Source organism: Pseudomonas sp. CFBP2511 (genome assembly GCF_030209255.1).
In the GTDB taxonomy this organism is placed as follows: domain Bacteria; phylum Pseudomonadota; class Gammaproteobacteria; order Pseudomonadales; family Pseudomonadaceae; genus Aquipseudomonas; species Aquipseudomonas avellanae.
In genome coordinates, this window is the sequence record NZ_JARVSI010000006.1 from 1 (window position 1) to 56,717 (window position 56,717).

A 56,717-nucleotide genomic window follows, 5' to 3' on the forward strand; every position below is an offset into this window, starting at 1 on the left:
ATCGTGCGACGCTCCGCGTCGCATGCCGTTCTGGACGCTCTGCGTCCGATCTTGAGTGTGCGGCGCAGGTGTGTGACGCAGAGCGCCACCCAACGCGTGCCTACGCGTGCATTGGGATGAAAATCAGTCGGGTAATCATTGTGCAATAACAACGGACGCCAACACCTCACCCGATCCGTAAAACGCTTTTACACACAGTTACATTTGAATCTCCACGACTGTTGTACGACGTCTTATCTTGTCCGCAAGCGACCGACGTCTCAATACAATAACAATGGAGATCAAACGCATGTCTGGCACCCCTACGCTTGAAGAAAAGGCTGCACAAGCAGCCGAACCGCGTCTCAAAAAGCTCGCCAAGCTGCTGGGCCCCGGCATTATTGCCGTGCTGTCCTGGCTGGGCGCAGGCGACCTTATTACTTCGTCGGTGGCAGGTGCCAGTTACGGCTACGCCATGATGTGGGTGCTGGCGATATCTCTGCTGCTCAGGTTTTTGATCGTCAATATCATTGCCCGTTTCCAGCTCTGTAATAACCAGGGCATGACCATTCTGCAGGGCTATGCGCAGTTGCATCCGTTCTTCGCCTGGTTCTTGCTCGGCTACGCACTGTTGATGGGGCATCTGATCAACGCGTACATGATCAAAGGCGCCGGCGAAGCACTGGCGATGCTGCTGCACATCAATCAGCCGCTGCTCTGCTCGGTCGCGGTGGTGCTCGCCGTGTGGCTGCTGGTCGGTCGCAATATCTACACGATGATCGAAGGCGTCATGAAAGTGCTGCTGGCGATCATGACGCTGGCGTTTCTGACCCTGGCGATCATGTCCGGTCCTGATGTCACCGGCATCATCAAAGGCACGATTGGTTTCAGCATTCCGCCCGATGAGGGCGTGCATGGCGCGCTGTTGGTGGCCGTGTCGGTGATCGGTGCGGTGGCTGGCTCCATTGCCAACTTCGTCCACCCCTACGTCATGCGCGAAAAAGGCTGGACAGGGCCACAACACAAACGCATACAGCGCAACGACCTGCTGTTCGCCGTGATCATCGGCATTATCATCAATCTGGCCATCTGGGTGGTTGGCGTTGAAATCCTGCGGCCCAATGGCATTCAAGTGAACACCCTGGCCGATCTGGGCAAGGCGCTAGAGATATTCTTCGGTCCATTGGGCTGGTACATCTTTTTTGTCGGCGTATTCGCCACGTTGTTTGCCAGTATTTCCGGCAAGACCACCGCCTTCCCGATGCTGATCACCGATGCCTTCCAGCACATCCGCCCCAAGCGCCGCGAACGTTACGGCAAGGTCTTCCACAACGACCCGATGCACAAGTGGTTCATGCTGTTCATTCTGGTCACACCGCTGATCTGGTCGTTGCCCGGCATGCCCGACTTCGTGACCCTGACCCTCGGTGTCAACGCGCTGAACATCATCGGCTTGCCGATCATCTCGCTCGGACTGCTGATCATGTCCAATCAGAAGTCGCTGCTGAGCAAGCAATACCGCAACAACTGGTTCGAGAACATCGCCCTGACCTTTGCGACCGGGCTGGCGTTGTGGGTGGCGTTTCAATTGGGCACAGAGTTACTGGCCTGATTTGCGCTGAATAAACCGTCCATGAGTCCATTCCCGCCCAAGGGGATGGACTCAGCTGCAACGATAGAATTTTCTTCAGAACCCCGAACCCTGCCCTCACGCATCAGACAGCCTGTCTGATCGATACAAACTGTCACATCCCGCCGAGCAACAAACAGAAATAATTCTCAACGGAGATGTTATATTGTATCGATAACTATCAGGAAGTCTCACATGTCGTCTCGTAGAATCGCGTCTCTGGCAGGCTTGGCAATCGGGGTATTGGGCAGCAACAGCTATGCGCAGGAACAGCCGCAGACTATTGAACTGGGAAGCGTCAACGTCACCTCCGACTATCAGTACGAGACCGCCACCAGCCCGGTTCAGGGCTATCGGGCCACCCGCTCGGCCACCGCCACCAAAACCGACAGCGCTATCAGGGACATCCCGCAGTCGATCAGCGTGGTGCCTGCTTCGGTGCTCAAGGACCTGGGCAGCAACAGCGTCGAGCGTGCGCTCGACTTTGCCGGCGGCGTGTCCAAGCAGAACAATTTCGGCGGCCTGACGCTCTACGAGTACAGCATCCGCGGCTTCACCACATCCGAGTTCTACAAAGACGGTTTCAGTGCCAACCGCGGCTACCCGACCACGCCCGACGCTGCAAACATCGAGCGTATCGAAGTGCTCAAAGGCCCGGCCGCCAGCCTGTACGGCCGTGGCGACCCTGGTGGCACGGTCAATATCGTGACCAAGAAGCCGCAGCGCGAAGCATTCACCACCCTGCAAACCAGCGCGGGCAGTTGGGATCGCTACCGCACCGCGCTGGACGTCAACACGCCACTGGATGAACAGGGCAATCTGCTCTCGCGGGTCAATCTGGCCGTCGAAGACAACAACAGTTTTCGCGATCACGTAGAGAGCAAACGGGTTTTCGTCGCGCCCTCCTTCAGTTGGCAACTGAACCCTGATACCAGCCTGCTGGTGGAAACCGAATTCGTCCGACACACCTCCACCTTCGACCGTGGCGTGGTCGCGCCCAATAACAAATGGAGCGGCGTGTCGCGCTCGACCTTTCTGGGCGAGCCGGACGACGACATCGATAACGACAACAACATGGTCCAGTTCGCACTCGACCACCAGCTCAACGACGTGTGGTCGCTGCGCCTGGCCAGCCATTACAAGCAAGGCGAGATGTCAGGTTTTGCCAGCGAGTCGCGCCCGCTGAATGCGGATGGGCGCACCGTCAATCGTCGTTACCGGGAGCGCGACAACAACTGGCACGACAGCATCACCCAGCTGGAATTGCGTGGGCGTTTCGATGGCCTGGGCGTCGAGCACGAAGTACTGATCGGCACCGAATACGAAAACTACCGCAAGAACGAACGGGTCACGACCATCGCCGGCAGCCCTTACGCCATCGACATCTACAACCCGGTGTACGGCCAGCCGAAACCCAATGGCGCACGCTCCGGCACTGACTTCTATGAGCACATCGAAAGCCGTGCGCTGAACCTGCAGGACCAGATTGTGTTTACCGACAAACTGCGCGGCATGGTCGGCACGCGTATCGAGCACTTCGATCAGCAGGTAGACGACTTCACCACCAACGCCACCTCCGGCCAGCGTCACGATGCGTTCACCCAACGCGCCGGGCTGCTTTACCAGCTCACGCCACAGGTGGGCCTGTTCGCCAACGCATCCACCTCGTTCAAACCCAACAACGGCCTGGACGCAGCCGGCAAGACCTTCGACCCGGAAGAAGGCGTCGGTTACGAAGTCGGGATCAAGAGCGAGCTGTTCGACGACCGCCTGAGCACCACCCTCGCCGCGTTCCATATCGAAAAGGAAAACGTGCTGGCCCTGGACCCGGGCACCGACACCAACCGCGCCGTGGGCAAGGCCCGCAGCCAGGGTTTCGACCTGCAATTCACCGGGCAAGTCACCGATGCGGTGCGCATCATCGGGGCGTTCGCCTACATCGATGCCGAAGTGACCAAGGGCGACCGCACCATCCCGTCAGGCAGCCGCATCCTCGGTGTTGCCAAACACAGCGGCAGCCTGCTGAGCGTCTATGAGTTTCAGGAAGGCGTACTGCGTGGTTCGGACGCAGGCGCTGCGTACACCTACGTTGGCGACCGCTCCGGCCAGTCCGGCACAGACTTCGAACTGCCGGCTTACCAGACCGTGGACCTGTTGGCCCACTACAAAGCCAGCGACAACGTCACCGTTGGCCTGAACCTGAACAATATCTTCGACGAAAAATACTACGAGCGCTCCTACAGCAACTACTGGGTCGCACCCGGCGAACCACGCAACTTCACGGTCAGCCTGACACTCAGCCTTTGACGCCGATAACCAACGATTCACAACAATAAGGATGCACCATGCTTTCGACAAAACCTTTTCTGGCTCTGAGTCTGCTCGGCGCACTGTTTGCCACGCAGGTCAGCGCCCACGGTCTTTGGACAGAACAGCGTCGCGGCAACATCGAAGTGGTCTACGGTCATGGCGCGGAAGACAACGCCTTCAAGGCGCAGAAAGTCAGCGGCGCGTGGGCGTATGACCTTCAGGGCAAGATGATTCCCGTGACGGTGCAGCGCCTCGACGATCACGCGCGTCTGGTGCCACTCAAGCCGCCTGCCGTAGTGTCCGTGGCACTGGACAACGGCATGTGGACACGCAACACCGAGAAAAAGTGGATCAATGAAGGCCGCAGCAAAGTGCCAGACGGCACCGACTCGATTCACACGTTCAAGTACAGCGTGGCGATCTACGAAGAAGGCGCGCACCTGCCATCGTTCCAGAAGCTGAACTTTGTCATCGTGCCACAGGCTGATCCATTGAAAGTCGGCGTGGGCAAACCTTTGCCAGTGCGCGTGTTGATCGACGGCAAACCCGCCGCCGGCATCAAGCTGATCGGCGACTACCGCAGCGCGCCAGACGTCGTCAGCGCCGAAACCGACGCCCAGGGCGTGGCCAGCGTCATCGTGCGCAACGCAGGGCTGAACATCATCGCAGCCGAAGTCACACAACCGGTCAAGGACAACGTCGATATCGCCGAGCGCGGCCTGTTTACGTCCCTGACGTTTGTCGGTGAGGCGCATCACGACTGACGTCGTCACCCCCGCTGAAAAAATGCCTGCATTCGCAGGTATTTTTTTGACGGAAGATTTATCAAGTGCCTGTAAGACCGCAGATTGCCGTTCAACTACCCCCCCCCCCCCCACACGCCCACATATTCCCTTCGATAAACAAAGTTTCCAGAAACCTCTGGACGCTGCATTTTCTTTCGCCTATAAAACAGCCTTCAAGAATATTAAATTCCTGTAGAGAATTTTATTCAGCAGAGACACACCTCCATAGCTGACCTTTTTCGCCTTTGTAATGAGCTGCCGCCACCCTCCAGAGGACAAGCCATGCAACACGAGAAGAACCATTTCATCCTGAAGATCAGCTGCCCGGCGACTTCCGGCATTGTCGCGGCGGTGACTTCCTACCTGGCTGGCAACAGCTGCTACATCGGTGAAATGGCCCAGTTCGATGACGAGTTCAGCGGTACCTTTTTCATGCGCGCGGTGTTTCGCTTCAACGATGGTCACGACGGCGATATCCAGCAGTTGAAGGCCGGATTCGATGCGGTGGCCAAGGACTTTGCCATGCAGTGGGAGCTGCATGACACGCGTCGGCCGATGCGTGTGCTGTTGATGGTCAGCAAGTTCGATCACTGCCTGACTGACCTGCTGTATCGCCATCACAAGGGCGAGATGGACATGAGCATCACCGCCATCGTGTCCAACCACCTGGACCTGCGACCGATGGCCGAGCGTGAGGGCATTCGCTTTATTTACCTGCCCGTGAGCAAAGACACCAAGGCCGCGCAGGAAGCTGCGCTGATGAAAGTGGTCGATGAAACCGGCACTGAACTGGTGGTGCTGGCGCGTTACATGCAGATTCTCTCCGATGACTTGTGCAGGCAGCTTGCAGGCCGGGCGATCAACATCCATCACTCGTTTCTGCCGGGTTTCAAGGGCGCCAAGCCGTATCACCAGGCTTACGAGCGTGGCGTGAAGCTGATTGGCGCGACCGCGCATTACGTCACCAGCGATCTGGACGAAGGTCCGATCATCGAGCAGGAAGTGCAGCGTGTCGATCACGTTTACCTGCCGGATGATCTGGTCGCCGCAGGCCGCAACAACGAAACCATCGCGCTTTCCAGGGCGGTGAAATACCACTTGGAACATCGGGTGTTTCTCAACACGGACCGAACGGTGATCTTTCGATGAGCGCGCGCATCATCGACGGCAAGGCCGCAGCCGCCCGTGTGCTGGAACAGGTCAGAGACGACGTGCACACCTTGAAAGCCGAAGGCATCGAACCGGCTTTGGCAGTCATCCTTGTCGGTAACGACCCCGCCAGCGAGGTGTATGTACGCAACAAGATAGTGCGCGCCGAAGAAGCCGGCATTCGCTCGCTGGAACACCGTCTGCCGGCCGACTGCAGTGAAGCGCGCCTGCTGGCGTTGATCGCCGAACTCAATACTGATCGCTCGGTGAACGGCATTCTGCTGCAACTGCCGCTGCCGGCCCATATAAACGAAGCCCATGCGTTGCAGGCCATCGCGGCAGCCAAGGATGTCGACGGCTTTCACAGTGAAAACGTCGGCGGCCTCAGCCAAGGGCGCAACGTACTGACGCCCTGCACGCCCAGCGGCTGCATGCACTTGCTCAAAGAGACCTGCGGTGACCTGACCGGCAAGCATGCGGTGGTGATCGGTCGCTCCAACATTGTCGGTAAACCGATGGCCGCCCTGCTGCTGCAAGCCCACTGTTCGGTGACCGTGGTGCATTCGCGCAGCACTGACGCCAAGGCCTTGTGCCAACTGGCGGACATCGTCGTTGCGGCGGTTGGCCGGCCGCGCATGATCGATGCTGGCTGGTTGAAACCCGGCGCGGTGGTGATCGATGTCGGCATCAACCGTATCGACGATCAAGGCCGCAGCCGCCTGGTGGGCGACGTCGATTTCGATAACGCACTCGATGTCGTTTCCGCCATCACCCCGGTGCCCGGAGGCGTCGGGCCGATGACCATCGCTTTTCTGATGAAAAACACAGTCACCGCTGCCAGACAGCAAGCCCACGCGCAACGCAGCCAATCGGAGGCCGTATGCCTTTCAATTTACTGAAATACGGGCTCAGCTCGGAGTACCCGGTCGAGGTGGATCTGCCGGCGCCCAAGGAACTCAAATCCTCGTATGACGTGGTGATCATCGGCGGCGGCGGTCATGGGCTGGCAACCGCTTACTACCTGTCGAAATACCACGGCATCACCAATATCGCGGTGCTGGAAAAAGGCTACCTGGGCGGCGGCAACACCGCGCGCAACACCGCCGTGATCCGCTCCAACTACCTGACCAGCGAGGGCGTGAAGTTCTATGCCGAGTCAGTGAAGATGTTTCAGGGCCTGTCCAACGAATTCGATTTCAACATCATGTACTCCGAGCGCGGCCAACTGACCCTGGCGCACACCGACGCCACGGTGCGTTCGTTCCGCCAGCGCGCCGAGGTCAACAAACATTTCGGCGGCCGTACCGAGATGATCGACCGCCAGCAGATCCGCGAACTGGTGCCGAGCCTCAATCTGGACCCTGGCCATCTGCCGGTATTGGCAGGCTTGTGGCACATCGACGGTGGCACCGCGCGGCACGATGCGGTCGCCTGGGGCTACGCCAAGCAGGCCGCCAAGCGTGGCGTGGAGATTCATCAACTGACCGAAGTGCAGGAACTGGTGATCGAGAACGGCACCATTACGGCAGTGAAAACCAATCGCGGCACCCTCCAGTGCGGCTGCGCGGTGCAGGCGGTCGCGGGCATGAGCTCGCAGATGATGAAAAAGGCCGGTATTCGCTCGCCAATCCAGACCTTCCCGCTGCAAGCGATGGTCACTCAGCCTTTCAAGCCCTTTCTCGACCCGCTGGTGAGTTCGTCCGCCCTGCACTGCTACGTGCAGCAGACCAGCCGTGGCGAGGTGGTGTTCGGTGGAGGCTCGGACCCGTACCCGCTGTTCAACAGCCGCTCGACGCTGGACCTCAAGGAAAGCCTGCTGGCTCATGCCATCGAGATGTTTCCGTTTCTGGCCAACGCCAAATTGATGCGCCAATGGGCCGGTATCACTGACATGACCCCGGATTACAGCCCGATCATGGGCCTGTCACCGGTCAAGAATTACTACCTGGACGCAGGCTGGGGCACCTGGGGATTCAAGGCCACGCCGATCTGCGGCAAAACCATGGCAGAGCTAGTGGCCAGCGGCGGCAAAGTTCCGGAGCTGATCAAGCCGTTCGGCCTGGAACGTTTCTCGACCTTTGAGCAAGTCAACGAAATGGGCGCCACAGCGGCCAGCCACTGACGGAGAGCGACACATGAAAATCATGACTTGCCCGCTCAACGGGCCGCGCAACATCAGCGAGTTCACCTACGGCGGCGAATTCAAACCCATGCCGGACCCGCAGACCTGCAGCGATGCCGAATGGGCCGACTACGTGTTCAACAGTGAAGACACCCTGGGCGTGGTGCGTGAATGGTGGATGCACACCCCGTCCAGTTACTGGTTTCTGGCCGAACGCCATACCGGCAGCGACGAGATCATTCGCACCTTCGACCCGAGGGAGATCTTCACCACTCGCATGGACTTCGCCCCCGCCCCTTCCAAGGAGATCGCAGGATGAACACCCCCGCCCGCCTGCCCGCGCCCATGGGGCTGCTGATCGATCGCAACCAGCCGCTCACGTTCAGTTTCGACGGTAGAACCTATCAGGGTCTGCAAGGAGACAGCATTGCCAGTGCCCTGTTGGCCAACGGTCGTTTTCTGCTTTCGCGCTCCTTCAAATACCACCGCCCGCGTGGCCCGCTGACCATGGCCGGTCAAGACGCCAACAGCCTGATCCAGCTGCCTCACGAGCCCAACGTGCTGGCCGATACCTTCGCGTTACAGGAGGGCCTGCAGGCCACCGGGCAGAACTTCAGCGGCTCGCTGGACAACGACAAGGATGCGTACCTGGGCAAGTTCTCCAAATTCATGCCGGTGGGCTTCTATTACCGATCTTTCTACAAGCCCAAAGGCATGTGGAAAGTCTGGGAGCCGATCATTCGCAAAAAGGCAGGCTTAGGCGTGCTGGACCTGAATTTCCAGCCTGAGTATTACGACAAGGCCTATCTGTTCACTGACCTTGCAGTGATCGGCGCAGGGCCTGCCGGGTTGCAGGCAGCGCTGACTGCCGCCAACGCCGGGGCCCAGGTGTTGCTGATTGAGCAGCAGCCCATTCTCGGCGGCTCGCTGACCTACGCGCGCTTCGATATCGACGGCCAGCGTGCCGAACAACTGCGCCTCGAACTGGTCGCTGCGGTAGAAGCACACGACAATATTCAGGTGCTCAAACAGGCCACGTGCAATGCCTGGTTTACCGACAATTACCTGCCGGTGATTCAAGGCAAGCGCCTGTACAAAGTGCGCGCCACGCAATGCCTGGTGTGCAGCGGTTCTCTGGATCAGCCGGTGATTTTTCGTAACAACGATTTGCCCGGCGTGATGCTGACCAGCGCCGTGCAGCGCCTGATGAAGCTCTACGCAGTCAAGCCGGGCAAACGCGCGGTGGTGCTGACCGGCAATGATGACGGCTACCTCGCCGCCCTGGATTTGCACGATCAGGGCGTGGAGGTGGTCGCCGTTGCCGACATGCGCACCAACCCAGCGGATCGAGAATTACAGCTCGCCCTGGAGAAGCGCGGCATCGCCTGCCACATGAGCACCACGGTCTACGAGGCGCTGCACGAAAAAGGCATGCGCCATGTCAGCGGTGCCGAACTGCGCAAGATCACCGGTCAAGGCCAGGTGGCCAATCATGGCTTGAGTGTAGAGTGCGACCTGCTGTGTATGTCGGGCGGCTACATGCCGGTCTACCAGTTGCTTTGTCAGGCGGGCGGCAAGCTTGCCTACGACGATCAACAGGCCGAATTCACCCTCAGCGGCCTGCCGCAGAACCTGGGCATTGCAGGCTCGGTCAATGGCTATCACGTGCTGGATAACGTGCTGGCAGACGCTACCCATGCCGCCGGCGGAATGCTCTCGGCGCCAGGCCTGGAACCCAACCAAAATCCGCCTGCGTTGCGCCCTGAAGCAAAGGTCAATTTCAGCTGGCCGATCTTCCCGCACCCCAATGGCAAGGATTTCGTCGATTTCGATGAAGACCTGCAAGTGCGCGACATCGTCAACGCCACGCGCATCGGCTACCGCGACATCCAACTGGTCAAACGCTACTCCACGGTCGGCATGGGCCCGTCGCAAGGCCGCCACTCTGCGCTGCCGACTGCACGCCTGGTGGCGGCGTCAACCCAGCGCAGCATCAGCGAAACCGGCGTGACCACGGCGCGTCCGCCCTTCGAGGCCGAGAAACTGGCGCACGTGGCGGGTCGCGCCTTCGACCCGTACCGCCAGACGCCCATGCATCAACGGCACGTGCAGGCAGGCGCGAAAATGATGCCCGCCGGGATCTGGCAGCGCCCGGCGTTCTACGGCAAGCCGTCGCAACGTGATGCCTGCATGCAGCAGGAAGCCCTGCACGTGCGTAACAAGGTCGGCATCATCGACGTCTCGACCCTCGGCGGCCTGGACATACGCGGCCCGGACGCCGCCGAGCTACTCAACCGTATGTACACCTTCGCCTTCCTCAAGCAGCCGATCGGGCGTTCGCGCTATGCGCTGATGACCAACGAACAGGGCGTGGTGATCGACGACGGCGTGTGCGCACGTTTTGCCGAACAACATTTCTATGTGACCGCTACCACCAGCGGCGTCGATCGTATCTATCAGCAGATGCTCAAGTGGAACGCGCAATGGCGTCTGAACGTGGACATCACCAACGTCACGGCGGCCATTGCGGCGGTCAACGTGGCAGGCCCGGATTCACGCAAGGTGCTGGCGCAGGTGTGCAGCGATCTTGACCTGTCCGCCGAGGGCTTTCCCTATCTGGGTGTGCGCCAAGGTACGGTTGCGGGCATCAAGGCACGCTTGCTGCGGGTCGGCTTCGTCGGCGAACTCGGTTACGAGATCCACGTTCCGGCGCGTCACGCCCTCAGGCTATGGGATGCGCTGAGCGAAGCGGGCAAGGCGTTCGACATACGCCCTTTCGGCGTTGAGACCCAGCGTCTGTTACGCCTGGAAAAAGGCCATGTGATCATCAGTCAGGACACCGATGGCATGACGCACCCCGGCGAGATCGACATGGGCTGGGCGGTCAGTCGAACCAAGCCGTTTTTCGTCGGCCGTCGCGCGGTGGACATCCTCGAAGCCCTGCCGCAAAAGCGCAAACTGGTCGGTTTCACCCTGCCCAAAGCCAGCCCGCTGCCGCTTGAGGGCCATCTGGTGCTCAAAGGCGCGGACATCAGCGGCAATGTCACCTCCTGCGAGTACTCGCAAACCCTCGACATGATTATCGGCATGGCCTACGCCGCGTTCGATCAGAGCACGCCCGGCCAGCAGATTCCGATCCGCGTCGAAGACGGCGTAGTGGTTCAGGCCACCGTCGTGAAACTGCCCTTTTTCGACCCTGAAAACCAGCGCCAGGAGCTCTGAACCATGACCAGTCTTACCACAGACCGCCCTGTCGAACTTGATGCCACCTCACTTTGCACACTGGAAGACCTGACCGACCTGCCACGCGTGGGGTTTCGCGGTGCGCAAACGGCCGACTACCTGACCGCACGCGGTTTCAGCCTGCCCGAGACGCCCAATCGCGCCATTACCCAGCCCGACGGCAGCCACGTTGCTCGTCTGTCACTGACCGAGTACCTGCTGTTGGGCAGCCGGCTTGATCAAGGGCAGCGTATCGCCGATGAAGAAGCTCGCTGGGAACTGGACCACAGCGCCAATTACCTGCTGCCCCGTGAAGACAGCCACGCCTGGCTACAACTGAGTGGCGCGTGCATTGCGCAGGTGATGGCCAAAGTGTGCGGCGTGGACCTGCGCCCGCAGGCCTTCGGCCCCGGCTCGGTGGCGCAGACCTCGGCGGCGCGGATCAACGTGATCGTCATCAACGTCGGCGCAGAAACCGAGCCTCGTATGCAGATTCTCTTTGATCGCGCCTCGCTGGCGTACTTCAAGGACGCGATGCTGGACGCCATGACCGAGTTTGGCGGGCGCTGCCTGTAAAAATCGACTTACCTGTCAGGGCATGCGGCACGTCCCTGACCCAGAAACGACAAACATACCCGTTAGCGCCATCCTGCCTAAAGAATCCTGGCAACAAGCCGTTGCATTCTCGGTAGACCATGAGACAAAGCTCCGGGTGAAGGCTCGGCGCGACAGACTGCAGCCATGCAGCGCCCGACACTTGCGGTAGTAATAGACTCCGGAGCTCAAATGAATATCAAACAGAAATTGACGTGGGCTTTCGCAGTGATTGCGTGTTTGCCCATCGTGGTCGTGGCTGCAATTGTAATTGTGAACCTGCGCGACAAGGCGACCAGCGACTTTGTCGACAGCAGCGGGCGGGAAATTCGTCAGGTCGACAACGCCATGCAATTGTTCTTCGACGGCATCACGCAGAACGTCAACTACATCGCTGCGCACCCGCTGATCGCCGGTGCAAGCGATGACTTTCGTAACTATATGGGCGCCGCCGCTACCGCGCAGTCGGAAAACGACAGACAGGCCACCGAGCTGTTCGCCAGCATTGCCAAGGCCCACCCGGCCTACGCCTACGTTTCTTACGGTCTGATCAACGGCAGCTACATCATGACGCCGGACGACCCGAAAATGAGCAACTACGACCCGCGTGTCCGGCCGTGGTACAAGACCGCAATGGCCAATGCAGGCAAGACTGTGCGCAGCGATGCGTACTACTGGGCCAACGATGATGCGGTGCTGGTCAGCACCATCCGGGCGATCCCCAACAAGCTCGGCAACCCCGGTGGCGTGGTCAACATCGACGTGTCACTCAAGCAACTGACCAACATCGTCAAGCAGATCAAGCTGGGTGAAAGCGGCTACCTGATGCTGATGGAAAAGAACGGCACAGTGCTGGTCGACCCCAAACAGCCAGAGCATAACTTCAAGAAGCTGGGTGAGCTGGGGGACGGTTTCGCCGAACTGGCAAAAACCGGCAGTGGTCTGGTCGAGTTGACGCTCAATGGCGAGCGTTACATGGCCAACGTCTACCCGTCCGAGCAACTGGGCTGGAACTTCATCGGCCTGATCAAGCAGGACGAAGTGATGGCTTCGGCCACCCGCCTGACCTGGCTGATCGGTATCATCGCTGCCGTGCTGGCGCTGGTTTTCGCGATTGTCGGGGCAAGTTTTGCCAGTGTCATCGTGCGTCCGATCCATAGTGTTTCCGCTGGCCTTGAAGGCATTGCCGGTGGCGAAGGCGACCTGACCCAGAACCTCGCCGTGCGTGGCACCGACGAAACCGCGCAGCTGGCGGGCTGGTTCAACAAGTTCCTCACTGCAATTCGCAACCTGATCCAGCATATTGGTCAGGCTGCCGGGAAAATTCTCGAGGCATCGCACAGCTCCACCCGTGTCTCCAACGACATGGCCGAAGCCGCCGGGCGTCAGCGCGAGGCGGTGGACATGGTGTCAACCGCCTTCCATGAGATGGTCGCCACCTCCAACGAAGTCGCCCGCTCCTGCAGCCAGGCCGCCGATTCCGCCGACAGCGGTCAGCAACAGGCCCGCGAAGGCCAGCGGCAGATTGATGATGCGGTGCGCAGCGTTGATCAGTTGAGCGAAGAACTGGCCCGCTCAGCCAAGGACATGACCCAGCTGGAAAAAGACAGCACGGGCATTCAGTCGATTTTGAACACCATCCGCTCGATCGCCGAACAGACCAACCTTTTGGCCCTCAACGCAGCCATTGAAGCGGCGCGCGCGGGTGAACAGGGTCGCGGCTTCGCCGTGGTGGCCGACGAAGTTCGCGCGCTGGCCAAGCGCACCGCCGACTCTACTGCCGAGATCGACAGCCTGCTGGGCAACCTGGCCAGACGCACTGCTTCGGTGGCGCAACAGATGCATTCCAGCCTTGAAGTGTCGCAGCAGTCGGTGACCAAGATCGGGCAGGCACGTAGCAGTTTTGGGCAGATTCGTGAGTCGGTGGATGTGATTCGCGACATGAACACCCAGATCGCAACTGCCGCTGAAGAACAGCATCAGGTCGCCGAGGACATCAACCGCCACATCAGCCAGATCCATGGTGATGCTCAGTTGATCGCCGACCTTTCGGACTCGGCCCGCGCCGACTCCAGAAGCCTGGAGACACTGTCCAGCGAACTCGACGGCCTGGTGCGCAAGTTCAAGACTTGATGCGTAGCGCGGCGGTAACCGCCGCTATCGTGCGACACAGAGCATAGAGAACTGCATTCCTGCTGGAGCGTAGGCAACGATAACCCACTATCGTGCGACGCTCCGCGTCGGCATGCCGTTCAGGACGCTCCGCGTCCGGTCTTGAGCAGGCCACCCAGCATCACCCTCTCGCAAACCACTCAGCCAGAAAATCCAGCAGGGTACGCAGGGTCGCTGACTGGTGATGCCGTGAGGTGTAGATCGCGTGTATCCCCAGCGCGCGTGGCTGATAGTCGGGCATCAGCGCAATCAACTTGCCGCTGGCAATCAACGGCGCTACCGAATGCACCGGCTGCAAGGCAATACCCGCGCCTGCCGCTGCGGCTTCCAGCAATACAACTGAATCGTTGGCGCTGAGGTTGCCGCCCACCGGCACACTGAGCTGCGTGTGCTGACGGGTGAATTCCCACAGGCTTTTACCGAAGTAGGAATAGGTCAGGCAATTATGAGCGCTCAATTCCTGCGGCCTGGACGGCGTGCCGTGTGCAGCGAGGTACGCCGGCGACGCGCAAACCCGCGAATCGCAATGCCCCAGCGGTCGAGCGATCAGATTGGGGTCCAGCTGATTGGTGATGCGGATGGCCAGATCGATGCGTTCACTCACCAAGTCCACCGCTTCATTGCCGATTTGAAAATCCACCGACGTGCCGGGATAGCGCTGCAGGTAGGCGGTGACCGCCTGCGCCAGGACCGCCTGCGCCAGGGACTGTGAGCAGGCAATGCGCACCATGCCGCGCGGTTCGTCGACGTGTGTGTCGGCGGCCAGAGGCACGGCATCGGCCAGCTCCAGCAACTGCTGGCAACGCAGCAATGTCGCCTGCCCCGGGGCCGTCAGCCCAAGTTTACGGGTGGTGCGGTGCAGCAACCTTGCTCCCGCCCAACGTTCCATCTGCGCCAGATAGCGGGTGACCATCGCTCTGGACATATCCAGCGTTTCGGCGGCAGCGATGAGGCTGCCACGTTCGTTGATGGCGATGAACACCCTCGCCGCCGTGATGCGATCCATTATTCGTCCGATTCAAGCAATCTATAGTTGCCAATACTGAGGCTTTTGTTTCATTTAAAGCAACTTAAGATAGGGGCCTCAGTCCTGCCCGCCAAAGGTCGTGCCTCATGTTGCGCAACTCCCTGCTTGCCCTGTCCCTCGCCGCCCTGCCCCTCGCGGCGTTGCTCCCGCTCGCCGCCCAGGCTGCCGCCCCATTGGCGATCGAGGTCTACAACCCGGCCGAAAAAGCCATCTTCCCGGTGTCCTCCGAACTGGTCACCGGCAAGCATGATGCGGTGCTGATCGATGCGCAGTTTCAGCGCAACGATGCTCAGGCGCTGGTCGCGAAGATCAAGGCCACCGGCAAGAAGCTCACCACTGTCTATATCAGCCACAGCGACCCGGATTACTACTTCGGTCTGGAGGTCATACAAGCGGCTTTCCCCGATGCAAAAATCGTTGCCAGCGCGCCTACCGTCAAAGCGATCAAGGCCTCGATGCAAGGCAAGCTTGCCTACTGGAGCCCCATCCTGAAAGACAACGCCCCGGAAAAACTGGTGCTGCCCGAAGTGCTGGACGGTGATCACCTGACCCTCGAAGGTCAGCCGCTGGAGATCAAAGGTTTGACAGGCCCGGCTCCGGAACGCAGCTATGTATGGATTCCATCGCTCAAGGCCGTCGTCGGTGGCGTCGTGGTGTCCAGCGGCATTCATGTCTGGGTAGCCGACACACAGAGCCCCAAGTCCCGTCAGGACTGGCTCGCCACACTCAAGGGCATCGAAGCGCTGAAACCGGCCACCGTGATCCCAGGCCATTACCTCGGGCAGATTCCTCAAGGCACCCAGGCTGTTGCCTTCACCGCCGACTACCTGAAATCCTTTGAACAACAAGCGGCCAAAGCCAAGGACGCCAAGGCCCTGATCGATGCCATGCAGAAAGCCTGGCCGCAACTGGCCGAGCCCAGCTCGCTGGAACTGAGTGCCAAGGTCATCAAGGGCGAGATGAAGTGGCCTAACTGATCTGCTGTAAATGGGTGTGGTCACAAGCCCACATCCATCGCTATGCTGCGACCATGAACCCACCCGTCAAAATCCGTAACCCCTGCCCACCCGGCGCTTGCGACTGCGAGCGCGAACGGCTGGAGGCCGAGGATGCCGACCTGCGCATACTCAAGCTGACCCGTGACGCGGAAATCACGCTGCTCGAACGCCTGGGCCGTGTCGAAAGCCTGGAAGATCTGCAGCACATGCAGCGCAGGATTTTCGAGCAACTGGGCGTGCGCATTGAAATCGCACCGGGCTTCAACGAAGTGCGCACCATGCGCGGCATCAGCATTGTCGTCGAGAAAAAGACCGGCCTGTGCCGCAAGACACGCAAACTGGTCGCAAGCGCAATCCGCAGCGCTCTGGAAGCACGCCCGCAGATCGCCTACCAACTGCTCAACGCCAACGACTTGCTGCGCGACGCGTGACTATCGACTGACTGACGACTGCGGCTATCATGCTGCGCCCATCAGCCAAGGAGTGCCTCCGTGCCCCTCGAAATCCGCCCTGCCACTGCCGCTGACGTCAGTCAGATTCTGGCATTCATCACCGAACTTGCGATCTACGAGCGCGCCGGGCATGAAGTCAAGGCCAGTGCCGAAGACATTCAGAAGTCTCTGTTTGCTGACAATGCACCTGCCAGCGCGCTGATGTGCCTGTACGACGGCAAGCCCATTGGCTACGCCGTGTATTTCTACAGCTATTCCACCTGGCTGGGGCGTAACGGGGTGTATCTGGAAGACCTGTACATCACCCCTGAGCAGCGCGGCGTCGGCGCAGGCCGCGCCCTGCTTCGACACATCGCTCGCGAAGCCGTGGCCAACGATTGCGGCCGCCTCGAATGGAGCGTGCTGGACTGGAACGAGCCCGCTATCCGGTTTTACGAAGCGATCGGTGCAGAGCCGCAAAGCGAATGGGTGCGTTACCGGATGGAAGGTGCAGGGCTGCTGGCGTTCGCCAACGGTGGTGAATGAGTCATAAAGCCCTGAAACGATAACGCCCGGCCTGAAAAAGGCCGGGCGCTTCGGAAAACAGACTTCAGGGCAATCAGCAGACCCCAGGCGGAATGCCATCCTTGTTGAAGTCTTTCAGGCGTTCCTTTTCTTCCGGCGTCGAGTGCGCTGGTACGTCGCTTGCCGGCTCTGGTTTCTTCTCGTCTTTTTTCTCGGTCATGGTCGGATCCTCCGCGTGTGTATAGGTTAATAAGGCCACACGCGGAGCATTCGGTTCAGACCGATTGCACGGCCGCGCTGCGTTGGTTGACGCTGCGCTCCAGTTGCCTGGCCAGCCCTTGCAGGTCGAGCAGGGTTGCGCGCCAGCTGCGCTCCTGACTGCCGACGCTGACCAGCGAGCGCACCCGGTCGTTGACCGAGATCCCCTTGCCGGTATTGGCCTGCCAGCCTTGATCAAGCATGGCCGGATCAAACTGATTGAAGGCGTCGATCGCCTCGACCCGGTTGACCGCAAAGCCGAAGCAGGAGCGCTCGCCGCGCACGATCAGTACTCGCGACACGTCGTCCTGAGGCTGCGTGCCTTCACCCAACAGACTGCTCAGGCAAATCAGCGGTACTTGTTCGCCACGCAGATTGAACTGCCCCAGCAGGTGGGTCGCCGGTTGCAGCAGCCCGATAAGCTGTTGCGGCACGCTCATGATCTCCACAATCTGGCTCAACGGCGCGACAAAGCGGGTCGGCGCGTCGAACAGCAGGCAGGCATGGCGCAGCATGGCTTTGGTCACGTCATGCGAGGCTTGCGCCGGTTTGACGTCATGCTGGTAAACCTGGGTGTAGCTTTTGACTTCCGGTCGCTGCAACAGCATCGGGTGGTCGAGCAGTAACGCCTGCTGGCCTTCCTCAAGGTTCATCACCCCGGCCAGCAGCTCTGGGTGCGGCAGGCCATAACCCGGCGCAGCCAGCAGGCTGTCGGGGTCCTGACGCTGAATGGCGACCATGCGGTCGTAACCAAAGCCGCACACACGGCCATCCGGCGCGGTCAACAGCAGCAACTGCGGCTTGGACGTCTGGCGTTGATGATCCAGCCCCAGCACTTCGGAAAGGCTCAGCGCAGGTACTTTGGTGCCACGCACCGACGTGACGCCAAAACAACAGTCGCTGGCAAAGTCCGATGCGGTGATCTCGGGACCATCCACCAATTCGGTCACAACGCTCGCATCGATACAGAAGTTGCGACCGTCACACTCGAACACCAGGTAGTGCAGCAGGCGATTCTTGGCCGCCAGCGCCTCTTCCTTGAGGATCTGCGCACTCGGATCAGCCGCAAACAGCACGCCCGGCAGACTGCTCAGCACGCCAAGGTCCAGCTTGTAGATCATCCGCGACTCATCTGCGTTCAACAGCAGCGCTGGCAGCAGCCCGACGCTGGTGCCGCCGGGCCCCAGCGGGCTGAACTGCGAGTCGCGGGCCTTGAGGATGTCGCAGACCGCATCGATCGCCAGGCCAAGATAACCGCCGCCGTATTTGAGAATCGCAACCAGTGGCGTGGCGGAGGTAACGTCGCCCCCTTCGGCCAGTTCACTGCGCAGGTCCACCAACGGCACCGGCTTGCCGCGCAGAGTAAAAACCCCGCGCAGCGCGCCACGAGTCAGCGGGTGAGGATGCAGGTCCGCAGGCCAATGCACTGCCTCCATCAGCGCATCGGCCACCACCGCCAGATAAACGCCGTTGATCTGCACGACGCCATAGGCATTCAAGCTGCTCATGCAGGTTGTCCGATGGATACCTTGTCCAGGGTCTGGCTGTAACCGGTCAGGTTGGCTTTATGCAGCTCGGTGATCAATGTTTCGACCTCCTGCGCCGACAAGCGCTGTTTCTCGGTCGCGGTGTTGATGCCGTCGATCGCCTGAGTGGTCTGCATCACGCCGTTCACAATATGCTCGAACGCCTCGCCGGCACTGCGGGAGATCTCGTTGCCCGACTCGATGCGGCTTACCGTTTCGAGAATCAGCTTGTTGATTTCCTTGGTGGCCCGCGAGGACTTTTCGGCAAGCTTGCGCACTTCATCGGCGACGACAGAGAAGCCAAGGCCGTGCTCACCGGCTCTGGCGGCCTCGATGGCTGCGTTGAACGCCAGCATGTTGGTCTGGCTGGCGATCTCGCTGATCACCTGAATGATGTCCTGAATACCCTCGGCCGACTTGGCAATCATGTCCATGGCATCGGACGCCTTGACCAGCGTCTGTGAACCGCTGCTGGCTTGCTCGCGGGTCAACCTGGCAAGCTCGGTGGCGGTGTCGGTGCTCTGCGCTACATAAGAAATAGCGTTCATCAACGCCTTCACCGACTCGCCCATGGCGCGGGTCTTGGCTTCAATCGCCTGCTCCATCTCAACCTGGCGGGTGATATCGGTGGCAAATTTAACGACCTTGAACGGCAGACCGTCGTGGTCGAAGATCGGGCTGTAAGTCGCCTGAATCCAGATTTTCTGCCCGTATTTGCTGACCCGCATGAAGCGCCCGGAGTGGAACTCGCCCTGCCCCAGCCCGTGCCAGAACTCACGGTATTCGGTGCCGCGCACGTATTCTTCTTCACAAAAGATGCGGTGGTGCTGGCCCTTTATTTCCTGAAGGCCATAACCCAGCGCTTTGAGGAAGTTGGCGTTGGCCGCCAGAATATTACCGGCCATGTCGAATTCGATAACCGCCTGAGCGCGATCAATGGCATTGACCTTGCCCTTGTCCTCGACACTGGTTTCCTTCGCTTCGGTCACGTCCAGTGCGAACTTGACGATCTTGTAGGGTTTGCCCTGCGCATCGAAAATCGGGTTATAGGTCGCCTGAATCCAGATTTCCTTGCCGTCCTTGCGTTTGCGCTTGTACTCGTTGGCGTCGTACTCGCCACGACCGAGTTTTTCCCACAGTTCGCGGTACTGCAGGCTGCTGACAAACTCCTCGGAACAGAACATGCGGTGGTGTTCACCGACAACTTCGTCCAGATCGTAACCGAACACCGTCAGAAAGTTGCGGTTCGCCGTCAGCACTCTGCCGGTCAGGTCAAATTCAATAACGGCCTGGGAACGTTCGATAGCGGTAACTTTGCCCGCGTACTCGGCCTGACGGGCTCGGCTCTCAGTGACGTCGTTGGCAAACTTCACCACTTTATAAGGACGACCGTCCGGATCGAAGATCGGGTTGTAGGTAGCACTGATCCACAGCTCGCGGCCGTTCTTGCCGACACGTTTGTATTCGCCGGCGTCATATTCGCCACGTTCAAGCTTGGCCCAGAACGCACGGTAGGCCGGGCTGTTCAGGTAATCGTCGTCACAAAACATGCGGTGATGCTGGCCCTGGATTTCATCCAGACGATAACCCAGCACCTTGAGAAAGTTTTCGTTGGCATTGAGCACCCGACCGTTCAGATCGAATTCAATGATGCCCTGGGAGCGATCGATGGCCGCGACCTTGCCTTCATACTCGGCGTGGGTCTTGCGCTGCTGAGTCACGTCGGTGGCAAACTTCACCACTTTGAACGGGTTGCCCTGTTCGTCAAAAACCGGGTTATAGGTCGCCTGCAACCAGATCTCGCGACCATTTTTGCCAAGACGTTTGTATTGCCCTTCATCAAAAGCACCCTTGCCGAGGGTCTCCCAGAACGATGCGTACTCGACGCTGGAGGCGTATTCCGGGGTGCAGAACATACGGTGGTGGCGACCCTGAACTTCCTCCAGCCGATACCCGACGCACTCCAGAAAGTTGGCGTTGGCCCGCAGGATATTGCCTTCGAGATCGAACTCGATCATTGCCTGAGACCGGTCAATGGCTGCCATCAGCGAATGAAGGTCCAGCTGTACCTCGGCTCTGTCCTTGAGGGTGCTTTCTGTGGTGGTCGACATGTGAAAATACTCTGCGAGTAAGCATCTATGGAAGTATTGTTATAAAGCACCGGTCTGCGCAGGACCTGTCAGGCACACGCATGTGCGGACTGTGGTGCCTGCCGATCAAGCCGGGTAATCGTCTTTCTCAATGCCTTCCATAGCGCGAACTGTCAGGTAATCAGGGCCAGGTACTACGGCCGCAGTCGCTGGGCAAACCGGCGGCGGATTGCGCCCGACGTCATTCAGACTAGCGCCAGAGCCACTAGTTCGCCACCACTAAAAACGCCGCATCAAACCTGCCCGATCACTGGCCGAGCCTGCGCTGTATACAGCCTGGTAAAACGATAAAAGCCACGCACCTTTCAGGCGTAAAACCAGATGACGAGCAGCACGGCACCAGTCCATCCCAGCGTGAGTAAAAAAGAAAGTCCAGCGAGACGCGGGTCCATGGGGCTCCTGTTCCACAAGGCTCTGGCGAGCAGAGCGCTGCATACGTAGGGATATATCGGCCGGATCACAGATATATAAATTAATTTCTTCACCCTGAAACAGTATCAGCGGGTTTGTTTTGCGCCAGGTCAATCTCTGGTAACGTCGGCCGCACATTAAACCCAGACTTGGCAACAGCCTGAGAAGCAACAATGGCCGTGATCTTTCCTGTTGAACCGCTGCCGCCCAAAGAGCGCTTTGAGCACTGGCAGGACGTCGTGAGTTCGACCTATGGCCTTGTCGCAAGTCAGCGCTTGAATAAAACGCCGTTTGACGCAAGGCTCAACGTCAGGGATCAAGGCAGCTTCACGTTCACCCGGATTCAGTCATCACCAATCCAGTACCAACGCCTGGGTCGAGATCAGGAAAGCGACCATTTCCTTATCTCGCTATCGCTCGGCTGCTGCCCCGACGCTTTCGTTGTGCAGAACAACAGAGAATCCAGGCAAGGCACAGGCGATATCGTCCTCTACGACAGCGCTCGGCCTTACGCCTGCGTTTACCCCGAAGGTGATGATCAGATTGTGCTGACGGTGCCGCGAGCTTTATTGCTTGAACACGTCCCGAACGCCGAAAGAGTGCTCTGTCGAACACTGTCGGGCCAGTCGCCGCTGGGACAGATTGCGCGAACACTTCTGACGGAAATCTGGAACATCGAGCCTTTACCGCAGCAGCAAGGTGAACGGCTCAATGCCGCGTTTCTCGACGTGCTGTCCACCGCGCTTGATTCGGCGTTCGCCCTCACCGATTGCAAGCGAGAATCTTTTCAGACGCAGCAACTAAAGCGCGTCAAACAGTATCTGCTGAGCAATCTGCCCGACGCGGGATTGACCGTCGAAAGCATCGCGCAAGCGACTCATGTGTCACCACGCACCCTCAATCGCCTGTTTGCGCCGCACGGTACAACGGTCATCCGCTGGCTCTGGCAGCAACGGCTTGCGGCGTGTCATACCGCCTTGCTCAAAGGCCGCGCGCGTCAGGTCAGTGATGTGGCACTGAGCATGGGCTTCACCAACCTCTCTCATTTCAGCCGTGCCTTCAAAAACGCCTACGGCGTATCGCCACAGCAGTTACTGGTTTCCGAGTGAGCCTGCTGGCATTCCTGGCACAACGATTGGCCGCCTGAGCAAAGCAGGCACGACCTTTCCCCATCAACATGGCTGGCGTACTAGCGGAATTCTTGCGCCCTGAAAAACCAACGTTGATGAAGGAAGCCCTTGATGCATGCCCATTCCGATAAAACCCTGCGCCTGATCTTTCCCCAGTGGCAAGGTGGCAACAACGCGCCTTATCATTTTGGCGCGCAGTTGCTCGCATGGCTCGCGCCCGATGCAGACGGCCCTGTCGAACAGGTCATCGTGGCCCAGCCCTCCGGCCAGGCACTTGAGGTGGAAAACGGCATCGTCGCCCGCAAGGCGCTGCTTGAGCAGCTGCAACATGCCCGGCAATTGATTGATAGACATCAGCCGGATCGGCTGGTGGTTCTGGGTGGCGATTGTCTGGTTGATCTGGCGCCCTTCGCGTACCTGAACGAGCGCTACGACGGCGACCTTGCCGTGCTCTGGGTCGACGCCCATCCGGACGTCATGACGCCCGCGGACTTCGAGCATGCGCACGCCATGGTCATGGGCAACCTGCTTGGCGAAGGCGACGCCGATTTTGTCGATGCGGTAAAGCGTCCGATCAAACCGGCCAATGTGATGTATGCAGGACTGCAGGAAACCCAGGCGATGGAAACTGCGTTCATCAAGCGCCTCGGGCTGCGCAGTGCCGGACCGCAGGCGCTGGCTCATTCCAGCGAACCGGTGCTGCAATGGCTCAAGGAAACCGGTGCCCGGCGTCTGGCGATCCATCTGGACCTGGATGTGCTGGACCCCGCCCTGTTTCGCTCCCTGCTGTTCGCGCAACCCGGTATCCCGGCTGACCGTTTCGAAGGCGTGGCGCAGGGCAAAATGACCATCGAACAGGTCGTTCGCTTGCTGACCGACGTTGCGGACGTGGTCGACATTGTGGGGCTTGGCATCGCCGAACACATGCCCTGGGATACATTGGCGTTGAAATACATGTTGGCCAGACTACCCTTGCTGGGGAAGCCCGATCAGGAATAAACGCCTGAACCGCAGAAGCTCGCAGTGACTATCAACTTACGCATGTATACACACGAATATAATGATTTATTTTAATAATTAGGATATAGCCAAATGGAATTTCCCAAGCCTTTTTTATAGGCATATTGTTACTACAGAACCGACCCCTTTCCAGGCGGAGGCGAATCATTCATGCCTATCGCCTGGAGCACCTTTATGAGCACACAACGACACCTCAAACTCGGCGCAATGGTCCACGGCGTCGGCCACGGTTGGGGCGAATGGCGCCACCCGCAGGCGCTGGCCAACGCCAGTGTGAACCTGGGCTTTTATCAGCAGCAGACCCACCTGGCCGAGGCTGCCAGGTTCGACTTCGTGTTCATCGCCGACAGCCTGCACATTCACGAGAAATCCAGCCCGCATTACCTGAACCGCTTCGAGCCGTTGACCATCCTTTCGGCGCTGGCGGCGACCACCCGGCATATCGGCCTGGTGGCGACCGTCACCGTCAGCTATACGGAACCCTTCCAGGTGGCGCGCCAGTTCGCCTCGCTGGACCACATCAGTGGTGGCCGGGCTGGCTGGAACGTGGTGACGTCCTGGCTCAGTGGCACTGCCGACAATTTCAGCAAAGGTGAACACCCGCCCCACGCCGTGCGCTACCGCATTGCCAAGGAACACATTGAAGTGGTCAAGGGGCTGTGGGACTCGTGGGAAGACGACGCTTTTGCCTACGACAAGCAAAAAGGCGAGTTTTTCACCCCTGGCAAACTGCATGCGCTGGATCACAAGGGCGAGTTCTTCTCGGTGAAAGGCCCGCTCAATATCGCTCGCTCCCCACAGGGCCAGCCGGTGATTTTCCAGGCGGGCACCTCAGAGGCCGGGCGTAACTTCGCCGCTGGCAACTCCGACGCAATCTTTGTCCACGCCGAGAGCCTGGACGAAGCGCGTGTTTACTATCAGGACCTCAAACAAAGGGCCAAAGGTTTTGGCCGTGATCCGCATGCACTTTCGATTCTGCCGGGCATTCGCCCTATCGTCGGCCGCGATGAGGCTGAAGTGGAAAGCCGCTACCGGCAGGCTGTTGAACTGGTCACCATCGAAGACGCCATCGTCGCCCTTGGTCGTCCGTTCAATGACCATGATTTCAGCCAGTACCCATTGGACGAGCCATTCCCGGAACTGGGCGATCTGGGTTCCAACAGCCAGAAAGGCGGTTCGGACCGGATCAAGCAACTGGCCAGAGACGAAGGCCTGAGCCTGCGAGAAGTCGCCCTGCGCTTCTCTCTGCCGCGCCGCGACTTTGTCGGCACGCCCGAGCAGGTTGCCGATGCCCTTCAGACGTGGTTCGAACAAGGGGCTGCCGACGGTTTTATCATCAACAGCGTGCTGCCGGACGGTCTGCAATATTTCACCGAATGGGTGGTGCCGGTTTTGCAGCAGCGCGGTTTGTTTCGTACCGAATACAGCGGCACAACGCTGCGTGAAAACCTCGGTCTTGAAGTGCCTGCCAATCGTCATGCAAAGGCTGTCGCCCGTCAACCAAGCGAGGCAGTGGCATGACTCAACTCGTGATAGCCAGCCAACTGGAAGATGAATTCAATCTGGTAATCCGCGAGCGGCTTGCATTAACCCACCCTGAAGCGAGGGTCATCGGCGTACCGGCCGGGGTGCCCAGCGACCTGCCTGCCGAGGTCAGTATTCTGCTGGCGCGGCCGATCAATGTCCGAGGCTACGAAGCACCCGCCTCGCCACCACCGGGTTGGCCTTATGGCCTGAAATGGATTCAGGTGGTGTCTTCAGGTATCGATTTCTACCCTGGCTGGCTGTTCGACGGCCCGCCGGTGAGTACCTCACGGGGCAGCGCGGCAGAAAACATCGCAGAATTCTCGCTGGCCGCGATTTTTGCTGCAGCCAAGCACCTGCCCGATATCTGGGTGCATGACTCGCAATGGAATTTCACCGCCCTGACGCCGCTCAAGGGCACCACGCTGGGGATTCTCGGTTTCGGTGCCATCGGCCGCAGCCTGGCCAGCAAGGCACAGGCACTGGGTATCAAAGTGGTTGCGTTGCGGCAGAGTTCGGCCCCGTTCGAGGTTGAAGGCGTCGAAGCCGCACGCGACATCCACGACCTTTTCTCCCGCGCGGACCACTTGGTACTGGCCGCGCCGCTGACACCGGCCACCCGGCATATCGTCAACGCCGACGTGCTGGGCAGTGCCAAACCGGGCCTGCACCTGATCAACATCGCCCGTGGCGGCCTGCTTGATCACGAGGCGCTGCTCACGGCGCTGGATCAAGGCAGCATCGGTCTTGCCTCGCTTGACGTCACCGAGCCCGAGCCGCTGCCGGACGGCCATCCACTGTACTCACACCCGCGAGTGCGCTTGTCACCGCACACCTCGGCGATTTCCAGCAACAGCCACCATGAGATCGCCGACAGTTTTCTGGCCAATCTGGACCGTTTTGTGAATGGGCAGGCCTTGCACAATCAGGCTGATCGCCAGCGCGGGTATTGACGCAGTCCAACCCCGTTAGGCTGCGCAGGATACGATTCCTGACCCTCAGCATCATCTCTAAAATACCGAGCGAGCCATGTCCAGACCGATAAAAAACACCTCACCCGGCTACCGTCGCCCGCTGCTGGCAGGATTGTTTGCGGCGCTGGCTCTGTGCATCGCCCTCCCCGTCGAGGCTCAGGAAACGCTAAGGATCGGCTACCAGAAATCATCGACACTGATCACCCTGCTGAAAACCCAGGGCACGCTCGAAAAAGCCCTCGCGCCACAGCATGTAAACGTCACCTGGCATGAGTTCCCGAGCGGTCTGCCGCTGCTGGAAGCGCTGAACGTGGGCAATGTCGACATCAGCGCGGACGTGGCCGACACCGTGCCGATTTTTGCTCAGGCGGCGCAGGCCAGGCTGACGTACTTTGCACAGGAAGCAGCCTCGCCTTCGGCCCAGGCGATCATCGTTCACAAAGACTCGGCCGTGCAGCAACTGTCTGACCTCAAGGGCAAAAAAGTCGCCGTAACCAAGGCAGCGGGTTCTCACTACCTGCTGATCGCGGCCCTGCAAAAAACCGGTCTGGCATTTTCAGACATTCAGCCCGCCTACCTTTCGCCCGCCGACGGGCGAGCCGCCTTCGAGAACCACAAGGTTGATGCCTGGGTGACATGGGAACCCTTTCTGACCAGCGCACAGCGCCAGTTGCCAACCCGCACCCTGGCGGACGGCAGCGGGCTGGCCAGTTACAAACGCTATTACCTGACCGGCACCGGCTACGCCAAGGCTCATCCGCAGGTGCTCAGCGTGGTTTACGATCAGTTGCACAAGACCGGAAACTGGCTCAAGGCCAACCCGAAAGACGCCGCGCAGGTGCTGAGCCCTTTGTGGGGCAATCTGGACATCGAAACAGTCGAAATCGCCAACAGCCATCGCAGCTATCAGATCCAGCCCGTGAAGCGCGACGAACTGGGCGAACAACAGAAGATCGCCGACGCCTTCTTTGCAGCGGGCCTATTGCCCAAGGCAGTGGATGCGGGCGATGTCGAGATCTGGAAGCCCTGAAAACCGGTTTAACGCCTTCGCTGTGCAAAATATCCGGGTGCCGTGGTCTAAAAATGGCTTTTGCAGTTCTCAGACAACTAACAACGTGCCATCATTTTGGATCCTAACCCAGCGATAAACGGACGTACCGATGGCACAGCAATATTTGACACCTGCTCTGATCGGGCTCTTCAGCTTGCTATTTCTGGGTATTGGCTTCTGGATCAACAGCCGTGTGGCAGCCAGCAAGCTTGCACAACAGCTCGCCGAACTGAAGGCAGCGCATCAAGCTGAACATCAACAATTGTTGAATGATGCAGCGCTCGCGCACCAGCGAGAACAACAGATGCTTCATGAGCAGGAAGAGCACCAACGCGAGTTGGCACTGCTCAACGAGGACATTGGGCGTCACCGGGACGTCGAGAGACAACTCAGTATTCAGCTCGGCGAACTCAAGGCGTCGCTGGAGGCAGAAAAGCAGCGCATGTCCGACAAAGTCGAGCAACTCACTGAGGTAACCACCCTCGCCGAAAATCGCAGCCTGGAATCCAACAAACTAAGAATGCAGCTCGGAGAACTCAGGGTGCAAGTTGGCCAGGGTCAGGAACAAACAAGACAACTGGAGGAGCTTAAGCAAATACTCGCGCAGCATCAGATGCGGCTGGAAGCTGCTCAACTGCAATTGCAAAAGCAAGGCGAACAACTCGGACAAAGCACCGAACAGGCTAACCAACTGCAAGAATTGAAGGCTGCCCACGCCAACTCACAAACCCGTATCGAAAAAGCAGAGGAAGAATTCAAAAAGCAGCGTGAACAGTTGGGTCAGGCTGCGGAACAGAAAGAGCAACTTGATGTGTTGCGAGGCACGTTGGTGCAGCGCGATAAAGAATTGGGCGTGGTGCGAGATGAATTGAGCCTCGCTAAGCAAAGCCTCGCAGAAGTCAACATGCGTCACGCGCGTGACCAGCACTCCGCCGCCGAGAAACTGCAGCTACTTGAAGACAACAAGGTTCAGCTCAAGCAAGAATTTCAAAACCTTGCCAATCAGATTTTCGACAGCAAGCAGCAGAGTTTCTCCGAACAGAGTCGTCAAGGCCTGGATACGTTGCTGAAACCATTCAAGGACCAACTCGACTCATTTCGCCAGCGGGTAGATCAGGTTCACTCCGACACAGTGCAAGGACAAAGCTCGATGAAAAACGAGCTGGTCAAGCTGATGGAGCTGAATGCCCAGATCACCACGGAAGCATCAAACCTTACCAAGGCACTCAAAGGCGACAAGAAGCTGCAGGGCACGTGGGGCGAACAGAAGGTCGAAATGCTGCTTGAACAGGCCGGATTGCGCAAAGGGTTCGAGTATCACCGTGAGGCCAACTTCAAGAATGATGAGGCTGGAAACAATCGACCGGATTTTGTCGTCAATTTGCCCGAAGGCAAACACATCATCATTGACAGCAAGATGTCACTGGTCGCCTATACGGAGTACGTGTCCGCCGAAACTGACGAAGAACGCACCCGAGCGTTGTCTGCACACGTTCTTGCCCTCAAGAATCATATCAACGGCCTCTCCGACAAAAAGTACACCGACCTTAACGGCATTAATTCGCCTGACTTCGTATTTTTGTTCATGCCGGTCGAGCCTGCCTATCTGGTTGCCGCAGAGCACAGCCCGGGCGTTTTTCAGGCGGCCTATGAAAAACGTATCGCGATCATCACGGCGACGACATTGCTGCCAGTACTTCGCGTCGTTTCAAACCTCTGGAGTATCCAGCGCCAGAACAGCAGCACATTACAGCTCGCTACCATGGCGACCAAGGTCTACGACAAGTTGCGGGTTTTCGTGGAAAAAATGGACAAACTGGGCAATCAAATTGCAACAGTGCAGAAAAGCTATAACGAAAGCATCACCACACTGAAAGGAGATCACGGCAGCCTGACCAAGACCGTGGACAAATTCGTCGCGCTGGGCGTTACAGTTTCCAAGCGTTTGCCAGCTTCTGCTATTGGGGAAGACGAAGAGCTGGAAAGCGAATTGGCAATACTGCCGGTTGAAGGTGCGGCCAACACTTGAAGAGAGCAACAGATGAGCATCTGACCCGACACACAAGCGTCGATTGTTTCTCGAAAAGCAGAAGGCCTGAACCGGGTTCAGGCCTTCTACAGTCTTCAACGATTTCTATCGTTTTTCAAACACGCGGCGGCCTCGGAAACACGCCGCGAACCTGCTCGTAGGCCTGCGCGACGCGCAATGCCAGAGCATCCTGAAAACGCGGTGCGACGATCATCATCGCGACCGGCAGACCATCGGCGAGACCGGCCGGGATCGAGGTGGCCGGGTGGCCGGTCAGGTCGAACGGTGCGGTGTTGGCGAGCATGTTCAGCGCGCTGTGCACGTATTCTTCAATCGGCGCATCGGCGGCGGTCAACGGGGTCGCCACGAACGGCATGGTCGGCATCACCAGCACGTCAAAGTCCTTGAACGCTTCGTCGTATTGGCGAGTGAGTTCCGGCACCAGCATGCGCGCCTTGGCGTAGTAGGCACCGTGCAGGTTGTTCAGGCTGTAATGCCCGGTCAGCGCCACAGCGCGTACGCTGCTGGACAACGTGTTGGCGTGTTCGCGACGCTTGGCGCCGAAGTAGCTCATGATCTCGGGGTCGTAGTAGCCGTCGACGTTCATGCCGTAGCCATTGCCTTGCAGCATCTGGTACGCCGCGCCGTCAGTTGCGATGACGTTCCACATGTCCAGCGCCACACCATGGTGCCACGGCACGCTTGCCTCGCCGACCGTGGCCCCGAGGCTTTGCAGTTGTGCCACGGCAGCTTTGACCAGCGCGTCCACCTGCGGCTCGGACATGCCAGGGATGGCGAAACCTTCGCGCAACAAGCCAATTTTCAGGCCGGCAACGCCTTGATCCAGGGTCGCGACACAACTGACCGCTGGCGGATTCTTCTGCCTTGAATCGAGACCGTCGGCACCGGCGATCACGTCGAGCATCACCGCGCAGTCGCGCACGTTATTGGCCATCGGGCCGACATGGTCGATGGTGCGTTCAATCGGGAAAGCACCGGTGTAAGGCACCAGGCTGTACGTCGGCTTGTGCCCGACGATGCCGCTCCACGCCGACGGCATACGGATCGAACCGCCCTGATCGCCGCCAATGGCCATGTCGACCTCTTGCAGCGAAACCAGCACGGCACTGCCGCTGGACGAGCCGCCCGCGTTGCGGGCCAGGTCCCACGGGTTTTTCACCGCGCCGCTGGCCGAGGTAAAGCTGGCTCCCGAGAAACACAGGTCTTCGCACACTGACTTGCCGACCACCGTCGCACCAGCGGCCAACAGGCGTTTGACCACCGTGGCGTCTTCAGACGGCACGTAGCCATCAAGGCTCAAAGAACCATTAGCCATCGGCACGCCCGCCACTGAAACGTTGTCCTTGATGACCACCGTTCTGCCCGCCAGAGGACCGTTTGGCGCACCGACGATGTGGGTTTTTACGTACCAGGCACCGTGCAGGTTTTCGGCATCTGCCGGCTTGCTGTGCTCGCGTACCGGCGTGGGCTGTGCGACGTGGGCAGCGTATAACGCATCGATGGCTTCGTAGGAACTCAGGGTTTCGTCAGCCAGATTCAGGAATGACGCCATCTGGCTGTCGGACAACTCGTACCCGTGGTCCTGAGCGGCAATCAGAAAATCGGCTTTGCTGGGGCGTTTTACGGACATGATGTTCTCCAGATAACGGTAAGGACCGCCCGAGGTCGGGCAGGCACTGACTGGAGCCGCCTGAGCAGGATGCGCAGGCCTGGGCTCGATCCGGAGGACGCCGTTGTCCATGCCGGTCGCCACGCGGTGTTCCATACCTGCCGGGTCAGGGCGTATGGCAAGCGTCCACGCAGAAGAGGATCAGGCCCGCAGGCCGACACTCGTCGCTCGTCAAAACCTGCTCAGGAGCAGGCCTGTTGAAACAATTCATGGGCCTTGACCAGCGCCTCGGCGATCTTTTCCACCGGCTCGCGCTTGGCCATGGCCTGATCGCGCAGTGCGTTGTAAGCGTCTATTTCAGACAGCCCCTTGGTTTCCATCAGGATGATTTTTGCCTGCTGCACGGTACGCATCACCGCCATGCGCCCTTCCAGACGCTTGACGTGTTTTTCCCGCTCGCGGGTTTTGCGCGCCTGGCTCAAGGTTATCGCCAGCGCCGTCAGCAGGCCGAACGACCTGACCGGTGAAGGGATCACCGAACAGGCGTTGAGCTGCACCAGCGCCTCGACGATGATCGGGTTTTCATAGGCGATCACCGGGATGATCGGTGGCGTTGCGCTGTGCAACAGCCACGGCGTGTTGGTTGACAGACTCTCCGGTGACACCGCCAGCACGATCACGTCGGCCTCGCTGTGCAGTCGCTCGGGGATCGGCCACTGCACCCGCACCTGACAACCGATGCGCTGCAACTGGGCGATCAGGTTGCGACCGTCTTCGTCATCCGGGTGGATCACCAGCACGCTGATGTCGCGCAGGTCCTTGATGCCGCCTGCGTTGTCATTGCGCAGGCGTTTCTTGGCGGCACGCAGAGTCATGGACGCCTCCCGGTCAGGCTGGACCAGCCCCTGAAATCCGGCGCAACGGCGTAAGGGTCGGGCTTCAGCGCTTTCTGGCTTTCGTAGAGAATGTCGAACTGCCCTTCGGCGTTGGCCCGGCCGATCCGCGAATACAGGTAAGTGTGATGGTTGTGTTCATCGATACGCACACGACCCTGCGGCGCGTCGTATTCCAGGCCGCGCATGGTCTGCAGCACATCTTCCACTTCGGTGCTGCCCGCTCGGGCTATCGCCTTGGCCAGCAGGTGAACCTGAAAGTAGGCAGCCTCCCAGCAGCGGTCGGTGATCTGATGCTGGCCAAACATCTCCCGATAGTGGGCAATGCACTGGCGATTGAGTGGCGTGTCGATCGACTGGAAATAGGTCGCCGCCGATATGTGCCCGGCGCCCAGATGAACGCCCATTTGCTGAATGTCGGTTTCACTGGTGGTCACGCTGGCAATCGGCATGACGGCGGGGTCGAACCCGGCGTCGGCGTAGGCCTGGTACAGGTGAGCCATGGTGTCACCGACCACCGTGGAGAAGATGAACGACGGTTTCAGCTCCCGCGCCTTGACCATCAGCCTGGCGAAGTCTTCGGCCCGGGCGTTTTTCAGCGGCAGGTAATACTCGCCCAGTTTGCTGCCGCCCCGCTCGTAGAGCAGGTCGCTCATCAGCCGATTGGTTTCGTAGGGGTAAACGTACTCGGAGCCGATCATCAGCACGCGGCTGCCGAAGTGGTCGAACATGTAATTGCCCAGCGGCACGGCGTTATGGTTCGGCGTGGCCCCGGTGTAGATGATGTTGCGCGAATACTCGAAGCCCTCGTAGTACACCGGGTACAGCAGCAATGCGTTGTAACGTTCCACCACCGGCAACACGGCCTTGCGCGCCGCCGAGGTGTAGCAGCCGAAGAAAAACCGCAGGTTTTCGTCGCGGATCAATGATTCGACGTGCATGGCAAACAGCGCAGGCGTGGAATCGGGATTGCGCAGAATCAGCTCCAGAGGGCAGCCATTCACGCCACCGGCCGCGTTGATCTGATGGATAGCAAACTGTGCGCCGCGCATCGTTGAACACTCACCGGCAGCGGTAACGCCGGTATTGGAAAACAGACCTCCTATGCGGATCGACGGGTCAACCATGCCTATAAACCTTGTTCAACGTGAGGAGAGACGCCCGCCATTGGCCGGGGTCTGGAAGAGTGCTGAGCGAAAAACCGTGAATTCAACGGTGGCTCTCAGGCGGTTGTGCCTGGGGCTGGCGTGACGACAGTGTCAGGACCAGTCATGCGAGGGGCCTTCCACACCTGCCGAGAATGGGCGTGTGGCAAGGGACCCTGCGAGGGTATCTGCTGGCAGTCATGCAGATAGCGGGCCATGCGGGGTGTGTGGGTGTTGATGATTTGTGTGTCTGCTGGCTGGGGCGGTGCTGACGTAACAGGCATTTGTTTGCAGGGATGGGCGTACATTCGCAAGGGTTGTGTCGCATGACACATCGCTTTCGCGAACAAGCGAAGCGTCGCCCGGTTCGCACACAAAAGCATCGCATTTCAGCCATTGAAAGCGCGCGCGTTACGGAAAAAGCGTGCGCAGCCTCACGTTTTTGGTGCGCAAAAGTCGGGTTCGCGCCAAAGCGGCGCATGGCGGTTTATTCGTGCAATAGATGAAGGGACGCCCTGCGCCCACACTCGATTTCTGGTGTAAAAGGCTGTTTCTGCACTTGGCACTGTGCTTGCTAAGTCTCTTCTGAGACATCGCGCCAGCTGTTTGCCCTACGCCCCCTTGGCAAGTAGGGAGACACCTCGCGTACGACTGGATCGGACACAGTTTGTCCCGCCAGATTCGGCACAGAAGCCTGACCTCCCGCCCATTGATTTGGCCGGGACGTCGGGCTTTTTTTATTCCTGGGAGAGAAGTGAATGCACAACGACAAACGCCGTTTGATCAAGCATGCTCTGTTGCTGGGCGCGATCAGCCTGCTGCCGTTTTCCCTGATCAGTCAGGCGCAGGCGGCCGACGCTGTGAAGGTCGGGATAATCCACTCGCTGACCGGCACCATGGCGATCAGCGAAGCCTCGGTGGTCGACGCCGAAAAGCTCGCCATCGAGGAGATCAACGCCAGCGGCGGTGTGATGGGTAAAACCATCGAGCCGATCATCGAGGACGGTGCCAGCGACTGGCCAACCTTCGCCGAAAAAGCGCGCAAACTGCTGGAAAACGATCACGTTGCGGTGACCTTTGGCGCCTTCACCTCGGCGTCGCGCAAAGCGGTGCTGCCGGTCTTCGAGCGCAACAAGGGCCTGCTCTACTACCCGACCTTCTATGAAGGCCTGGAAAAATCCCCGGCCATTATCTACACCGGCGCGGAAGCCTCGCAGCAAACCCTGGCAGCCGTGAGCTGGCTGATGGCCAACAAAGGCAAAAGCGTCTATCTGGTCGGCTCCGACTATATCTGGCCGCGCACCACCAACAAGCTGGCGCGCGCCTCGGTGACGAAACAGGGCGGCTCGATCGTCGGTGAAGATTACCTGCCGCTGGGGGCTATCGAATTCTCCTCGGTGATCAACAAGATCAAGGTCGCCAAACCGGACATCGTGCTGTCGACCGTCGTCGGCGGCTCCAACGTCGCATTCTACAAACAGCTCAAGGCTGCCGGGATCGACAGCAGTAATCAGACGCTGATGGCGCTGGCCGTTACCGAGGAAGAGGTCACCGGCATCGGTGCTGAAAACCTCGTCGGCTTCCTGACCTGCATGAGCTACTTCCAGAGCCTGAAAAACCCGGTCAACGAGAAATTCGTGCAGGCCTTCAAAACGCGCTACGGCCAGCAGCGCGTGGTCGGTGACCCGATGGCAGCAGCCTACACAGCCGTGTACCTGTGGAAGAAGGCGGTCGAGAAAGCCGGCAGCTTTGAGGTACCGGCCGTCATTGCCGCGTCCTCGGAACTGACCCTCGACGCCCCCGAAGGCGAGATCAAGGTGCACAAGGACAACCATCACCTTTGGAAACGCGCGCGCATCGGCACGCTCAATGCGCAGGGCCAGGTGGACGTGATCTACGAGTCCGCGCCCATCGAGCCCAACCCGTTTCCGAAACTCTGATACCGGGCCGGGCGCGACTCGCTTCGCGCCCGCTTTCGTCAATGTGCAGCCACAGGTAACGACGGCATGACTCTCGATACGCTGGTAATGCAAGTCTTCAGCGGGTTTTCGCTGTTTTCGGTGCTGGTGCTGATGGCACTCGGGCTGACCATCGTGTTCGGCCTGATGGGCGTGATCAACATGGCCCACGGTGAACTGATGGCGATGGGCTCATACGCGACCTACGTCACTTCAGTGGTGTTTCAGCGCTACTTTCCCGAGCTTATGGGTTGGTACTTCATCATCGGCATCGGGGTGGCCTTCCTGGTGACGTTTGCCTTTGGTTTTCTGCTGGAGCGCTGTTTCATTCGCTTCATGTACAACCGCCCGCTGGACACGCTGCTGGCCACCTGGGGCCTGTCGCTGGTGTTGCAACAACTGTTTCGTCAGGTGTTCGGCCCCAAGGAAGTCAGCGTGCCCACTGTGCAGTGGCTGCAGGGCGCTTGGAAAGTCAGCGAGGGCCTGGAGCTGCCGCTCAACCGGATTTTTATCATCGGCCTGACCTTCGTCATCGCCGCTGCCGTGTTTGTGTTTCTGTACCGCAGCCGCTGGGGCCTGCGCATCCGTGCCGTGACCCAGAACCGGGCGATGGCCGGTGCCGCCGGGATCAGCACGGCGCGGGTCGATTCGGTGACCTTCGCGCTGGGCTGCGGCCTGGCGGGCATCGCCGGCAGTTCGTTCACCATGCTCGCCTCCACCGGTCCGGTGAGCGGCCAGCAGTATCTGGTCGACACCTTCATCGTCGTCGTGTTCGGCGGTGTTGAAAGCTTACTTGGCACGTTCCTGTCGGCCTTCGCCATCGGCCAGACGCAGATCTCGCTGGAATACCTGACCACCGGTTCCATGGCCAAGGCGATCACCTTGCTGGTGGTCATCGTGCTGCTGTTCTTCCGCCCCAACGGCCTGTTCGCCACGAAAGTGAGACGTTGAGATGAACAACATGACTGAAAAGCCGCTGACCGCGACGCCGGTCAAAGCGGGCCGAGCAGGCTGGCTGAGCGCGGGCTGGTTGCCGCTGATCGAGCGTTACAGCCTGATCTGGCTCTCCCTCCTGTTGTTGGTGGTACTGCCGCTGATACTGGGCGACTTCCGTCTCGGGCTGGCGGGCAAATACCTGAGCCTGGCGTTCTGCGCCGTGGGCATGGTGATGATCTGGGGTTACGGCGGCATTCTCAGCCTCGGCCAGGGGATCTTTTTCGGCCTGGGCAGCTACATGATGGCGATGTACTTGAAGCTGGAAGCCACCGCCACCGACGAAGCTGCCAGCGCCCTCGCCGCGTTCTACGGCTCGGCCCTGCCGGACTTCATGATCTGGAACAGCGTCGAAGCCCTGCCTTGGTGGTGGAAGCCATTCGAGTCGGCAACCTTCACTCTGGCTGCAATTCTGATCCTGCCTGCGCTGCTGGCGTTTCTGTTCAGCTACGCCTACTTCAAGAAACGCGTCGGCGGTGTGTACTTCTCGATCATCACCCTGTCGCTGGCCTCGATCATGTCAATCATGATCATCGGCCAGCAGGGCTACACCGGTGGCGTCAACGGCCTGACCGACTTCAAGACCGTGTTCGGCCTGAGCCTGCAAACGCAGCAGACGCCGTGGATTCTCTACCTGATCACCACGCTGTTGCTGCTGGCCAGCGTAGCGATGTGCGGGTTCATCCTGCGCAGCCGCCTGGGCAAGGTGATCGTCGCGATCCGTGACCGCGAAGACCGGGTGCGTTTTTCCGGCTACAACACCGCGCTGTTCAAGGCGTTCATCTTTGCCGTAGCAGCGCTGATCTCGGCGCTGGGTGGCGTGATGTTCACCTTGCAGGTCGGCCTGGCCTCGCCGTCACTGGTGGGCATCATTCCGTCCACCGAAATCGTCATCTACGCCGCGCTGGGCGGTCGTCTGTCCCTGGTCGGTGCGGTGTACGGCACGTTGCTGATCGGCGCGGCCAAAACCTATCTGTCGGAGAACTTCGTGAGTTTCTGGCAATACTTCATCGGCTTTCTGTTCATGGGCGTGGTGCTGTTCCTGCCAACCGGGCTGGCCGGCTTGCTGCAACGCCTGAGCAACAAGGAGGTGCAGTCATGAGCGGGATGTTACTGAGTGTCGAAGACCTGACCGTGTCATTCGACGGCTTCAAGGCGGTCGACAACCTCAACTTCTATGTCGAGGAAAACCAGGTGCATGTGGTGATCGGCCCCAATGGCGCGGGCAAGACCACCCTGCTCGACATGATCTGCGGCAAAACCCGCCCCAGCGCAGGCCGGATTCGTTTCAAGGACCTGCAACTGGAAACCATGATCGAGTACCAGATCACCCGCGCGGGCGTGGGGCGCAAGTTTCAAAACCCGTCGGTGTACGCAGACCTCACCGTGCGTGAAAACCTTGATATTTCTTCGCCGGACAAACGCGGCATCTTCAACTGCCTGTTCGCCGGCAAGAATGCCGCGCTAAACAGCGAGATCGAACAAACCGCCGAGATGATCTTTCTCAAGGACCAGTTAGGGCGCAAGGCCGGGCTGCTGTCCCACGGCCAGAAACAGTGGCTGGAGATCGGCATGCTGCTGATGCAGCGTCCGGAATTACTGTTGCTGGACGAACCGGTGGCCGGCATGAGCGCGGGCGAACGGGAGAAAACCGCCGGGCTGCTCAAACTCATCGCCAAAGGTCGGGCCATGGTGATTATCGAGCACGACATGGAGTTCGTGAAATCGGTGGCCGACAAAGTCACCGTCCTGCATCAGGGCAAGACCCTGGCCTACGGCTCGATGGATCAGGTGCAGAAAGATCCTCGCGTCATCGACGTCTATCTGGGGCACTGAACATGCTGAACGTCTCCAACCTCAACGTGTATTACGGCGACAGCCACGTGTTGCGCGACCTAAGCCTGGACCTTGCGCCAGGCGAATCGCTGGCGATCATGGGTCGCAATGGCATGGGCAAGACCACGCTGTTGCGCAGCCTGGTGGGCATGCTGCCAGCTCGCAGCGGCAGCATCACGCTGGCCGGGCAGGAACTGATCGGCAGCAAGAGCTACGAGCGGGTCGCGGCCGGCGTCGGTTTTGTGCCCCAGGGGCGGATGATATTTCCCTACCTGAGCGTCGAGGAAAACATCCTCTCCGGCATGCAGGGCGCGCCTGCCGCGCCGATTCCCGACTACATCTTCGAATACTTCCCGGTGCTGTTCGAGATGCGCCGACGCAAGGGCGGCAACCTCTCCGGCGGTCAGCAGCAACAGCTGGCCATCGCACGGGCACTGGTTTCCAACCCCAAGGTATTGGTGCTCGACGAACCCACAGAAGGCATTCAGCCATCAATCATCAAGGACATCGCCAAGGCGCTCAACCTGCTGAAAAAGGAACGTGGTTTTTCGCTGATTGTTTCCGAGCAGGTGCTGTCGTTCGCCATGGCCGTGGCAGACCGCTACCTGATCATCGAGAAAGGCGAATTCGTGCACAGCGAAGTCCGCGAAACCGTCGATCGCGAGCGCATTTTGCGCTACCTGACCATCTGAACCGAACACCGGAGCCATCGCCATGCTGATACTCGACCGCATTCTCGGCCAGGCCAGCGACCCTGCCCTCGCCGACCGCCTGCACGACCTGAGCCACGCCGGCCAGGTGGAAACCCTGAGCCTGTCGGGCAGCGACATCCAGCGGCATCGCCTGCGCCTGGCCAGCGACCGGGGCACCGATTGCGCCATCCGCCTGGAGCGCCATCAGCAATTGCGTAACGGCTCGGTGCTGATGCTCGACAGTCAGCGCGCCATCGTTGTGCAGATGCAGGATCAGCACTACCTCGACCTGTTGCCAAGAGACTCGGCGGCGGCGCTGGAACTGGGTTACTTCGCCGGCAACATGCACTGGGCGGTGCGCTTTGCCGGTGACACGTTGCAGATTCCGCTCAATGGGCCTGAAGCGGATTACCTTGAGCGCCTGGCACCGATGCTCGCAGACGGCCGGGTGCGACGCGCATGAACACCTTGAGTAGCCTGCTGCTGGCCCTGCAACAGGCCGACAGTTTCTTTCCCGGCGGCGCAGTGGCGTGGTCTTGGGGGCTGGAAACACTGGTGGCCGACGGACGACTGGGGGCAGGCGAAAGGGTCACCGCGCGACGTCGTCAACGGGCAGTCCGTTTGGACCGCAGCGCCGCAGTGCGCGGTTTTGTCGAAGGCCAGTTGCGCCATCGCTGGCACAGTTTTGACCGGGTGTTTCTGCTCGCGGCATGGAGTGCTGCCGATGACGTTTCTGCGCTGACAAACCTGGACGCGCAAATCGAAGCCCTGACCCTCGCCGAGGAGTTGCGCCAAGGCTCGCGGCGTGTCGGGCAAGCGCTGCTGGGCGTGCATGTCGCGCTGGGTACGCCGGGGGCGGCGGCTTATCAGCAACAGGTGCGGGCAGGCAACACGCCGGGGCATTTGCCGGTGCTGCAAGGCCTGCTCTGGAACCGCTTGGGCATGCACCGTGAACACTGCCAGCTGGCTGCCGCGCACGGTTTGTGTACCGGGCTGGTCAGCGCCGCCGTACGTCTCGGGGTCATGGGCCACATCGATGCACAACGGGTGCTGACCGATATCCAGCCGCTGATCACCGAGCTGCTGGCGCTGGAGCCGCCCGAACCGGAAGACGCCTGCGGCTTCACGCCGATGGCCGAAATCGCCGTTATGCGCCACGAAACCCAGGACCTGCGCCTGTTTGCCAATTGAACCGGGAACCCCGCCATGCTGCTGACCCCAACCGAGCTTGAACGGCTCACGCTGTACACCGCTGCCGAGCTGTCGCGCAAACGCCGTGGCAAGGGCCTGCGCCTGAACTTCCCGGAAGCCTCGGCGCTGATCGCCGACGAAATTCTTGAAGGCGCGCGTGAAGGTCGCAGCGTTGCCGAGCTGATCGGTTTCGGCTCGACGATCCTCAACACCGACGACGTCATGCCGGGGGTCGCCGACCTGCTGCCGGTGCTGCAAGTCGAAGGCACCTTCCCGGACGGCACCAAACTGGTCACCGTGCACCAGCCGATCCGGCCAGGCAAGCTGCCGCTGGCGGCCATGCCGACACCTGGCGAAATACTGTCGCCGAACAGCGATATCCAGCTTAACAACGGCCGACCGATCGCAACCCTGCGCGCGATCAACACCGGCGACCGGCCGGTGCAGATCGGCAGCCACTACCACTTCTTCGAGGTCAACAAGGCGCTGGATTTCCCCCGCGAAACAGCCTTCGGCATGCACCTCGACATTCCCGCCGGCACCGCAGTGCGCTTTGAGCCCGGTGAGTTGCGCGAGGTGCAACTGGTGCAGTTCGGCGGCACCGGCGACATTCACGGCTTCAGCGGCCTGACCAACGGCAACCTGCACGACCCGGCCTGCAAACGCGCAGCGCTGGAGCGTGCCCGCGCCCAACATTTCAAGGGAGCCTGAGGCATGGCGACGATGACCCGCAAGGAATACGCCGCCATGTACGGCCCCACCACGGGCGATGCGGTGCGTCTGGGCGATACCTCGCTGCTGGCCGAGGTCGAATTCGACCACTCGACGCCCGGCGATGAGTGCCTGCACGGCGGCGGCAAGACCCTGCGCGACGGCATGGGACTGATGCCCGGTCATGACAGCGCCGACGGGGCACTCGACATGCTGATCTGCAATGCGCTGATCATCGACCCGGTGATCGGCATCGTCAAAGGCGACATCGGCATCAAGGACGGCAAGATCGTCGCCATCGGCAAGGCCGGCAACCCGCAGATCATGGACGGCGTACACCCGCAACTGATCTGCGGCGTCGCCACCACCGTGCGCGATGCCGAGGGCCTGATCGTCACGCCCGGCGGCATCGACGTGCATGTGCATTTCGATTCGGCTCAGCTTTGCGATCACGCACTGGCGGCGGGCCTGACTACACTGATCGGCGGCTCGCTGGGGCCGATTACCGTGGGTATCGACTGCGGCGGCGAATGGAATGTCGGCAAGATGTTACAGGCCGCCGAAGCGTGGCCGATCAACTTCGGCTTTCTAGGGCGCGGCAATTCCAGCAAGCCCGAATCGCTGCTCGGGCAACTGCGCGGCGGCTGTCTGGGGCTGAAGATTCATGAAGACTGGGGCGCTATGCCGGCGGTTATCGACACCTGCCTGAAAGTCGCCGACGAGTACGATTTTCAGGTCCAGTTGCACACCGACACGCTGAACGAGTCCGGGTTTCTCGAAGACACACTGGCGGCCATCGGCGACCGCACCATCCACATGTATCACACCGAAGGCGCTGGCGGTGGGCATGCGCCGGACATCATCAGCGTGGCCGGCAAAAGCAACTGCATTCCCTCCTCCACCAACCCGACTAACCCTTACACGGTGAACACCTTCGACGAACACCTGGACATGATCATGGTTTGCCACCACCTCAACCCGGACGTGCCGGAAGACGTGGCGTTCGCCGAGTCGCGGGTGCGCCCGCAGACCATCGCCGCCGAAGACATTCTTCACGACACCGGGGCGATTTCGATCCTCGGCTCCGACAGCCAGGGCATGGGGCGCATCAACGAAGTCATCTGCCGCACTTGGCAACTGGCGTCGAAAATGAAGGATCAGCGCGGCCGTCTGCCGGAAGAAACCACGGCACTGGGCGACAACGAACGGATCAAGCGCTATATCGCCAAATACACCATCAACGCTGCGCGGGTGTTCGGCATCGACAGCTACATCGGCTCGCTGGAGCCCGGCAAACTGGCCGATCTGGTGCTGTGGCGCCCGGCGTTCTTTGGCATCAAGCCGGAACTGGTGGTCAAAGGCGGCTTTATTGTGCACGGCGTGATGGGCGATTCTGCGGCCTCGCTGTACACCTGCGAACCCTTGGTGATGCGCCCGCAATGGGGCGCATTCGGTGAAGCGAAACAGGCGCTGTCGGTCAACTTCGTCAACCGCCTGGCCGTCGAGGCCGACACTGCGACCCGGCTGGGGCTCAAGAAAAAGCTGCTGCCTGCGTTCGGCACTCGCACGTTGCGCAAGTCCGACATGCTGCACAACGATGCCTGCCCGGACATCCGCGTCGACCCGCAAACCTTCGATGTGTATGCCGACGGCGAGCGCCTTTATTGCGAGCCGGTCAGCGAAGTGCCCCTCGCGCAGCGCTACATGCTGCGCTGAAACCCTTATCGCACAGGAAACCTGAGCATGAGCTTGCCCTTGAATACACCTGCCCTGCACGCCAACACACAACCCCACCCCGGCGCCGCGCGCGTCGGGATCGGCGGCCCGGTAGGCTCGGGCAAGACCCGTTTGCTGGAGCAACTGATTCCACGTTTTATCGCGCGAGGCATCGAGCTGGCGATCATCACCAATGACCTGGCCACCCGCGAAGACGCCGAGCGCGTGCAGCGCAGCGGTCTGATCGACCCGCAGCGGGTGCGCGCCGTGGAAACCGGTGCCTGCCCGCACACCGCCATCCGCGAAGACCCGACCCTCAACCTGCAAATGGCCGACGAACTTGAAGCACGTTTCGGCAATCTCGACCTGGTGCTGATCGAGTCCGGCGGCGACAACCTGGCGTCGACCTTTTCGCTGGACCTGGTGGACTATTGGATCTTCGTTATCGACGTCGCCGGTGGCGATGACATCCCGCGCAAACGTGGCCCCGGCGTGTTGAACTGTGACCTGCTGGTGGTCAATAAATATGACCTGGCGCCCTACGTCGGCGTCGACCTGCCGCGCATGCGTCGCGAGTCCGCTGAGGCCAGAAACGGCAGACCGGTGCTGTTCACCAACTGCGCCACAGGTGAAGGCGTGGATGAAGTGGTCGAAGCCATCAGCCGCGCCGTACTGTTTGATCGCCCATGAACGCCCACTCGTCGTTACTGCCCATCTGTAAAAAAGCCACGGCACACATTGCCTTTAGCAAAGCGCCTTCGGGCATCAGTTATGTGTCTCGCCAGGAGGTCGGCTACCCTTTCCACCTCGGGCGCACGCTGAAGCTGCCGCAAGACCCGCCCGGCATGGCGGCGATCTATCTGCAGTCGTGTTCTGGCGGCCTGTTTGCCGGGGAAACGCTGCACCTGCAACTGCACGCCGGGCCGCACACGCAGGTGCATGTCAGCACTGGCGCGGCAACGGTCGCGCACAGCATGCTTGAACAACCCGCGCGGCAGACCGTCACGCTGATCGCCGAGGCCGGCGCACTGCTGGAATATTTGCCGATGGCGACCATTCTGTTCCCGCAGGCACGACTGCACAGTGTGGTAAACGTCACGCTGCACCCGAACGCACGGGTGATGCTCTGCGACGCGTTTTGCTTGCACGTCCCGCCAGGCAGCGCAGGATTACCCGGCTTCTATCGCGCCGATCTGCACATACGGTGCCCGGCCGGAACGTTACTGGCGGGTGACCGGCTGGCGTTGACCGGCGCCGACCTGCAACGTCGTTTGCCGGGCGTCAGCGCAGAGCTGCAGGCCTTGGCAACCTTCATGCTGGTGGGTCAGGATTTACCGGTGGATGAGTTGAAACGGGCCTTGCGCGACGCATTGCGCGTCGTTCCCGAGAGTTACTTGGGCGTCAGCGCCCTGCCGAACGATTGCGGCGTGTCGGTACGCATCATGACCGCCGATGCCGTGGCACTGCGCAGCGCCCTGCACCTGGCCTGGGCGTGCGCTCGCCAGCAACTGACCGGTATTGCGCCGCGGGTGCGGCGCAAGTAAAGCTTACTGATAGGGTTCTTTGCATCAATATCCTGTCAGACCCGGATAAAGTTCTGCGCAGCAAGCGGACCGAACGGAAGCGATGCCAGCGGGCCGCCCACATCAAGGGTGCCCAGATCGACCGGAACGAAGCCGGTGTCCTCAATGATCTTGCGCACTTCTGTTTTTGCCGCAGCATCATCACCCGAATAGAAAAGCACGCGCTTGCCGCCCGTTACTTCAGGCGCCGAGAACACATTGGCATCAAGGTGATTGAACGCCTTGACGACCCGCGCGCCCGGAACGAACTGGCGAAAGATTTCGCTTGAATACTTACCATGCAAATCTACCGCCTTGATGCCATAGGCCGCGAGCGGGTTGGTCGGGTCGTTTGCATCAGTGGAGTCTGGATCGATAAATTCCACCGGGTTGGTTGCATCGATCACGATGCGCCCTTCCCAGGCCGGCAGGCTGCTCAATACTTTTTCCGCATCCACCCAGCGCACTGCAGCGAAGACGATATCTGCACGTGCGGCTTCTTCTGCGGTGCCCGCCTTGATGGACCCGCCGAGCTCCCTGACCAGCGAGGCAAGCGACTCCGGGCCGCGACTGTTTGAAATAATGGCCGAAATGCCTTTGCTGGCAAGGATACGAGCAATGCCTGAGCCCAGCGCGCCAGAACCGATAATACCGATAGTCATGATGTGTTCCTGATTGTGTGAAGGGTTGGAAAAGGTAAGTCGTCTTGAAACGAACAGCGTTGTAAGTGAATCCGGGCCGGTACAACCTTTAAGTGACGATATGTTTACGTCACACCGACATTTATGATCAAAACTGTCACCATGTTAACGGGACAGTGAATTTACCAAGTCGCGCCACTTCTGCTGCGATGTCCGCAACCGTCACTTTCGCGAGCTCATCTTCAAGTGCAGTACGAGCGCGACCCAACGTGGGTGCCAGGGCTTCCAGGATGTTGCCCCCGACAGCACATTGTTCGCAGGGCGCCATCCGGTGTGACGAGAACAGCTCGGTATCCTCGACCGCTTCGTAAACGTCCAGCAAGCGTATCTTCTCTGCAGGCCTGGCCAGCAAGGCACCGCCACCAGCACCCAGTTGCGAACGTGTCAGCCCCGCCGTACTCAGCCGGGACAGCAGCCCACGAATCACCACAGCGCCGGTATTTGCCGAATAGGCAAGGTCTTCGGAACGTAGCGGCCTTCCGTCGCTGACGGCCAGAGCGGCCAGCGTATGGACGGCAACCACAAAACGACTACTGGTTGGCATGGTGAGAAATCCGTTAAAGACTTAATGTGTCGACGACATTATTACACTTAATTTTGGCTGTCAACGTTCTGTTTCAGATAGTTTCGGTTTACGTCAGATTGCTGGACGCAATGCTGGGCTGGCAGCGTTAAACGGTGCAGCCCAGTCATTGCTAGACGTTTGCGTTAGCGATAACGCTCAAGCCAGTGAGCGTAAGGCGCAGGCAAGGTCCAGGCCGACTTTTCGACGCCCAGTTCTTTCGCTGCAAAGTACGCCCAATGCGGGTCGGCCAAGTGCGCACGGCCTATCGAAACCAGATCAAGCTGGCCGGATTTAACCGCTTCTTCGGCCAGTTTCGGCTCGCCAAAACCCCAGGCGCTGGTGACCGGAATAGCCGCTTCACGACGCACACGCTCGGCAATCGGCCCCATGAACGCAGGCCCCCACGGGATGTTGGCGTCCGGCGTGCTGAAACCGACGCTGACACTCAACAGGTCCAGACCGCCGGCCTTGAAGCGACGCGCCAGTTCGATCGACTCGGTGAGGGTCTGTTCGTCACGGCCGTCGTATTCGAGCACGCCAAAGCGTGCCGTCAACGGCAGATTTTCTGGCCAGACTTCACGCACTGCCGCCAGCGTTTCAAGCAGGAAACGGCTGCGGTTATCGAAGCTGCCGCCGTACTCGTCGGTACGCTGGTTGGAGTGCTCGGAGAAGAAACTCTGCCCCAGATAACCGTGGGCAAAGTGCAGCTCGATCCACTCAAAGCCGGCATCGCGGGCACGACGGGCAGCATCGACGAAGTTCTGACGAACGCGGGCGATGTCGTCCAGGGTCATGGCGCGCGGCACTTTCGGCAGGTTGGCGCCGAAGGCAATGGCGGACGGAGCGATGGTGTCCCAGCCACGCGAATCGGAAGCGACAATGTGGTCGTCGCCTTCCCATGGGCGGTTGGCGCTGGCCTTGCGGCCTGCGTGGGCGATCTGGATGCCCGGCACGCAACCGGCATCCTTGATGGCTTTGACGATCGGCACGAATGCCTGCGCCTGCTCGTCATTCCAGATACCGGTGCAACCGGGGGTGATACGCCCTTCCGGTGCAACGGCGGTGGCTTCAACCACCAGCAAACCCGCACCACCACGCGCCATGCTGGCCAGGTGAACGTGGTGCCAGTCATTGACGACACCGTCGATTGCCGAGTATTGGCACATCGGTGGAATAGCGATTCGGTTGCGCAGCGTGACGTCTTTCAGTTTGAAGGGTTCGAACAATGCAGACATTGGAAAGCTCCCGTAGGCCAGATGACTTTGGTTTTCAGTTGTTCGATGGTAATCGAACTATGGCAATGAACGGAAGCCCTGATATCATGCACCCCATGCGAACCTTCCAACACCCCGAACCTGAAGACCTCACCCTTGAGCGCCTGTTGTATGCGTTGAGCGACCCTGTACGCATGGGCATCGTGCGCTGCCTGGCAGGTGTGACCGAAGCCACCTGCGGCGAGCTGGACGGTGGCCGACCGAAATCCAGCATGTCCCACCACTTCCGGGTATTGCGCGATGCCGGGCTTGTGCAAACGCGCAACATCGGCACCACACACATGAACTCGCTGCGCACGCAGGTGCTGGAGAGCCGCTTTCCGGGGTTGCTGGCGAGTATTCTGGCGCAACGGTGAAGTCGCAAGGCGTTAGGCCTGTGCCAACCTGCGCTGCCATTGCAATGATTTCGATGCGTTAAGCGAAACTTCTAGCTCAACCCCCTCAACACACCACCCGCCCCAAAGCCTTCTGCCACTCCTGATACACACCCTCCAGATCCCTGCCGGGAACGGGGTCGAAGCGTTCGCGCTGTCTTTCCAGTGCTTGCAGGTCGGCGGCGTCATTCCAGAGGCCGAGGGCTTTGCCTGCCAGGTGTGCCGCGCCCAGTGCCGAGACTTCCGGTGACAGGCTGCGGATGACCGGACGTTGCAGCAGGTCGGCGAGAAATTGCATGAGCCAGCGGTTGCGGGTCGCTCCGCCGTCTACCCAAAGCTCCTTGAGCGGGCTGCCGATGTCGGCCTGCATGGCGTCGAAAACGTCGCGAATCTGATAGCCGATGGACTCCAGAGCCGCACGCATGATGTGTGCGCCAGAACTGCCTTCCGTCAGGCCGCAAATCAGCCCTCGGGCGTCGGCCTGCCAATGTGGCGCGCCCAGGCCGGACAGCGCCGGTACAAAGTAGACGCCGCCATTGTCGGCCAATTGCGCGGCCTGTTCGCTCAGGGCCTCTATGGATTCGCCGGCCACCAGCCGCGCAGCCCATTGCACCGCTGCGCCGGTGTGCACAATGTTGCCTTCCATTGCATAAGTTGACGCTGCGCCATCGTGCCAGGCCAGTGTCGTCGACAGCCCGTGGCGAGAGGCTATGGGTCCTGCCATCGGCGTCATTAATGAAGAACCGGTCCCGAGCGTGGCCTTGACCAGTCCGGGGGCAAAACCGCCCTGCCCGTACAGCGCCGCATGCGAATCGCCAATCATCGACAGAATCGGAATACCGGCGTCGAGCCCGCCGAACGCCGCGGTATGAGCAAACAGGCCGGCACTGGGTTGAATGGTGGCCAGCGCAGCAGCAGGGATCGAAAACAGCTCAAGCAATTGCGGGTCCCAGTCGCAGGTCTGCAGGTTGAACAGTTGAGTACGTGCTGCGTTGGAATAATCGGTTGCAAATGCTTGCCCTGCGCTGAGTTTCCAGAGCAGCCAACTGTCGACTGTCCCCAGACAGATTTCGCCTTCCGCTGCGCGAGCGTGACCGTCGTCCAGATGGTCGAGAATCCAGCGCATCTTGCCTGCGGAAAACATCGGGTCCAGCGCCAGACCGGTTCTGGCCAGAATCATGGCCTCGTGACCTTGCGCATGCAGTTCATTGCACAGCGGCAACGAGCGACGGCACTGCCAACTGATACAGGGCGACAACGGTGCCCCGCTGACCCGGTCCCACGCCACCACCGACTCGCGCTGATTGCTGATGGCCAACGCGCTGATCGGGCGCTGCAGACCAGTCATGCAGTCTGCAATGGCCTCAAGCGTGGCCTGCCAGATCAGCAGCGGGTCCTGCTCCGAGTAACCGGCTTGCGGGTGGCTGATACTCAAGGGCCGCGAGCCACGAGCGACGACTTGCCCTTGTTCGTTGACAAGCACGGCCTTGGCGTTGCTGGTGCCTTCATCGATGGCCAGAATCAGCGGAGAGTGTTGATTCATGCTCTGGATACTCGACATGCAGAAATGCCCCTAACGCAAACGTGCAGCAGCCGCGACAATGCCGTCCGCATCGATACCATGCAAGGCACGCGTCGGCTCACGGGCACCCGCTGCTGCGTATTCGCCATCACCAATGCCGAGGCGAATCAGGGTAATGCCAAGTGCATTCTCGGCCAGCAATTCGGCCACCAGGCTGCCAAGCCCGCCGTTGATATTATGTTCCTCAACAGTAATCACCCCGCGACTGCCGCTCAGGGCGCTGAGCAGCGCATCACGCTGCAGCGGGCGAATCGAAGACAGGTTGATGACCTGCGCGTCGAGCCCCTGCTCCGCCAGCTGCGCCGCAGCGTCGACCGCCTCGTGCACCACCGAACCCAGTGCGACGATGGTCAGGTCTGAACCCTGGCGCAGAATATCCACGTTTCCCGGTACGAAGCGATAGCCGGGGTCATGCAGTTCACGCAACGGCTTACCGTCGAGGCGGATGTACACCGGGCCGTGATAACGCAGGGCGTAATCGATGATCTGCCGGCACTCCAGCGGGTCGGACGGGGCGAAAATCTGCACGTTGCCAAAGCCGCGCATGACCGAAATGTCGTCCAGACAATGATGGGTACTCGCCAACGGCCCGTAGCTGGTGCCCGCATTGAGGCCGAACATTTTCACGTTGGCCTGGTTGTAACAGACATCGACCTTGACCTGCTCGTTGGCCCTGGAAATCAGGAACGGCGCAGCGTTGCAGGTGGCGGCGATCTTGCCGCCCAGCGCCAGGCCCGCAGACACACTGACCAGCGACTGCTCGGCGATGCCGACGTTGATCACGCGCTCCGGGAAGCGCTGCATGAAGGGGCCGATCTTGGCGGTGGACGTCGAATCGCTGACCACCGGCACCAGGTCGAGGCCTTCGTCAACGGCCGCGATGAACGCGTCCACCATCACGCTGGCAAAATGCTCACTCGACATGATTCAACTCCTCCAGTGCTGCGCTGACTTCATCACCTTTCGGCACCCGGTGGTGCCATTCAGGCCGCCCTTCGATAAATGACACGCCCCTGCCTTTGATGGTGTGGGCGATCAGCACCTGAGGCGCGCCTTTGCGCAGTTGCATGTGTTCCAGCGCCGTCACCAGTTGGCCGACATCGTTGCCATCGCACTCGCTGACCTTGAAACCAAACGCCGCCCATTTCGCATCCAGTGGGTCCAGCGGCATGATCTCTGCCGTCAGACCGGCCAGCTGCAGTTTGTTTTTGTCGACGATCACAAACAGGTTGTCCAGGCCGTACTTGGCGGCTGCCATTGCCGCCTCCCAGTTCGAGCCTTCCGCCAGTTCGCCATCGCCGGTCAGCACGTAAATGCGCTTGTTGCTCCCGGACATTTTCGCCGCCAGCGCCAGGCCCACCGCAACCGGCAGACCGTGCCCCAGCGCACCGGTATTGAGCTCGATACCCGGCGTTTTTTGCCGCACCGGGTGGCCCGGCAGGCGCGAGTTGAAATGCTGATATTCAGGCAGCCACGCTTCGGGGATATACCCGGCCTGGGCCAGACAGCAATACAAGCCGCCGACGCCGTGGCCTTTGCTCTGGATGTAGATATCCCGCGCCGGGTCTTCGATGCGCTCGGGGCTGATGTCGAGAATACGGAAATACAGCGTGGCCAGAATGTCGGTTTCCGAAAGGTCGGCACCCGTGTGCCCTCCCGCAGGCGATCCGGCGTTCAGGGTGATGACATTGCGCCTGATCAGGCGTGCCTGTTCTTTGATCTGCTGGGCATCGTAGCGGAAGGCATTCATGGAGCGGCTCCTGTGGGGCTGGCCACGCGGCGAATATTTATTGTTCTGGAAAGCACCTGAATATTTATTCAGTACTGACAATATATTTATATTTAGACGCCGATCGCTCAACAGGTCAAGCAGGCGCGCGCCTGAAAAATCAAAAACCACCGAATAAGTTTTTTGCCGATGGCATTTTAATCAGAGGCGCGAGGCTCTGCCTTGCGGCTCGCAGGGACGATTGAGGCGTGTTTATGAGGATCGAAGAAAATTAAACCGCTTGACTTTGCTCGGCCGGAGACGGAACCTGAATTAACAGTCAGGCATGCATATATATTCAAGCAGCCAGAATGAACTCCAACAAAAATAAATCCGGAGAACCCCATGGACGCCAAAGCCCCTGTTCATCAGGCCGCCGCAAAACCGTCAGGCTGTGTGTGGTTGCTCAAGCTGCTGCCCAATAATATCGGTGGGCCATTGATTGGCCTGGCCCTGCTGTTAGTCGTCTTTTCTTTCAGCTCCGAATTCTTCTTCACCCTGCGCAACGGCCTGAACATTCTTGATCAGGTAACAGTGCTGGGCATTCTCGCCATCGGCATGACAGCGGTGATCGTCATCGGCGGCATTGACCTGTCTGTCGGTTCGGTACTGGCGTTTTCGATGATGATGCTCGGCTGGCTGTATCAGGATCAAGGCCTGGCGCTTGGCCTGGCGATCCCGGTAGCAATAGCAACTGGCATGCTCGCCGGGCTGGTGTCCGGCTTGTTGATTACCTACGCCAGACTGCCTGCTTTCATCGCCACGCTGACCATGATGTCGGTCGCCCGCGGCCTGGCAAACATTCTCACCGAGGGCCGGCAGATCGTCGGTTATCCGGAGTGGTTCACCAGCCTGGCCACGGTTCGTCATTTCGGCTTCTTATCGGCTACGGTCGGGCTGTTTCTGGTCATGCTGGTGGTGGCCTGGGTGTTCCTGCGCTTTCGGGCCGGTGGTCGCAACCTGTATGCCATTGGCGGCAGCCCCGAAGTGGCGCGGCTTTCGGGGATCAAGGTGCGCGCCATCACCTTGTGGGTGTACGCCATCAGCGGTGCGCTGGCCGGTATAGCCGCTGTGACCATGGCCGCCCGCCTCGACTCCTCACAACCCAGCGCCGGGCTGACGCTGGAACTGGACGCCATCGCCGCAGTGGTGATCGGCGGTGCCAGCCTCAGCGGCGGTGTCGGCAGCGTCGGCGGCACGCTGGTCGGTGTGCTGATCATCGGCGTGCTGCGTAACGGCCTCAACCTGCTCGGTGTGTCGCCCTTCATTCAACAGGTGGTCATAGGCGTAGTGATTGCCCTTGCCGTGACCATCGATACCTTGCGTCGCCGTTCCAACAGTGCTCATTAAGAAGCTGTGCCGTTTTGCGCTTGACCGATGCTGACATCCCCAACAATAAAATCAGGAGTCACCGCCATGTTCATGACCAAAAAACTGCTGCTCGCCACGGCTCTGGCCGCCGCCACCCTCACCACCGCAGGCTCGACCTGGGCCAAAGAGCTGACCATCGGCCTGGCCGTGGCCAATCTGCAGGCTGACTTCTTCAACCAGATCAAACAGTCGGTCGAAGCCGAAGGCAAAGCCCGCGGGGTGAAGATCATCACCGTTGACGCACAGGGCAATTCCTCGACTCAGGTCAGCCAGATCGAAGACCTGATCACCCGCCAGATTGACGCACTGATCTACATTCCAGCAGGCGCCACTGCCGCTGGTGTGCCGGTCAAAGCCGCCAAGGCTGCGGGAATCCCGGTGATTGCAGTGGACCGCAACGCGCCTGACGCACCCGGCGATACATTCATTGCCAGCGACAGCGTGGCAGGCGCCAAAGCTCTTGCCGAGTACGTTGGCAAGGTGACTGAGGGCAAAGGCCGCATCGCGATTCTTCAGGGCCAACTGGGCACCACCCCTGAAAACGACCGGGCGAAAGGCTTTCAGGAAGGCTTGAAAGGCTTTCCCGGCCTGAAAGTCGTGGCTGAACAGCCTGCCGAGTGGGCGCAGGACAAAGGCTTTGCAGTCGCTCAGGACCTGTTGCAGCGTGACCCGAACATCACCGTATTCTTTGGCCGCGCCGATGCGATGGCCCTCGGTGCAGCCCAGGCGGTAAAAGTCGCCAACCTGTCACAACCCGTGGTGGTGGTCGGTTTCGATGGCGACGTGGCAGGCCTCAAAGCGGTGGCCAGCGGCGTGCTGCAAGCGACCATGACCCAGCAGACGCAGAAAATGGGCCGCATGGCCGTCGCCTCTGCGCTGGACCTCAAGGCTGGCAAAGCCGTACCCAAGGAACAACTCCTCGAAACCGTGCTGACTACTAAAGACAACGTCGCGCCTTTCCTGCAACAGCATCCTTGAGCCAGGGAGTTCGCCATGCACGCTGTTCTGGATAACCCGACGCCTCACAACCCTGAGGTCACCCCTGCGGCGGTGCTGTGCCTGCGCAACATCGGCAAGTCCTACGGCCCGGTGCAGGTGCTTTCGCAGATCAACGTCGATGTGCGGCCGGGCGAAGTGCTCGCCCTGCTCGGCGAAAACGGCGCAGGCAAATCGACCCTGTCGTCGATTATCGCGGGCCTGGTGCAGCCTGAGGCGGGAGGCTCCATGAGCTGGCTCGGCGAGGATTACGCGCCCGCCTCACCGGGCGCGGCGCTGGGTGCCGGTATCGGCCTGATTCATCAGGAAATCCGCCTGCTGGCGCAGTTGTCGATTGCCGAGAACATCTTTGTCGGGCGGCTGCCGATGCGCCACGGCAAGGTTGACCGGGACTACATGCAAGCGCAGGCGCAAAAACAGCTGGAACGCCTCGGCCTGAATGTGCCGGCTTCGCGCAAGGTCGAGGGTTTGAGCGTCGCCGCGCAGCAACTGGTCGAGATCGCCAAAGCCCTTACCCTGAACGCACGCCTGCTGATTCTCGACGAACCCACGGCGGCCCTTGGCGGTGAAGAAACCGAGCTGCTGTTTCAGCAGGTCGAGCGCCTCAAGGCCGAAGGCGTGTCGTTCATTTACATCAGCCATCGTCTGGAGGAAATCGCGCGGATCGCCGACCGTATTCTGGTCCTGCGCGACGGCCGACAGATCGCGCTGCACGCCACGGCTCAAGTGCCGGTGCGTGAACTGGTCGAGCAGATGGTCGGGCGTAGCCTTGAACGTATCTTCCCTGCCCTGCAAGCACCGCAGGAGCGGGTGATGCTGCAGGTCAAAGACCTCACCTGCCGCGAGTTCGCCTTGCACGGTATCGACTTCAGCGTACGCGCCGGTGAAGTGTTCGGCATCGCCGGAGTGGTCGGCGCAGGCCGTACCGAGCTGATCCGGGTAATTGCCGGTGCGGCCCAGGATATTCAGGGCCACATGCAACTGGATGGCGAAACCGTTCACCTGCGCTCGCCCTCGCAAGCCATTCAAGCGGGCGTGGTGCTGGTACCGGAAGACCGCAAACAACAGGGCGTGGTGGTCGAGCATCGGATTGAAGACAACCTGGTCTACGGCAACACCGACCTGCTACACAGCGGTAACTGGGTGTTGCCAAAAGGCCTGCACGAATTCGCTCGCAACGCTATTTCGCGCCTCGGCGTAAAAGGTGCGCCCGAGCAGCGCATCGACAGCCTGTCCGGTGGCAACCAGCAAAAAGTCATCATCGCCAAATGGCTGGCCCGTAACCCCAAGGTGTTCATTCTCGACGAGCCGACCCGAGGCATCGACGTCGGTGCGCGGGCGGCGATCTACGAGGTGATCGCCGAGCTGGCAGCCACCGGCATGGCCGTGATCGTGGTCAGTTCCGACCTCGACGAAGTGCTGGGCCTGTCGCACCGGGTCATGGTCATGAGCCGTGGCAGGCAGATGGGCATCCTTGAACGTGGCGAAGCGACACCGGTGTCCGTCATGGAAATGGCCACCGCCTGAGTGCAAACACACTGATTACGTGGAGAGCGACATGCAACTTTTTCGACTTGATGGTCAGGTGGCCTTTGTGACCGGCGCCGGCAGCGGCATTGGCCAGGCCATTGCTGTAGGCCTTGCCGAGGCCGGGGCGGACGTGGCGTGCTTTGACTTGCCGGGCAGCACAGGCATCGACAGCACCGTAGAGCGCATCAACGCACTGGGCCGACGCGCCCTTGCCCTGCAAGGCACGGTCACCGGCCGCGCGACGCTGGATGCCGCCATCGCGCGCACCGAAACCGAACTGGGCGCGCTCAGCGTCGCCGTCAACTGCGCCGGCATCGCCAACGCCCAGGCTGCCGAAGAACTGGAGTTGCAACGCTGGCAGACCATGCTCGACATCAACCTCACCGGCATCTTTCTCAGTTGCCAGGCCCAGGCAGCGGTCATGCTGCCACGCGGCAAAGGCGCCATCGTCAACATCGCCTCGATGTCCGGCAGCATCGTCAATCGCGGGCTGCTGCAAGCGCACTACAACGCCTCGAAAGCCGGCGTCATCCACCTGAGCAAAAGCCTGGCGATGGAGTGGGCGAACAAGGGCTTGCGGGTCAACTGCATCAGCCCCGGCTACACCGCCACCCCCATGAATTCACGCCCGGAAGTGGCCGAGCAAGTGAAGATATTCGAGCAGACCACGCCCATGGGGCGTATGGCCAGCGTGGACGAAATGGTCGGCCCGGCGGTCTTTCTGGTCAGTCAGGCGTCATCGTTCTGTACCGGCGTCGACCTGCTGGTGGACGGCGGCTTTGTCTGCTGGTGAGCCCGCCCTGCCCATCACTGGAGCACACCCATGTATCAACGTTTTAGTGGTAAAACCGTGGTTATCACCGGCGCGTGCCGAGGCATCGGCGCAGGCATTGCCGAGCGCTTCGCTCAGGAAGGCGCCAATCTGGTGCTGGCTTCCAACGACCTCGAACGTGTGACGTTCACCTCCGAGCAACTGGCCAGCGGATACTCGGTCAACAGCCTGGCACTTGGCATCGACGTCACCGACGAGGCCGACATACAGCGCCTGTACCAGAGCGCCCACGAGCGCTTCGGCAGCATCGATGTGTCGGTGCAAAACGCCGGCATCATCACCATCGACCATTGCGAAAGCATGCCCCGCGCAGACTTCGACAAGGTCCTGCAGGTCAACACCACCGGCGTCTGGCTCGGCTGCCGGGAAGCCGCCCGCTATATGGTCAAACAAGGCAGCGGGCGGTTGATCAACACCTCGTCAGGCCAAGGCCGCCAAGGCTTCATCTACACTCCCCATTACGCCGCGAGCAAGATGGGCGTGATCGGCATCACCCAAAGCCTTGCGCTGGAATTGGCGCGGCACAACATCACGGTGAATGCCTTCTGCCCCGGCATCATCGAAAGTGAAATGTGGGACTACAACGACCGTGTCTGGGGCGAAATCCTCGGCACAGAAGAAAAACGCTACGCCAAGGGCGAACTGATGGCCGAGTGGGTCCGCAACATACCCATGCGCCGCGCCGGCAAACCCTCGGACGTGGCCGGGCTGGTCGCCTTTCTGGCCTCGGACGACGCCGCCTACCTGACCGGCCAGGCGATCAACATCGACGGCGGGCTGATCATGTCCTGACCGCGATGGCAGGCACGACCCGCTGCCAGTTTGGTATCCTCGCCGCCACTTTGGATATCGCTATCATTTTTTGGGGCCTGCATGAGCCAGATCGAAGAACAACGGCTGATGAGCAAGATCGCCAGCCTCTACTATGAAGAAGGACTCAAACAGTCCGAGATTTCCACGCGACTCGATCTTTCACAATCCTTCATCAGCCGCGCCCTGCGCCGCGCCTTGCAGGAAGGCGTGGTGAAAATCACCGTCATGCGCCCGCAGGGCCTGCACCTGGAACTCGAAAGCCGGCTACAAAGCATGTACGGCATACGCCAGGTGATCGTCGTCGAAGCCACCGAGCCGGACGACGAAGAAAGCATCAAACAAGCCATCGGCTCCGCCGCCGCGCACTACCTGGAAACCAGCCTCAGCGCCCAGGACCACATCGGCATCTCCTCCTGGAGCAGCACCATCCGCGCGATGGTCAGCCACATGCACCCCCAGCCGGGCAAACAGAGCGCCCAGGAAGTCGTGCAACTGCTCGGCGGCGTCGGCAACAAAGGCGCTTTCGAAGCCACCCTGCTGACCCAACGCCTCGCCACCCTGCTCAACTGCCCCGCCTTCCTCCTGCCGTCGCAGAGCATCGAACAGTCGGTGGAAAGCAAACAACGCATCGTCGAAATGGAAGAAGTCAAAGAAGTCCTCCACCGCTTCGACAGCATCACCCTCGCCATCGTCGGCATCGGCGAACTCGAACCCTCACAACTGCTGCGCAACAGCGGCAACTACTACACCGAAGACATGCTGCGCGTGCTCGCTGAGCGTGGGGCGGTCGGGGATATCTGCCTGCGGTACTTTGATGCGCAGGGGAAACCGGTGCTTGAGGAGGATGAGGAGTTTGTGGTGTCGATGGGGTTGGGTAAGTTGCGGTCGATTAATCGGGTGTTGGGGTTGGCTGGAGGGTTAAGGAAGGTGCAGGCGATTAAGGGCGCGCTGTTGGGGGGGTATCTGGATGTGTTGATTACGGATGTGGGGACTGCGCGGGGGTTGGGGGGATGATCAGAATGAGTTGGTCGAGGATGTAAATGACAAGGGACTGCAAAGCCGTCGGGTGGAGATTCTGAAGCTCAACGACCCGCGCCAGGTTAGTCCATTATGACCTGAATCTCGTACCCCTTCCCCGAGGTCCGCTCTTCTCGAACAACTTCAACCGCTCCGCTACCTACATTCACCTTGGCGCTAAGCCCCCAGTCAATTGCGGTGACTATGGATTTAGGCAGCTTCGCGCCGAGATATCTCAGCGTAAGCTTCTCTGACGCTGAGATGAGTGCTTTAGTAGCAGCTCCTGACGCGATTGCGGAGTCAGCGTCGCTTGACGGGATACAGTTTAAGAATTTTTTGCTCCCTATAACGAAGAGCGTGGTGTTTACCATGCAAAGCTCGCCAACCAGTAAAGAGGTTGAAGTAGCGACTGCCCAGGGGCGGTGGTAACTCGTTGTTATAAGCCGGTTTGGTATACCCCTTAACTCCGGCTTTCAGTTTCTGGCCCGGACAAAAGGTCAACCTTCCAAAATACGAGCCGGGTCAGTGACTTGAAGGAAACCCGTCACTA

Annotated in this window: 51 protein-coding genes and 1 pseudogene; 38 read left to right on the forward strand and 14 right to left on the reverse strand. The window is 60.1% G+C overall.

The window, feature by feature from the left end; genetic code table 11:
- Positions 1-289: 289 nt before the first annotated feature.
- From QRN38_RS04660 to QRN38_RS28175, 11 genes and pseudogenes are all read left to right on the forward strand, one after another.
- On the forward strand, positions 290-1,591 hold the full coding sequence (locus QRN38_RS04660) for an Nramp family divalent metal transporter (RefSeq protein ID WP_010217630.1): 1,302 nt from the start codon (positions 290-292) through the stop codon (positions 1,589-1,591).
- A gap of 213 nt (positions 1,592-1,804) precedes the next feature.
- The gene (locus tag QRN38_RS04665; protein WP_057418719.1) at positions 1,805-3,916 is read left to right on the forward strand and encodes a TonB-dependent siderophore receptor; all 2,112 of its coding nucleotides are present in this window, start codon (positions 1,805-1,807) and stop codon (positions 3,914-3,916) included.
- Between the two features lie 38 nt (positions 3,917-3,954).
- Entirely contained in the window at positions 3,955-4,683 is a 729-nt protein-coding gene (locus tag QRN38_RS04670; protein ID WP_057418720.1) for a DUF4198 domain-containing protein, read from the forward strand.
- A 303-nt stretch (positions 4,684-4,986) separates the two neighbouring features.
- The gene (gene purU, locus QRN38_RS04675) at positions 4,987-5,853 is read left to right on the forward strand and encodes a formyltetrahydrofolate deformylase (protein WP_103389258.1); all 867 of its coding nucleotides are present in this window, start codon (positions 4,987-4,989) and stop codon (positions 5,851-5,853) included.
- Positions 5,850-6,752 carry a bifunctional methylenetetrahydrofolate dehydrogenase/methenyltetrahydrofolate cyclohydrolase FolD gene (folD, locus tag QRN38_RS04680; protein ID WP_044392999.1) on the forward strand — a complete coding sequence of 301 codons (903 nt, stop codon included), beginning with the start codon at positions 5,850-5,852 and terminating at the stop codon, positions 6,750-6,752. The genes purU and folD overlap by 4 nt, the downstream gene beginning before the upstream one ends.
- Positions 6,734-7,975 (forward strand): FAD-dependent oxidoreductase, encoded by a 1,242-nt coding sequence (locus tag QRN38_RS04685; protein ID WP_007246879.1) that lies wholly within the window; start codon positions 6,734-6,736, stop codon positions 7,973-7,975. The genes folD and QRN38_RS04685 overlap by 19 nt, the downstream gene beginning before the upstream one ends.
- Positions 7,976-7,988: 13 nt before the next feature.
- On the forward strand, positions 7,989-8,294 hold the full coding sequence (locus tag QRN38_RS04690; protein WP_005771245.1) for a sarcosine oxidase subunit delta: 306 nt from the start codon (positions 7,989-7,991) through the stop codon (positions 8,292-8,294).
- Complete coding sequence (locus QRN38_RS04695; protein WP_057417961.1) at positions 8,291-11,197, forward strand: 2Fe-2S iron-sulfur cluster-binding protein; 2,907 nt, start codon at positions 8,291-8,293, stop codon at positions 11,195-11,197. The genes QRN38_RS04690 and QRN38_RS04695 overlap by 4 nt, the downstream gene beginning before the upstream one ends.
- 3 nt (positions 11,198-11,200) lie before the next feature.
- Positions 11,201-11,773, forward strand: coding sequence for a sarcosine oxidase subunit gamma (locus tag QRN38_RS04700; RefSeq protein ID WP_044393003.1), 573 nt, complete (start codon positions 11,201-11,203; stop codon positions 11,771-11,773).
- Between the two features lie 366 nt (positions 11,774-12,139).
- A pseudogene (locus QRN38_RS28170) lies at positions 12,140-13,066 on the forward strand (HAMP domain-containing protein); the annotation flags it as partial.
- A 129-nt stretch (positions 13,067-13,195) separates the two neighbouring features.
- On the forward strand, positions 13,196-13,924 hold the full coding sequence (locus QRN38_RS28175) for a methyl-accepting chemotaxis protein (protein WP_370737341.1): 729 nt from the start codon (positions 13,196-13,198) through the stop codon (positions 13,922-13,924).
- A 160-nt stretch (positions 13,925-14,084) separates the two neighbouring features.
- On the opposite strand, the gene QRN38_RS04710 is transcribed toward QRN38_RS28175, so the two are convergent.
- A complete protein-coding gene (locus tag QRN38_RS04710; RefSeq protein ID WP_005771227.1) occupies positions 14,085-14,969 on the reverse strand; it encodes a LysR family transcriptional regulator in 885 nt (294 codons plus the stop codon).
- A 107-nt stretch (positions 14,970-15,076) separates the two neighbouring features.
- Between QRN38_RS04710 and QRN38_RS04715 the strand changes: the two genes are divergently transcribed.
- Genes QRN38_RS04715 through QRN38_RS04725 form a run of 3 tightly spaced genes read left to right on the forward strand, consistent with a single transcriptional unit; the run spans position 15,077 to position 16,965 of the window.
- Positions 15,077-15,967, forward strand: coding sequence for an MBL fold metallo-hydrolase (locus QRN38_RS04715; protein WP_057417959.1), 891 nt, complete (start codon positions 15,077-15,079; stop codon positions 15,965-15,967).
- A gap of 53 nt (positions 15,968-16,020) precedes the next feature.
- On the forward strand, positions 16,021-16,419 hold the full coding sequence (locus tag QRN38_RS04720) for a hypothetical protein (protein ID WP_044393006.1): 399 nt from the start codon (positions 16,021-16,023) through the stop codon (positions 16,417-16,419).
- 60 nt (positions 16,420-16,479) lie between these two features.
- A complete protein-coding gene (locus QRN38_RS04725; protein WP_054090999.1) occupies positions 16,480-16,965 on the forward strand; it encodes a GNAT family N-acetyltransferase in 486 nt (161 codons plus the stop codon).
- Positions 16,966-17,038: 73 nt separating this feature from the next.
- Here the strand turns inward: QRN38_RS04725 and QRN38_RS04730 are convergent, their stop codons facing one another.
- From QRN38_RS04730 to QRN38_RS04740, 3 genes are read right to left on the reverse strand one after another with little or no spacing between them, the layout of a single operon-like run.
- Positions 17,039-17,164, reverse strand: coding sequence for a hypothetical protein (locus QRN38_RS04730; protein WP_005617503.1), 126 nt, complete (start codon positions 17,162-17,164; stop codon positions 17,039-17,041).
- A 55-nt stretch (positions 17,165-17,219) separates the two neighbouring features.
- Positions 17,220-18,710 (reverse strand): chemotaxis protein CheW, encoded by a 1,491-nt coding sequence (locus tag QRN38_RS04735; RefSeq protein WP_044393009.1) that lies wholly within the window; start codon positions 18,708-18,710, stop codon positions 17,220-17,222.
- On the reverse strand, positions 18,707-20,839 hold the full coding sequence (locus QRN38_RS04740; protein ID WP_054090998.1) for a methyl-accepting chemotaxis protein: 2,133 nt from the start codon (positions 20,837-20,839) through the stop codon (positions 18,707-18,709). The genes QRN38_RS04735 and QRN38_RS04740 overlap by 4 nt, the downstream gene beginning before the upstream one ends.
- A gap of 623 nt (positions 20,840-21,462) precedes the next feature.
- Between QRN38_RS04740 and QRN38_RS04745 the strand changes: the two genes are divergently transcribed.
- From QRN38_RS04745 to QRN38_RS04770, 6 genes are all read left to right on the forward strand, one after another.
- Positions 21,463-22,398, forward strand: a complete 936-nt coding sequence (locus tag QRN38_RS04745; protein WP_054090997.1) for a helix-turn-helix domain-containing protein — start codon at positions 21,463-21,465, stop codon at positions 22,396-22,398.
- 132 nt (positions 22,399-22,530) lie between these two features.
- Positions 22,531-23,418: an arginase family protein gene (locus tag QRN38_RS04750; RefSeq protein WP_054090996.1), complete on the forward strand. Its 888-nt coding sequence runs from the start codon at positions 22,531-22,533 to the stop codon at positions 23,416-23,418.
- A gap of 195 nt (positions 23,419-23,613) precedes the next feature.
- Entirely contained in the window at positions 23,614-24,960 is a 1,347-nt protein-coding gene (locus QRN38_RS04755; protein WP_054090995.1) for an LLM class flavin-dependent oxidoreductase, read from the forward strand.
- On the forward strand, positions 24,957-25,916 hold the full coding sequence (locus QRN38_RS04760) for a D-isomer specific 2-hydroxyacid dehydrogenase family protein (protein ID WP_044393095.1): 960 nt from the start codon (positions 24,957-24,959) through the stop codon (positions 25,914-25,916). Before QRN38_RS04755 ends, QRN38_RS04760 begins: the two co-directional genes overlap by 4 nt.
- Before the next feature lie 76 nt (positions 25,917-25,992).
- Complete coding sequence (locus QRN38_RS04765) at positions 25,993-26,967, forward strand: aliphatic sulfonate ABC transporter substrate-binding protein (RefSeq protein ID WP_007246891.1); 975 nt, start codon at positions 25,993-25,995, stop codon at positions 26,965-26,967.
- Positions 26,968-27,097: 130 nt separating this feature from the next.
- Positions 27,098-29,017, forward strand: coding sequence for a DNA recombination protein RmuC (locus QRN38_RS04770; protein WP_054090994.1), 1,920 nt, complete (start codon positions 27,098-27,100; stop codon positions 29,015-29,017).
- 115 nt (positions 29,018-29,132) lie between these two features.
- Here QRN38_RS04770 and QRN38_RS04775 read toward each other — a convergent pair whose 3' ends face one another.
- The 3 genes from QRN38_RS04775 to QRN38_RS04785 all read right to left on the reverse strand — a co-directional run bounded on the left by QRN38_RS04775 (position 29,133) and on the right by QRN38_RS04785 (position 32,667).
- Positions 29,133-30,803, reverse strand: coding sequence for an amidase (locus QRN38_RS04775; protein WP_174518557.1), 1,671 nt, complete (start codon positions 30,801-30,803; stop codon positions 29,133-29,135).
- A gap of 86 nt (positions 30,804-30,889) precedes the next feature.
- Positions 30,890-31,522: an ANTAR domain-containing response regulator gene (locus tag QRN38_RS04780; protein WP_007246894.1), complete on the reverse strand. Its 633-nt coding sequence runs from the start codon at positions 31,520-31,522 to the stop codon at positions 30,890-30,892.
- Positions 31,519-32,667 (reverse strand): transporter substrate-binding domain-containing protein, encoded by a 1,149-nt coding sequence (locus QRN38_RS04785; protein WP_057417958.1) that lies wholly within the window; start codon positions 32,665-32,667, stop codon positions 31,519-31,521. Before QRN38_RS04785 ends, QRN38_RS04780 begins: the two co-directional genes overlap by 4 nt.
- Before the next feature lie 776 nt (positions 32,668-33,443).
- On the opposite strand from QRN38_RS04785, the gene urtA reads away from it, so the two are divergent.
- From urtA to QRN38_RS04840, 11 genes are all read left to right on the forward strand, one after another.
- Positions 33,444-34,625 carry an urea ABC transporter substrate-binding protein gene (gene urtA, locus QRN38_RS04790; RefSeq protein WP_007246896.1) on the forward strand — a complete coding sequence of 394 codons (1,182 nt, stop codon included), beginning with the start codon at positions 33,444-33,446 and terminating at the stop codon, positions 34,623-34,625.
- A 66-nt stretch (positions 34,626-34,691) separates the two neighbouring features.
- Positions 34,692-35,594 carry an urea ABC transporter permease subunit UrtB gene (gene urtB, locus QRN38_RS04795; protein WP_057417957.1) on the forward strand — a complete coding sequence of 301 codons (903 nt, stop codon included), beginning with the start codon at positions 34,692-34,694 and terminating at the stop codon, positions 35,592-35,594.
- A 1-nt stretch (position 35,595) separates the two neighbouring features.
- Positions 35,596-36,738 carry an urea ABC transporter permease subunit UrtC gene (urtC, locus tag QRN38_RS04800; RefSeq protein WP_005770310.1) on the forward strand — a complete coding sequence of 381 codons (1,143 nt, stop codon included), beginning with the start codon at positions 35,596-35,598 and terminating at the stop codon, positions 36,736-36,738.
- Positions 36,735-37,472, forward strand: coding sequence for an urea ABC transporter ATP-binding protein UrtD (gene urtD / locus QRN38_RS04805; protein ID WP_057417956.1), 738 nt, complete (start codon positions 36,735-36,737; stop codon positions 37,470-37,472). The genes urtC and urtD overlap by 4 nt, the downstream gene beginning before the upstream one ends.
- 2 nt (positions 37,473-37,474) lie before the next feature.
- Positions 37,475-38,164 carry an urea ABC transporter ATP-binding subunit UrtE gene (urtE, locus tag QRN38_RS04810; RefSeq protein ID WP_057417955.1) on the forward strand — a complete coding sequence of 230 codons (690 nt, stop codon included), beginning with the start codon at positions 37,475-37,477 and terminating at the stop codon, positions 38,162-38,164.
- Positions 38,165-38,186: 22 nt separating this feature from the next.
- Entirely contained in the window at positions 38,187-38,627 is a 441-nt protein-coding gene (ureE, locus tag QRN38_RS04815) for an urease accessory protein UreE (RefSeq protein WP_003376859.1), read from the forward strand.
- Entirely contained in the window at positions 38,624-39,355 is a 732-nt protein-coding gene (locus QRN38_RS04820) for an urease accessory protein UreF (RefSeq protein WP_044393087.1), read from the forward strand. Before ureE ends, QRN38_RS04820 begins: the two co-directional genes overlap by 4 nt.
- Before the next feature lie 15 nt (positions 39,356-39,370).
- Positions 39,371-40,066, forward strand: coding sequence for an urease subunit beta (locus QRN38_RS04825; RefSeq protein WP_057417954.1), 696 nt, complete (start codon positions 39,371-39,373; stop codon positions 40,064-40,066).
- A 3-nt stretch (positions 40,067-40,069) separates the two neighbouring features.
- Positions 40,070-41,782, forward strand: coding sequence for an urease subunit alpha (gene ureC, locus QRN38_RS04830; RefSeq protein WP_024666170.1), 1,713 nt, complete (start codon positions 40,070-40,072; stop codon positions 41,780-41,782).
- Between the two features lie 27 nt (positions 41,783-41,809).
- The gene (ureG, locus tag QRN38_RS04835; RefSeq protein ID WP_057419226.1) at positions 41,810-42,472 is read left to right on the forward strand and encodes an urease accessory protein UreG; all 663 of its coding nucleotides are present in this window, start codon (positions 41,810-41,812) and stop codon (positions 42,470-42,472) included.
- On the forward strand, positions 42,469-43,326 hold the full coding sequence (locus QRN38_RS04840; protein WP_057419225.1) for an urease accessory protein UreD: 858 nt from the start codon (positions 42,469-42,471) through the stop codon (positions 43,324-43,326). Before ureG ends, QRN38_RS04840 begins: the two co-directional genes overlap by 4 nt.
- Before the next feature lie 35 nt (positions 43,327-43,361).
- Here QRN38_RS04840 and QRN38_RS04845 read toward each other — a convergent pair whose 3' ends face one another.
- The 3 genes from QRN38_RS04845 to QRN38_RS04855 form a co-directional block, all read right to left on the reverse strand.
- Positions 43,362-44,006, reverse strand: coding sequence for an NADPH-dependent F420 reductase (locus QRN38_RS04845; RefSeq protein WP_057419224.1), 645 nt, complete (start codon positions 44,004-44,006; stop codon positions 43,362-43,364).
- Positions 44,007-44,142: 136 nt separating this feature from the next.
- A complete protein-coding gene (locus tag QRN38_RS04850; protein WP_007246906.1) occupies positions 44,143-44,589 on the reverse strand; it encodes an Rrf2 family transcriptional regulator in 447 nt (148 codons plus the stop codon).
- Positions 44,590-44,753: 164 nt separating this feature from the next.
- Positions 44,754-45,845 carry an NADH:flavin oxidoreductase/NADH oxidase gene (locus QRN38_RS04855; protein WP_011103986.1) on the reverse strand — a complete coding sequence of 364 codons (1,092 nt, stop codon included), beginning with the start codon at positions 45,843-45,845 and terminating at the stop codon, positions 44,754-44,756.
- 59 nt (positions 45,846-45,904) lie between these two features.
- Here QRN38_RS04855 and QRN38_RS04860 point away from each other — a divergent pair, with 59 nt between their 5' ends.
- The gene (locus QRN38_RS04860) at positions 45,905-46,240 is read left to right on the forward strand and encodes an ArsR/SmtB family transcription factor (RefSeq protein WP_005770289.1); all 336 of its coding nucleotides are present in this window, start codon (positions 45,905-45,907) and stop codon (positions 46,238-46,240) included.
- 85 nt (positions 46,241-46,325) lie between these two features.
- On the opposite strand, the gene QRN38_RS04865 is transcribed toward QRN38_RS04860, so the two are convergent.
- The 3 genes from QRN38_RS04865 to QRN38_RS04875 are packed head-to-tail and all read right to left on the reverse strand — an operon-like array spanning position 46,326 to position 49,590.
- The gene (locus QRN38_RS04865; protein WP_057419223.1) at positions 46,326-47,801 is read right to left on the reverse strand and encodes an FGGY family carbohydrate kinase; all 1,476 of its coding nucleotides are present in this window, start codon (positions 47,799-47,801) and stop codon (positions 46,326-46,328) included.
- Between the two features lie 30 nt (positions 47,802-47,831).
- On the reverse strand, positions 47,832-48,764 hold the full coding sequence (locus QRN38_RS04870; RefSeq protein ID WP_054090984.1) for a transketolase family protein: 933 nt from the start codon (positions 48,762-48,764) through the stop codon (positions 47,832-47,834).
- Positions 48,754-49,590 carry a transketolase gene (locus tag QRN38_RS04875; RefSeq protein ID WP_057419222.1) on the reverse strand — a complete coding sequence of 279 codons (837 nt, stop codon included), beginning with the start codon at positions 49,588-49,590 and terminating at the stop codon, positions 48,754-48,756. The genes QRN38_RS04870 and QRN38_RS04875 overlap by 11 nt, the downstream gene beginning before the upstream one ends.
- Before the next feature lie 363 nt (positions 49,591-49,953).
- Between QRN38_RS04875 and QRN38_RS04880 the strand changes: the two genes are divergently transcribed.
- The 6 genes from QRN38_RS04880 to QRN38_RS04905 all read left to right on the forward strand — a co-directional run bounded on the left by QRN38_RS04880 (position 49,954) and on the right by QRN38_RS04905 (position 56,164).
- Positions 49,954-50,958: an ABC transporter permease gene (locus tag QRN38_RS04880; protein WP_057419221.1), complete on the forward strand. Its 1,005-nt coding sequence runs from the start codon at positions 49,954-49,956 to the stop codon at positions 50,956-50,958.
- Between the two features lie 66 nt (positions 50,959-51,024).
- Complete coding sequence (locus QRN38_RS04885) at positions 51,025-51,957, forward strand: sugar ABC transporter substrate-binding protein (RefSeq protein ID WP_024666177.1); 933 nt, start codon at positions 51,025-51,027, stop codon at positions 51,955-51,957.
- Between the two features lie 15 nt (positions 51,958-51,972).
- Positions 51,973-53,502, forward strand: coding sequence for a sugar ABC transporter ATP-binding protein (locus tag QRN38_RS04890; protein ID WP_057416293.1), 1,530 nt, complete (start codon positions 51,973-51,975; stop codon positions 53,500-53,502).
- Between the two features lie 31 nt (positions 53,503-53,533).
- Positions 53,534-54,298, forward strand: a complete 765-nt coding sequence (locus tag QRN38_RS04895; protein WP_057419220.1) for an SDR family oxidoreductase — start codon at positions 53,534-53,536, stop codon at positions 54,296-54,298.
- Between the two features lie 30 nt (positions 54,299-54,328).
- Positions 54,329-55,129, forward strand: coding sequence for an SDR family oxidoreductase (locus QRN38_RS04900; protein ID WP_007246915.1), 801 nt, complete (start codon positions 54,329-54,331; stop codon positions 55,127-55,129).
- 81 nt (positions 55,130-55,210) lie between these two features.
- On the forward strand, positions 55,211-56,164 hold the full coding sequence (locus QRN38_RS04905) for a sugar-binding transcriptional regulator (protein ID WP_007246916.1): 954 nt from the start codon (positions 55,211-55,213) through the stop codon (positions 56,162-56,164).
- Between the two features lie 86 nt (positions 56,165-56,250).
- On the opposite strand, the gene QRN38_RS04910 is transcribed toward QRN38_RS04905, so the two are convergent.
- The gene (locus tag QRN38_RS04910; protein WP_057419219.1) at positions 56,251-56,538 is read right to left on the reverse strand and encodes a hypothetical protein; all 288 of its coding nucleotides are present in this window, start codon (positions 56,536-56,538) and stop codon (positions 56,251-56,253) included.
- Positions 56,539-56,717: the final 179 nt, after the last annotated feature.

What these genes read in the sequence shown, in the direction of transcription:
- QRN38_RS04730 (WP_005617503.1), bottom strand. Translation starts at nt 17,164, where the DNA reads ATGACCGAGAAAAAAGACGAGAAGAAACCAGAGCCGGCAAGCGACGTA.
- QRN38_RS04710 (WP_005771227.1), bottom strand. Translation starts at nt 14,969, where the DNA reads ATGGATCGCATCACGGCGGCGAGGGTGTTCATCGCCATCAACGAACGT.
- QRN38_RS04875 (WP_057419222.1), bottom strand. Translation starts at nt 49,590, where the DNA reads ATGAATGCCTTCCGCTACGATGCCCAGCAGATCAAAGAACAGGCACGC.
- QRN38_RS04855 (WP_011103986.1), bottom strand. Translation starts at nt 45,845, where the DNA reads ATGTCTGCATTGTTCGAACCCTTCAAACTGAAAGACGTCACGCTGCGC.
- urtC (WP_005770310.1), top strand. Translation starts at nt 35,596, where the DNA reads ATGAACAACATGACTGAAAAGCCGCTGACCGCGACGCCGGTCAAAGCG.
- QRN38_RS04770 (WP_054090994.1), top strand. Translation starts at nt 27,098, where the DNA reads ATGGCACAGCAATATTTGACACCTGCTCTGATCGGGCTCTTCAGCTTG.
- QRN38_RS04765 (WP_007246891.1), top strand. Translation starts at nt 25,993, where the DNA reads ATGTCCAGACCGATAAAAAACACCTCACCCGGCTACCGTCGCCCGCTG.
- QRN38_RS04670 (WP_057418720.1), top strand. Translation starts at nt 3,955, where the DNA reads ATGCTTTCGACAAAACCTTTTCTGGCTCTGAGTCTGCTCGGCGCACTG.
- urtD (WP_057417956.1), top strand. Translation starts at nt 36,735, where the DNA reads ATGAGCGGGATGTTACTGAGTGTCGAAGACCTGACCGTGTCATTCGAC.
- QRN38_RS04750 (WP_054090996.1), top strand. Translation starts at nt 22,531, where the DNA reads ATGCATGCCCATTCCGATAAAACCCTGCGCCTGATCTTTCCCCAGTGG.
- purU (WP_103389258.1), top strand. Translation starts at nt 4,987, where the DNA reads ATGCAACACGAGAAGAACCATTTCATCCTGAAGATCAGCTGCCCGGCG.
- QRN38_RS04685 (WP_007246879.1), top strand. Translation starts at nt 6,734, where the DNA reads ATGCCTTTCAATTTACTGAAATACGGGCTCAGCTCGGAGTACCCGGTC.
- QRN38_RS04775 (WP_174518557.1), bottom strand. Translation starts at nt 30,803, where the DNA reads ATGGAACACCGCGTGGCGACCGGCATGGACAACGGCGTCCTCCGGATC.
- QRN38_RS04895 (WP_057419220.1), top strand. Translation starts at nt 53,534, where the DNA reads ATGCAACTTTTTCGACTTGATGGTCAGGTGGCCTTTGTGACCGGCGCC.
- QRN38_RS04870 (WP_054090984.1), bottom strand. Translation starts at nt 48,764, where the DNA reads ATGTCGAGTGAGCATTTTGCCAGCGTGATGGTGGACGCGTTCATCGCG.
- QRN38_RS04665 (WP_057418719.1), top strand. Translation starts at nt 1,805, where the DNA reads ATGTCGTCTCGTAGAATCGCGTCTCTGGCAGGCTTGGCAATCGGGGTA.
- QRN38_RS04825 (WP_057417954.1), top strand. Translation starts at nt 39,371, where the DNA reads ATGCTGCTGACCCCAACCGAGCTTGAACGGCTCACGCTGTACACCGCT.
- QRN38_RS04785 (WP_057417958.1), bottom strand. Translation starts at nt 32,667, where the DNA reads ATGGTTGACCCGTCGATCCGCATAGGAGGTCTGTTTTCCAATACCGGC.
- urtE (WP_057417955.1), top strand. Translation starts at nt 37,475, where the DNA reads ATGCTGAACGTCTCCAACCTCAACGTGTATTACGGCGACAGCCACGTG.
- QRN38_RS04890 (WP_057416293.1), top strand. Translation starts at nt 51,973, where the DNA reads ATGCACGCTGTTCTGGATAACCCGACGCCTCACAACCCTGAGGTCACC.
- QRN38_RS04695 (WP_057417961.1), top strand. Translation starts at nt 8,291, where the DNA reads ATGAACACCCCCGCCCGCCTGCCCGCGCCCATGGGGCTGCTGATCGAT.
- QRN38_RS04885 (WP_024666177.1), top strand. Translation starts at nt 51,025, where the DNA reads ATGTTCATGACCAAAAAACTGCTGCTCGCCACGGCTCTGGCCGCCGCC.
- QRN38_RS04780 (WP_007246894.1), bottom strand. Translation starts at nt 31,522, where the DNA reads ATGACTCTGCGTGCCGCCAAGAAACGCCTGCGCAATGACAACGCAGGC.
- QRN38_RS04745 (WP_054090997.1), top strand. Translation starts at nt 21,463, where the DNA reads ATGGCCGTGATCTTTCCTGTTGAACCGCTGCCGCCCAAAGAGCGCTTT.
- QRN38_RS04740 (WP_054090998.1), bottom strand. Translation starts at nt 20,839, where the DNA reads ATGTCGACCACCACAGAAAGCACCCTCAAGGACAGAGCCGAGGTACAG.
- QRN38_RS04880 (WP_057419221.1), top strand. Translation starts at nt 49,954, where the DNA reads ATGGACGCCAAAGCCCCTGTTCATCAGGCCGCCGCAAAACCGTCAGGC.
- QRN38_RS04690 (WP_005771245.1), top strand. Translation starts at nt 7,989, where the DNA reads ATGAAAATCATGACTTGCCCGCTCAACGGGCCGCGCAACATCAGCGAG.
- QRN38_RS04860 (WP_005770289.1), top strand. Translation starts at nt 45,905, where the DNA reads ATGGCAATGAACGGAAGCCCTGATATCATGCACCCCATGCGAACCTTC.
- urtB (WP_057417957.1), top strand. Translation starts at nt 34,692, where the DNA reads ATGACTCTCGATACGCTGGTAATGCAAGTCTTCAGCGGGTTTTCGCTG.
- QRN38_RS04715 (WP_057417959.1), top strand. Translation starts at nt 15,077, where the DNA reads ATGTTGCGCAACTCCCTGCTTGCCCTGTCCCTCGCCGCCCTGCCCCTC.
- ureC (WP_024666170.1), top strand. Translation starts at nt 40,070, where the DNA reads ATGGCGACGATGACCCGCAAGGAATACGCCGCCATGTACGGCCCCACC.
- folD (WP_044392999.1), top strand. Translation starts at nt 5,850, where the DNA reads ATGAGCGCGCGCATCATCGACGGCAAGGCCGCAGCCGCCCGTGTGCTG.
- QRN38_RS04755 (WP_054090995.1), top strand. Translation starts at nt 23,614, where the DNA reads ATGAGCACACAACGACACCTCAAACTCGGCGCAATGGTCCACGGCGTC.
- QRN38_RS04865 (WP_057419223.1), bottom strand. Translation starts at nt 47,801, where the DNA reads ATGAATCAACACTCTCCGCTGATTCTGGCCATCGATGAAGGCACCAGC.
- QRN38_RS04735 (WP_044393009.1), bottom strand. Translation starts at nt 18,710, where the DNA reads ATGAGCAGCTTGAATGCCTATGGCGTCGTGCAGATCAACGGCGTTTAT.
- QRN38_RS04840 (WP_057419225.1), top strand. Translation starts at nt 42,469, where the DNA reads ATGAACGCCCACTCGTCGTTACTGCCCATCTGTAAAAAAGCCACGGCA.
- QRN38_RS04720 (WP_044393006.1), top strand. Translation starts at nt 16,021, where the DNA reads ATGAACCCACCCGTCAAAATCCGTAACCCCTGCCCACCCGGCGCTTGC.
- QRN38_RS04820 (WP_044393087.1), top strand. Translation starts at nt 38,624, where the DNA reads ATGAACACCTTGAGTAGCCTGCTGCTGGCCCTGCAACAGGCCGACAGT.
- QRN38_RS04910 (WP_057419219.1), bottom strand. Translation starts at nt 56,538, where the DNA reads ATGGTAAACACCACGCTCTTCGTTATAGGGAGCAAAAAATTCTTAAAC.
- QRN38_RS28175 (WP_370737341.1), top strand. Translation starts at nt 13,196, where the DNA reads ATGGTGTCAACCGCCTTCCATGAGATGGTCGCCACCTCCAACGAAGTC.
- ureE (WP_003376859.1), top strand. Translation starts at nt 38,187, where the DNA reads ATGCTGATACTCGACCGCATTCTCGGCCAGGCCAGCGACCCTGCCCTC.
- QRN38_RS04845 (WP_057419224.1), bottom strand. Translation starts at nt 44,006, where the DNA reads ATGACTATCGGTATTATCGGTTCTGGCGCGCTGGGCTCAGGCATTGCT.
- ureG (WP_057419226.1), top strand. Translation starts at nt 41,810, where the DNA reads ATGAGCTTGCCCTTGAATACACCTGCCCTGCACGCCAACACACAACCC.
- QRN38_RS04850 (WP_007246906.1), bottom strand. Translation starts at nt 44,589, where the DNA reads ATGCCAACCAGTAGTCGTTTTGTGGTTGCCGTCCATACGCTGGCCGCT.
- QRN38_RS04760 (WP_044393095.1), top strand. Translation starts at nt 24,957, where the DNA reads ATGACTCAACTCGTGATAGCCAGCCAACTGGAAGATGAATTCAATCTG.
- QRN38_RS04900 (WP_007246915.1), top strand. Translation starts at nt 54,329, where the DNA reads ATGTATCAACGTTTTAGTGGTAAAACCGTGGTTATCACCGGCGCGTGC.
- QRN38_RS04660 (WP_010217630.1), top strand. Translation starts at nt 290, where the DNA reads ATGTCTGGCACCCCTACGCTTGAAGAAAAGGCTGCACAAGCAGCCGAA.
- QRN38_RS04905 (WP_007246916.1), top strand. Translation starts at nt 55,211, where the DNA reads ATGAGCCAGATCGAAGAACAACGGCTGATGAGCAAGATCGCCAGCCTC.
- QRN38_RS04700 (WP_044393003.1), top strand. Translation starts at nt 11,201, where the DNA reads ATGACCAGTCTTACCACAGACCGCCCTGTCGAACTTGATGCCACCTCA.
- urtA (WP_007246896.1), top strand. Translation starts at nt 33,444, where the DNA reads ATGCACAACGACAAACGCCGTTTGATCAAGCATGCTCTGTTGCTGGGC.